This is a genomic window from Paraburkholderia silvatlantica, from assembly GCF_003096715.1.
GTDB classification, from domain to species: domain Bacteria; phylum Pseudomonadota; class Gammaproteobacteria; order Burkholderiales; family Burkholderiaceae; genus Paraburkholderia; species Paraburkholderia silvatlantica.
Map to the genome: position 1 here is coordinate 284423 of NZ_QEOL01000002.1, position 56284 is coordinate 340706.

Below are 56284 nucleotides of genomic sequence, written 5' to 3' on the forward strand. Positions count from 1 at the left end.
GCGCTGCTGTTGCTGCGCCTGCTCGACAAATACGACGCCGAAGGCAGCCCGCTCGACCCTGACCGTCTGCATCGCGAGATCGAGGCGGCCAAACTCGCTTACGCGGTACGCGACGCCGTGCTAGGCGACCCGCGGCATGGCAGCGTCGATGTCGATCGCCTGCTTTCGGACGCCTATGTGGACAAGCTGCGCAGCCGCATCGACCTCGAAGGCGTGCTGGACCCGGCCGCCGCGCTCACCGAGGTCGAGCACCGCGACACGGTCTACATCACCGTGGTCGATCGCGACCGCAACTGCGTAAGTTTTATCAATTCGTTGTTCTATCCATCCGGCAGCGGGCTGATGGGCGAGGAATCCGGCATGATGCTGCACAACCGCGGCATGAGCTTCTCGGTGGAGCCCGGCCGTCCCAACGCCATCGCGCCGCACAAGCGTCCGCTGCACACCATCATTCCCGGGATGGTCGCGCGCGACGGCCGCGTGCAGATGAGTTTCGGCGTGATGGGCGGCCACTATCAGGCCATGGGCCACGCGCAATTCCTCTCGAAGGTGCTGCATTACGGCCTCGACATGCAGGCAGCGATGGATCTGCCGCGCGTCTTTCCGCGTCCCGGCACGGGAACCGTGGAAGTCGAATCGACGCTGCCCGCCAACGCGCGCGCAGCGCTCGCGGATCGCGGCTTCAAGCTCGTGCCTGCCGCCGGGCCGATCGGCGGCTCGCAGGCTATTCGCATCGACTGGGAGCGGGGCGTGTTGACGGGCGCGTCCGATCATCGCAAGGACGGCTGCGCGCTCGGGTATTGAAGCAGCACGCGGTCGAAGAGAAGGGGCGCGAGCGCCCCTTTTTTCTTTACTGATTGATTTCGGCCTCGACCAGTTTCGCGAGCAATGCCAGCGACTCCTGCCAGCCCAGATAACATGCCTCGACCGGAATGATCTCCGGTATGCCTTCCTGCACGACGGTCATTTCCGCGCCGAAGAACACCGCGCGCAGCTCCACCGTCGTCTGCATGGTGCCGGCCAGGTGCCCGTCCTCGAATACACCGGTGTAGCGCAAACGCTCGTTCGGCACGAGTTCGAGATATTCGCCGCCGAACGAATGACCGTGGCCAGCCGTGAAATTCCTGAACGACATCCGGTAACGGCCGCCGACCTTCGCGTCGAGTTCGTGAACCGTGCAGGTGAAGCCGTTGGGCGGCAGCCATTTCACGACGGCGCTGGCGTCCAGAAAGGCGCGGTAGATGCGCTCGGGCGGCGCGCGCAGCACACGATGCAGGCGGACGGTGTTCGATGCCATGTCTGAGCTCCCGGAGTGGTGGATCGCCCTGCAATAGTAGGCCACCCGCCTGGGACCCATCGCCTAAACTTCCCAATACCGAACGTCCGGCCGCATACCCATCGGCTGGATAGCCCGCCAGCCGCTGACCCGCGGCACCCGGAGGTCACGATGAGCGCTCAACCGCTTGCGATGCATCAGGTCGACTACGAAGGCTTCGAAATTCACGTCAGCGCCACGCCAGCCGAAGAAGGCGCGAGCCGCTACACCTACACGGCCTACGTCTGCCATCCCGGCGCGAATCCCGCGAAGCCGGGCCACACGGTCGCTTACCACGCGGACGGCGGCGAAACCTGGCGCAGCGAGCAGGACGCCATCGATGAGGCGGTCCACGTCGGCCGCAGCATCATCGACGGCACGCACCCCGATCTTTCCGTGCTCTCGCTCGTCACCCACGGCTTCTAGACCCTGCGAGCGCGCCGCGTTCGCGCGCGGCCCCGCGCTAAAAAGCGGGCCGCATGCGTCGCCAGAGGAAAAGAGGAAAAAGGCCCGGACCGCAGTCCGGGCAAAGCCACCGGACTTCCGGCGGCGGAGGTATTGCGTGGGCGTGCCATCCTTTGCGCCGCGCGTTGCGTACGCGGCGCAGAAATGGACGGCGGGCCCGCTCTCTCTCAATCGGGAGAGCGGGCCCGCCTGGCGCGGCTCGCGTCGTGCACAGGCACTACGCGCGACCCGCGATTACTGGCCGAAGTAGGTCGGCTTGATGTTCGGTGCGCGGGTGCCGGACTGGACGCTGCCATTCGTCGAAGTGCCATAAGCCGAGGCTTGCGCTGCGCCGTTCTGCTGAGCGACGCGCGCCTCGGCAGCCTGCAGGTCGTCCGGATAGTACGGACTCGCGAGATTCGGGCGGTAGCCGGCCTTTTCCAGCTGGACCAGTTCGGCGCGAACTTGAGCGCGCGTCACAGGCTGCTGTTCGGCCTGTGCGAACGAGAGAGCCGGCGCGGCGAGGACGGTAGCAGCGAGTGCAGCAGCAATCAGATTCTTCATGGTAACAACCTCCGAAAATTATGTTGTCGATCCGTAACAATCATGTTGTTCGAACCGTTGATGAGACTTTATTGCAGTGCACTTCAAAGAAAAATACCGTAATCCCGCAAACATCTTTACTGAGATCGCAATAATTCCGTCGATCTCCGACGCTTCGACCAGGCCGGGCGCGGCCCGATGAGGCAAAATAGGGCGCTTGGGGCAGCGCGTTGCGCCGGCTGCGTAGCCCAATCGCTTCCTGCGAAACCCATTTCAAAGTTCAAGGAGAAACGCCATGAAGAACTCTCTCGGCCGCCAGGCGCTGATTGCTGCTGCACTCGCGGGTCTTGCGACGGCCGGCGCGGGCGTGGCCCAGGCGGCCGACACCGTGAATTGCTACGGCGTAGCCAAGGCCGGCCAGAACGATTGTTCGAGCAAGACCGGCGTGCACGACTGCGCGGGCCAGGCCAAGGTCGACCACGACAAAGGCGACTTCAAGACCATGCCGAAGGGCACGTGCGAGAAGCTTGGCGGCACGCCGGAAAAATGAGCCTCGCGGCTGAGGCGCCGCGCAAGATTGGCGCGTCGGGCGGACTCAGTGGCGTGGGCATCGGGCTGCGTCACGCGCACTACGATGCCTTCATGGCGGGGCCGCCCGCGGTCGACTGGATCGAAGTCCACAGCGAGAACTACTTTGGCGCTGGCGGTTACGACCTGCACGTGCTCGAAACCGTGCGCCGCGATTTGCCGGTGAGCCTGCACGGCGTGGGGCTCGGGCCAGGCTCGGCTGCGCCGCTCGATACGGCGCATCTCGCGAGGCTCGCGCGGCTGGTGGAGCGCATCGATCCCGCAGCCGTCTCCGAGCATCTGTGCTGGGGCGCGAGCGCGCAAGGCGCGTTGCACGATCTGCTGCCGATGCCGCTCACGCAAGCCTCGCTCGATCATCTGAGCGCGCGCATCTCGCAGATGCAGGACGCGCTGCGCCGTACCGTGCTGATCGAAAATGTTTCGACCTACGTACGATTTCGCGGCGATACCTACAGCGAAGCCGAATTCCTCGCGGCGCTCGCGCAGCGCACGGGCTGCGGCGTGCTTCTCGACGTGAACAATCTGTACGTGAATCAATGCAACCACGGCGAGGATGCACTCGCGGCCATGGCCGCGCTGCCGCCGCAGATCGTCGGCGAGATCCATCTGGCGGGGCATCGCGCAACGCCCGCCGCCGTGATCGACGATCACGGTTCGCGCGTCGCGCCGGCGGTCTGGTCGCTCTATGAGGCCGCGCTCGATCGTTTTGGCGCGACACCCACGCTCATCGAGTGGGACACGGCGGTGCCGGCGCTCGAGGTGCTGCTCGACGAGGCGCGTCTTGCGCGCGAACGCCTGGCGAAGTCCGCACGCGATGTAACGGAGCTGCGCTCATGATTGTGCGCAACACGCTGGAAGCGGCGCAAGAAGCCTTCGCCGCCGCACTGGACGATCCCGCCGCCGATGCGGCGCTCACCGGCGAGCTGCTTCCCGCCGATGCCGCGCTGCTGCACGAGCGCATGGGCCTGTATCGCGGCAATGCTCGCGCGGCGCGGCGGCTTGCGCTCGCGAACGCGTATCCGGTGCTCGCGACCTTGGGCGGCGAGACCTGGTTCGATGCACTCGCGCTTGCCTACGCGCGCGCGCATCCTTCGCGCGATGCGGATCTGAACCGCTTCGGCGCGCAATTGCCCGAATTCGTCGAGCGTTACGAGACCGATGCACGTTATGCGTACTTCGGCGATGTCGCGCGAGTCGAATGGGCGCTGCACGCGGCCGGTTACGCAGCGAACGCCGCGCCGCTCGACGCGCAGCAATGGCAAGCGCTCGGCGCGGCGCGTCTTGCGCAATCGCGTCTCGCCGTGCATCCCGCCTGCGCCGCGCTCGCTTTGCGCTTCGATGCCGTGGCGGTCTGGCGGGCTCACCAGCCGGACGGCGTCTGGCCTGAGCGTGTGGATGCGCCGTCGTGGGCGCTCGTGGTCCGGCCGCAATGGCGGCCCACGCTGCTCGTGCACACGCACGCCGCCCACGCGGCCTTTTTCGCGCTGCGTGACGGCGCCACCCTTGACGATGCGCTTGCACAAGCCTTCGACATCGACCCGGCTTTCGACTTCGGCGGCCAGTGGCGAGCGTGGATCGAGGCACGCGCCATCGTTGGCGTGCGCGACGGCTGATCTTGAAGGCCGCTCCGGCCGCTCATGATGCTATTTTACCCGGATGATATTGCGCGCCATAATTTACCCGGGTAATATTCGCCCATCACTGGATATCGAGAAGGAGAAAACCATGGTGGTGGCGAACGGCTGTACGGCATTTGCGGGCACACGCCTGATCGCGCGCGGCGCGCCGCTTCAGGTGGCGCTGGCGGTCAAGGCGGAACTCGAGCGCGAAGGGAACGAAAACGGCGCGGCGGTGCTGGTCTTCGACGACCACGACGCGCGTCCGGTCGAGTTCGATCTGCGCGGCACGGAAAAGGACATTGAGGCGCGCATCGTCGCGCAGGCAAGTCGCGCGGCAAGCGCAGCCGCGCCGAACGTCATCGACGATCAAGCCCCGGACGATGCACCGCGCGGCCGCGGCCGTCCGAAGCTTGGCGTGGTGGCGCGCGAGGTGACGCTGTTGCCGCGCCACTGGGACTGGCTTGGCGCGCAGCCGGGCGGGGCCTCGGTGGTGTTGCGCCGCCTCGTGGATGCCGCGCGCCACGCGAGCGAGGCGCGCGAACGCGTGCGCGCGGCGCAGGAAGCCGCGCACCGCTTCATGACTGCCCTGGCCGGCAATCTGCCGGATTACGAGGAGGCGCTGCGCGCGCTTTACGCGGGCGAGCGCAGCCGCTTCGAGGCGGCGAATGCGCCCTGGCCGGTAGACGTGCGCGATTACGCGCGGGAACTGGCGGAATCCGCATTCGCCTGAAAGCGTGAAGGCGCAAATAGCGTGGGCAAAAAAAAACCGCTCCAGCGGGGAGCCGGAGCGGGAAAGTCGGAGAGCGACAACTTACAAGCTCTGCATGAACTCTTGCGAGCGTCACGCAGCAAGGGCAGTCTAGATCCGGCATCCCGTCCTCAATATAGGAGCAGTCTTAAACTCCATTCGGCACTGACTTGATCACGCCTATCGAAGGCCGTCGCGGTTGTTTCGGACGCCCGACATCCGGCTTGCCACGCCGATTGCGGCTCCGTACACTCCCGCCTGACCTGCATCAAGGGCGGCCGTTGCATCGATGCGTGCGCGCCAACAATCAAAACCACAACCCAATCGCCAATCACGCCGACAAGAGGAACCCATGTCCGACTCCTATTTCCCCCGCTGGCGCGCGCAGACGGGTAACGCCCGCGGCGTCGTGGCCCCCGACGAACGCCTGCCCTGGCCGCAGATGTTCGCCATGGGCGTGCAGCACGTCGTCGCCATGTTCGGCTCGACCGTGCTCGCGCCGTTGCTCATGGGCTTCGACCCGAACCTGTGCATTTTCATGTCGGGTATCGGCACGCTGCTGTTCTTCGTGGTGGTGGGCGGGCGCGTGCCGAGCTATCTCGGTTCGAGCTTCGCGTTCATCGGCCTTGTAATCGCCGTGACGGGCTACGGCGGGCAGGGACCCAATCCCAACATTCCCGTTGCGCTCGGCGGCATCGTCGCGTGCGGCGTGGCTTATACGTTGATTGGCCTGCTCGTCTCGGCCGTCGGCACGAAGTGGATCGAAACGCTCATGCCGCCCGTGGTGACCGGCGCGATCGTCTGCGTGATCGGGCTGAATCTCGCGCCCATCGCGGTGAAGGGCGTGAGCGGCTCGATCTTCGACTCGTGGATGGCGATCGTCACCGTGCTCTGCGTGGGCGGCGTGGCCGTGTTCACGCGCGGCATGCTGCAGCGTTTGCTGATTCTCGTCGGCCTGTTGATCGCCTATGTGATCTACGCGATCGTCACGAACGGCATGGGCCTTGGCAAGCCGATGGACTTTTCCATCGTCGCGAACGCCGCCTGGTTCGGCATGCCGAAGTTCACCGCGCCGGTGTTCGACCCGCACGCCATGACGCTGCTCGTGCCGATCGCCGTGATTCTGGTGGCGGAGAACCTCGGCCACATCAAGGCGGTTTCCGCGATGACGGGCTACAACCTCGACCGCTACGTGGGCCGGGCGTTCATCGGCGACGGCCTCGCCACGATCGTCTCGGGCTTCGCGGGCGGCACGGGCGTGACGACCTACGCGGAAAACATCGGCGTGATGGCCGTGACGAAGATCTACTCGACACTCGTGTTCGTGATCGCCGCGCTCATCGCGCTCGTGCTCGGTTTCTCGCCGAAGTTCGGCGCCGTCATTCAGACGATTCCGGGCCCGGTGCTGGGCGGCGTCTCGATCGTCGTGTTCGGCCTGATCGCCGTGACGGGCGCGCGTATCTGGGTCGTCAACAAGGTGGACTTCTCGGACAACCGCAATCTGATCGTCGCTGCGGTCACGCTCGTGCTCGGCGCAGGCGACTTCTCGCTCAAGCTCGGCGGCTTCGGGCTGGGCGGCATCGGCACCGCCACGTTCGGCGCGATCATCCTCTACGCGCTGCTGCGCCGCAAACCGGCGCAGGAAGCGGCGGTTTAAGCCTCGCCGCCTGACCGACTTACCGCCTTGTCGCGACATGCGGCGCCGGTCTTCGGCGCCGCGTTTTCCCTCTGCCGCTTTTCCGCTCTGCACGAAGCGCGCGCTCAGTCGCGATTGCGTCCGCGCGACGTCATCGCCGTTTCCGAGAGATCGACTTCGCGCATCAGCTTCGCCAGCGTTTCGTCGTTGATCTGCATCTGGTTGCGCAGCTTGAGCAGCGTCGCGCGTTCGGCGCGCATGCCGGCGAGGCGCATCTCCATTTCCAGCGCGTCCGAGCGGCGCGCATTCGCGCTGCGGTCGCGGTCGGCGTCGAGCGAGGCGAGGCGGCGGCGGTAGGCGTCCATTACGCGCGCGGTCGTATCGGCGGCGTAGGCCGCCTGCGATTCGTCGAGATCCTCGCTGATCTTTTCATGCACCGCATCCACGGCGCGGATGGCCGCTTGCGCCGCCTGGATGCGCGCCTGGCGTTCCTCGGCCGCGTGGGGTCCCTGGGCGCCGCGCCGCACGCCGCGCAGCAGGAGCGGCAGGCCCACGATCGCCACCAGCAGCGAGGCGAGGATCACGCCCGTCGCGATGAAAATGGCGCTGTCGCGGCCCGGCAGCGGGCTGCCGTCGGCGAGCGCCACGGGCAGCGAGAGCACGCCCGCGAGCGTCACCGCGCCGCGCACGCCCGCCACCGTGGTGATCGCCACGGTGCGCAGGCCCGGCACCGCATTCGCCACGCCATGGCGCGCCGCGCCGCGGCTCGCCACCCAGCGCAGCAGCCACACCCAGCCGAAGCGCATGGCGTAGAGCGCCACGAGCACGGCCGCGATATAGCCGATGAGGCGCAGCATCTGCACGTTGCTCGTGTGGTGCGCGTCGAGCAGCGCCTTGCCGAGAATGCCGGGGAACTGCAGGCCGAGCAGCGTGAACACCATGCCGTTGAAGACGAACTCGATCATCGACCAGGTGCTCGATGCGCGCACGCGTGTCGACACGGGGCCCTTGTGCGCGACGCTCGTGTAGTTCATCGTCATGCCGGCGGATACGGCCGCGAGCACGCCGGACACCTCGAGGTGCTCGGCGAACAGATACGCGGCGAACGGAATCAGCAAGGTGAGCACGACGCCGGGCGCGGGGTCGCCCTCTTCGGTCATGTTGAGAAAGCGCTCCGAAACGAAGCTGAAGAGCCAGCCGATCGCGGCCCCCAGCGCGAGACCGCCCGCCGCGATCACGACAAAGCTCAGCGCCGCCGCGCGCAGCGAAAAATAGCCGGTAAGCGCGGCCGCCACGGCGAACTTGAGCGCGACGAGGCCCGAAGCGTCGTTCATCAGCGCTTCGCCTTCGAGGATGTGCATGAGCTGCGAGGGAATCCGGTCCTTGCCGGCGATGCCCGAGAGCGCGACCGCGTCGGTGGGCGAGAGCACGGCGGCGAGCGCAAAGGCGACGGGCAGCGAGATCTGCGGCACGAGCCAGTGCACGAAGTAGCCCACGGCGACGACCGTCAGCAGCACGAGGCCGAGCGCGAGCATGAGGATCGCGCGGCGCTGCATGAAGAACTCGCGCTTGGGCATGCGCCAGCCGTCGGCGAACAGCAGCGGCGGAATGAACAGCGCCATGAAGATGTCGGGATCGAACGTGACGTGCGGGTTCACGAGCGGAAACGTGAGCAGCGCGCCAATGCCGATCTGCACGAGCGGCAATGGCAGCCTGAGGGGCACGGTGCGCGCGACGACGCCGGACACGGCGACAGCAAGCAGCAGAATGAGAACGGTGAAGAGGATGTCCATCGAAAAACGTAGCGGGGCGAAACGGAACCAGCGGGGGATGCGTTGAAGAGGGGACAGACGCCCTTTTTCACGCGCGGTGCGGCACGGCGTTCTGGCGCGCATGAATGAGGGCGCGCCGGTCGCGGGACAGTTTAGCCTGACGCATCTGTAAGCTGCCGCGAAGCGCGCAGCGCGAATGCGCGTGAGGCCGATATTTGCCGAAAATGCGGCAATTTGTCCGCGATGTATCCGCCATGTGTCCGCTACGTGTGCGCTACATGGGCGCTACATGGGCGTCACGACCGAAGCAAAGGCGCGTGGAAAGGCGCACGATATCGGTGCGCCGGGCGATGTCTCGCGCGGTGCATGGCGTGCCCCTTCGCGGCGCACGCGATGGGCGCGAACGCATTTCCTGATGCGTGCCAGATCGCAGTGCGAGCGAGCACGGACCTTGCTTGACCCCTACTCTGACGCAACGAAAATCAGGCTATGGAGGAAAGCGCGGGCCGTGCAGAGGCTGTGCGGACTGCAGCGTTCTTCCTACGCGCTAGAGGATGGCATGATCACAGAGCAACAGGACAAAACAGCCGTGGCTCCTCACGGCTTCGATCTCAGCGTCACCTCGGGGCTGCAGCGCTACAGCGCACACCACGGCGACCTCACGCTCACGAGCGTGTTCCAGCCGGTGTTCAGCCTCTCGCACATGCGTGCGGTGGGCTACGAAGGGCTGCTGCGCGCGCACGATCCGCTCGACCGCCCGGTCTCGCCGCTCGACGTGTTTGGCGACGCCGCGCGCGTGGGCGAAGCGCTGCTGATGGACCGGCTCGCCCAGGGACTGCATCTGGAGAACTTCGCGCTGCTCGGCGCGGAGCGCGAGTGGCTCTTTCTCAACGTGCATCCGGGCACGCTGATCGAGGCGTATCACTCGGCGGCGCTGCTCGCGAACCTGCGGCGGCTGAACATCGCGCCGCGGCGCGTCGTGCTGGAGGTGCTGGAGGACGAGGCGACCGATCTCGACGCCCTCGCACAGGCCGTGGCGACGTTTCGCGAGCGCGGCTTTCTCGTCGCGCTCGACGACTTCGGCGCGGGCAACGTCGATATCGGCCGCGTGTGGCAACTCAATCCCGACATCGTGAAGCTCGACCGCATCATGCTCATGCACGCGCAGCATCGCGCCGACATGGCCGCGACCCTGCCCGCGCTCGTGGCGCTGCTGCACGACGCGGGCAAGCTCGTGCTGATCGAGGGTGTGGAGACGGAGCACGAGGCGCAGCTCGCGCTCGCGTGCAACGCGGACTTCGTGCAGGGCTTCTTCTTCGCGCGGCCCGCGCCCGGCCTCACCGACGCGGCACAGGTCCAGGGCGTGATTGCCGAGGCGACGGAGCGTTTTCGCCAGCAAACCGAAACGCGCGAGCGCGGCGAGACGAATCGCCTTGCGCCCTATCTGCGCGCGTTCGAGCGCGCGGCCGAACGCCTTTCGGCTGGAGAATCGATGGAGGAGGTCTGCTGGAACTTCCTCGCGCTCGATCACGCGGCGCGCTGCTATCTGCTCGATTCGAACGGCAGGCAGGCGGGCCGCAACGTGGTGCTGCGCGTCGATCGCGCGGAACGCGATGCGCGCTTTTTGCCGCTGGAAGACGCGCAAGGCGCGAGCTGGCTGCGCAGGCCGTATTTCCGCACGGCGCTCGTCACGCCGGGGCGCGTGCATGTGACGGGACCGTATCTGTCGATCAACGAGGCGCTGCCGTGCCTGACGCTTTCGATGGCGGTGCAGGTGGGCGAGCGCCTGTGCGTGCTGTGCGGCGACATCGACTGGTTCGAGTAGGCGGGCATCTGCGATCATGTCGCGTTCCTCACGACATGGCGCGCCGACATGCAACATGAACGGGTCCTGCTGGAAGTCATCGCAACCACGCTCGCCGATGCGCAAGCCGCCGCGCGCGGCGGCGCGGACCGTCTCGAACTCGTCACCGCAATGGGCGAGGGCGGCCTCACGCCGAGCATCGGCATGATCGAAGCCGTGGTCGCGGCGGTGGCGATTCCCGTGAACGTGATCGTGCGGCCGCACAGCCGCTCGTTCATTTACGATTCGAACGATTACGCGGTGATGTTGCGCGACGTGCGCGCCGCGAAGCTGGCGGGCGCGCATGCGGCCGTGATCGGCATGCTCACGCCTGCGCATGAAGTGGATCGCGACGGACTGCAGCGCGCAATCGACGCCGCCGACGGCATGCCGCTCACGTTTCATCGCGCGTTCGACGAAGCGCGCGATCTGCAGGAAGCGTTCGACGTGCTGCTCGGTTTCGACGCCGTGACGAACGTCCTCACCTCGGGCGGCGAGCCTTCGGTGCTGGACGCGCAGGCGCAGATCGCAACGCTCGTGCAGCGCGCGGCGCACACGCATTGCACGGTACTCGCGGGCGCTGGGCTGACGGTCGATCGCGTTGCGGATTTCGTGAGCGCGACGCGTGTGCACGCGGTTCACTTCGGCTCCGGCGTGCGCGTTGGCGGTAAGGGACTCGCTCCCGTCGACGAAAACGAGGTGCGGCGCGTGCGCAACCTGCTCGACGCCTGACCCATAAAAAAACGCGCGCCATTCGAATAAACGGCGCGCGCTTCCCGACCTCACTTCACCTTACTTCGCCACCACCACCGGAATGCCGCGCAACGCGCCCGCGCCCTTGAACGACGCGAGCGCTTCCTGCACCGCCGCACTCGTCTTCACGCCGATGGCAAGGCGCGCCGCCAGTTCGCGCTCGCTGCGTTTCACTGCCGCGAGATTCGCAAGCTTCACGTGCCCGTAGCCGCGCACACGTTGATGCAGACTGGCGAGCCGCGCGATGTCGTCGGCGTTTTCGGCGGTGAGGCTCGCGAATGCGCCGCGCAGCGTCGCTTCATAATCGCCGGCGAGTGCGCGCTCCATGCGGCGCTCCAGCGTCTTGCCGAACGGATCGAGCCACGTGCCGCGCACGCTGCGGCCCTTCTTCAGCAGGCCAAACGCACGCCACATCCACTGGCCGAACTGCATCTTTTGTGGAGGCTGGCCGTTCTTCTCACGCGCGATGAGCGGCGGCGCGAGATTGAACTTCACGGTGAAGTCGCTGCCCGCCGTGCCTTCGAACTGCGCTTCGAGCGCCGCGCGGAACGCCGGGTCGGCGTGCAGGCGCGCGACTTCGTATTCGTCCTTCACGGCAAGCAGCCGATAGAACGTGGTCGCGACGGCGCGCGCGAGCGCTTTGTCTGCGCTCCTGTCGGCGCTGCGCGCGGCGTCGACCAGTGCGCGATAACGCTTCACGTAGCTCGCGCCGCCATAAGCAGAGAGACGCGCTTCGCGCTCGGCGATCAGTTCGTCGAGCGTTTGCGTGAGCTTGCGCGCCGTGGCCTTCGCGGCCGCATTCGCCTCGCTCACGCGTTGCGTGTCGAGTGCGTTGAGCGCAGCGGGATCGGCGGCGGCCATGCGGCCGATGGAGAACGCGAACAGGTTCGCCTGCACGGCCACGTTGTTCAGCTCGATGGCGCGCGTGAGCGCCGCGAGCGAAACGGGCACGAGGCCAAGCTGCCACGCAAAACCGAGCATCACGATGTTCGCGCCGATCGTATCGCCGAGATAGCGTTGCGCGAGCGCTTGCGCATCGCATGCTGCGAGCGGATCCTGCGCTGGCGTCGCGCCGCTTCTCGCCCCATTCGCCCCATTGGTCGCCGCGTGCCGCATCTTTGCGAGCAGCGCATCGGCGTGCAGGTTCGCTTCGGGGTTCTGCACGAACGACGCGTTCGGAATCTCATGCGTGTTCACGACGATGCGCGTGCGGTCGTGACGCACCGTTTGCAGTGCGTCCGCGCTCGCGCCCACCACCATGTCGCAGGCGAGCAGCAGGTCGGCCTGCTGCGTGTCGATGCGCACCTGGTTGAGCAGCGCATCGGTTGCCGCGAAGCGCACGAACGAGAGCACCGCGCCGCCTTTCTGCGCGAAGCCCATGAAGTCGAGCACGGAGGCGCTCTTGCCTTCCAGATGTGCGGCCATGCTGATGAGCGCGCCCACGGTCACGACACCGGTGCCGCCCACGCCCGTCACGAGGATGTCGTAGGGCGCGTTGTCGAGATGCGTGGCCGGAATGGGCAGCGCATTCACGCGCGCGGCGAGCGCCTGCGGATCGAACGCGGCCCCCGCAGCCTTCTTGAGCTTGCCGCCTTCGATGGTCACGAAGCTCGGGCAGAAGCCGTTCACGCACGAATAGTCCTTGTTGCACGACGACTGGTCGATGCGGCGCTTGCGGCCCAGCTCCGTTTCCACGGGTTCGACCGAAAGACAGTTCGACTGCACGCCGCAGTCGCCGCAGCCTTCGCACACTTCCTCGTTGATGAAGAGGCGCTTGTCCGGGTCGGGGAATTCGCCTTTCTTGCGGCGGCGGCGCTTTTCGGCGGCGCACGTTTGATCGTAGATCAGCACGGTCACGCCCGGCGTTTCGCGCAGTTCGCGCTGCACCGTGTCGAGTTCGCTGCGGTGATGGAACGTCGTGCCCTTCGGGAACAGGCCGTGATGGCCGTCGTACTTCTCGGGCTCGTCGCTCACCACGACGAAGCGCGAGACGCCCTCGGCCTCCACCTGGCGCGCGATCTGCGGCACGGAGATGCTGCCGTCCACGGGCTGGCCGCCCGTCATCGCCACGGCGTCGTTGTAGAGGATCTTGTAGGTGATGTTGGTCTTCGCCGCCACGGCCTGGCGAATCGCGAGGATGCCTGAATGAAAGTAGGTGCCGTCGCCGAGATTCTGGAACACGTGCGGCATCTTCGTGAACATCGAGTGCGCGGCCCAGTCCACGCCTTCGCCGCCCATCTGGATGAGGCCCGTGGTGTCGCGCTCCATCCACGAGGCCATGAAATGGCAGCCAATGCCGGCCTGCGCGATCGAGCCTTCGGGCACCCTGGTCGACGTGTTGTGCGGGCAGCCCGAGCAGAAGTAGGGCGTGCGGCGCACGGCGTCGGCGGCGTTCGAGAGGATTTGCGGCGCGACGAGATCGACCACGCGTTCGCGGCGGTCCAGCGCGGGCCGGTGCTTCGCGAGCCACGCGGCGAACACGGGCAGGATGCGCGAGGGGCGCAGCTCGCCAAGCTCGGAGAGCAGCAGCGTGCCGTCTTCGGCGTGTTTGCCGATCACGGTCGGGCGCGCGCCTTCCTTGCGGTTGTAGAGATGGTCCTTGATCTGCTGCTCGATCACGGGGCCTTTTTCCTCGATCACGAGCACATCGGTGAGGCCCGAGACGAACGCGTCGATGCGCGACATCTCCAGCGGAAACGACAGGCCCACCTTGTAGATGCGCACGCCGGCTTTATCCAGATCCTCGATGGTGAGGTCGAGTCGGCGCAGCGTTTCCATCAGGTCCAGGTGCGCCTTGCCGCAGGTGACGATGCCCACGTTCGCGTGCGGGCTCGGCGCGATCCACTTGTCGATGCTGTTCATGCGCGCGAAGTGGCGCACGGCGTCGAGCTTGGCCGCCAGGCGCTGCTCGATGGCGAGACTCGGCAGATCGGGCCAGCGGTTGTGCAGGCCGCCCGGCGGCGAGGTGAAGCCCTCCGGCGCTTGCCAGCCGGTTTTGATGGCATCGAGATCGACGGTCGAGCCCGACTCTACCGTCTCCGAAATCGCCTTGTAGCCCACCCATGCGCCCGAGTAGCGCGAGAGCGCCCAGCCATACAGGCCGAATTCGAGCATGTCCGCGATGTTCGACGGATTCACGACCGGCATGTGCCACGCCATCATCGCGAAGTCGCTCTGATGCGGCATGGACGACGACACGCAGCCGTGGTCGTCGCCGGCCACCACGAGCACGCCGCCGTGCGGCGACGAGCCGTAGGCGTTGCCGTGCTTGAGCGCGTCGCCGGCGCGATCGACGCCCGGGCCCTTGCCGTACCACATCGCGAACACGCCTTCGACGGTGCGCTCGGGGTCCGCTTCCACGCGCTGTGTGCCGAGCACGGCCGTGCCGCCCAGTTCCTCGTTGATGGCGGGCAAAAAGCGCACGTCGGCGGCTTCGAGCAGTTTCTTCGCCTTCCACGCCTGCTGATCGACCATGCCGAGCGGCGAGCCGCGATAGCCGCTGATGAAGCCTGCCGTGTTCAGGCCATGCGCGCGGTCGAGCGCGCGCTGCATGAGCGCGAGGCGGATCAGCGCCTGGGTGCCGGTCAGGAAGATGCGGCCGCGCGTGGCGGTGAGGTTGTCGGTGAGCCTGTAATCGGCGAGGGGCGGCGTATCAAGCGGCGAGGACGTGTCGCCGAACGCGGGGCGCGCGGTCATGGGGGGAGTCTCCGTTTTTTTGCATTCGCATGGCGGTTGAGGGCGGCGAAAGAGACTCTATTTTTTCTCGCCAATGACGGAAATTTTTTGCTAACTCTCCGGCGCCGCCGCTTATTCGCGCGAGAGCCTGCCCGCGCCAGGCGAATTTGGAGAGAGATTTTCTCTGTCCCTGCGCGATCCCGTCTGGATCGGCCTTCGGGGTAATCCGTCAGATCATCCGGGGTGCGTAAGGCGTCGCCCGGTCGAACGGCACGACATCGTGAAAGTGCGTGTAGTCCATCGTGCTCACGCCGTCGGCGTCGCTAATCAGGTCGACGTACCGGTGGTCCCAGCGGATCTGCTGGTCCGACCAGCTAAAGCGCGCCTGCATGGTCTGCGCGGTCGATTCGTCAGAGCCCTCGATCACGACATGCAGCGTGGCGTGCTGCTCGGCCAGCATTTCGGGCGTGACACCGTAGAGCGGGCTCGACTCGTCGATCACGTGCATGAGATTCCAGCCGAGCGTGAAGAGCGGATGCTGGTCGCGCACGAGCTTGAGGTCGTGGATGCGCCGCGCGCGAAAGCCGTCCGACGACGTCTCGATGCGGATGAGCCGCAGCTTCGCGCCCGCTTCGGCGATCACGTTCTGGCGGGCGTTGGCGGCGCGCGCCATCAGCGTCATGCGGCCTTCGATGGGGTGCACCACCACCTGGCTCGCGAACATGATCATCGCGCGCGGGCGCGAGAAGCGCGCAAATACGAGGCCAGTCGCCAACGCGATACCCGACATACCGACGAAGATTTCCAGTGTGGCGACGATGTGCGCGTAGAGCGTTTGCGGATGCATGTCGCCGTAGCCGACGGTGGCGAGCGTTTCCACGCTGAAGAAGAACGCGCCGAGAAAGCCATTCGGGTACTGGTTGGCAATGGGCGCGGCGCCGAGCTGGTAGAGGCATGCGAACACGCCGTTCATGAGCAGGAAGAGGGCCGCGAGCGACGCGAAGAACGTGGGCCAGCGCATGGTGAGCGCGGTGTGATAGAAGTCGCCCCAGGACTGCGGCATGCCGTAGACGAGCACCTCGCGCGAGGCCACCATCATTTTGCGCGGCTTGCCGCGCCTCGTGCCGTGCTTCGCGCCGCTGGGCGTTTCGGCCTTGCAGGCGGCCATGTCCACCCCCGGCGAATCGTGCGGTGCCGATTCGGCTTGGTGGGCCGCTTCCTGGTTCGCGACGCGCTCCGGCGTTTCGGGCGTCATGGTGTTCCTGCGGTTCTGAAGAGGGGAAGGGAGCGTAGCCATGCCGAAGCCATGCGGCAAGGCGACATGGCAAGCGTACCGCAAGACGGTATGGGGACGCGATGCGCAGACGGCGCGCTAACGCCTCTCCCGCAGCGCGGGCGGGAGCGAGAAGAAGCGGGTAGGCGGCGAGTGCAGGGCTTACGGAAACCCGTGCGGCTTCGGAATGCCTGCGCCGTGTTCGATGTCGGCGATGGCCTGGCGGCGCGCGGCGTCCACGGCTTGCGTGGGCGCGTCGAAGCCCGCGTTGCCGCCCACCGTGACCCACGGCTGTACGGCCTTGTCGCGATGCGTGATCTGATACTCGGCGTCCCAGCGAGCGCCCTGCATTTCGAGGGGATGGACGTGGATAGCGTAGACGCCGTAAAGAAAGAGCTGTTCGGACATGGCTAACCTCCTGTCGACCAGAGTTGGCGCTTTAGCGCCTTACTCTGGTCCCATGCACAGCGGTCGACCCGAGTTGGCGCTTCAGCGCCTTACTCTGGTCCCATGCAGAGCGTCGACCGCACATCGTGCGGCCCCATGCACAGCACCTCGTCTCATGCAGCGCTGCCGGCAGTCCCTGAGCGGGCACTGGGCTCACCGCAGCGACTTAGAGTTCGAGTTCGCCGAGAATGCGATGCGCCAGCGCCTTGGCTTCTTCGAGAGCCTCTTCCGGCGTGCCCGATGCGGCTTCGACTTCATAGACCGCGTTTTCGAGTTCCTCGCCGTCGTCGCGCGCCAGGGAGACCAGGCCCTGGTACTGGCCGGCGTTCATGGGCCGCACTGAGGCGACGGCCGTGTAGATCCCCTTGGTGTAGCTGACGTCTTCCATAACGTGCTCCTCGTGGAAGGAAATTTCCCTCGACGGGCCACGTGGATCAAGGCGCGCAAGCGTCGCGCCCGGCCCGCAACAAGAGGGAGATTCCATGCTAGCACGTTGCCCGCGCGGCTGCGGGACACGCATGTGACGGCGGCGCGGCGCTTTCGTGTCAGCCCCGCGCCGGGTCCTCGCAACGCGCCGCGTGCGCCCTCAGTCGGCGAGCAGCGCGACGACTTCGTCGAGCGTCGGCGAATGCGCGCCGGGCCGGCGGCACGCGGCCGCGCCCGCGGCGAGCGCGAAAGCGAGATGCTGGCGCCAGTCGCGCTGCGGCGCGCTCATGAGGCTGAACAGCAGCCCGCCGATGGACGCGTCGCCCGCTCCCACCGTATCGGCCACTTCGACGCGCGGCGGCGCCGCCTCGATCACCTCGTCGCCCACGTAGAGCGTGGCCGGCTGCGCGCCGCGCGTGACGAGCAGGGTGGCGGCCGGATTGAGCGCGCGCACGGCTTCGATGGCCTCGGCCTCGCTCTTGCCGGCGAACAGCATGCGCAGGTCTTCGTCGGACACCTTGATGAGATCGGCGAGCGCGGCCATGCGGCGCAGGATCGGCTCGTAGCCGTGCGCCATGAGGTTGCGGTAGTTCGGATCGAAGCTGATCTTCACGCCAGCCGCGCGCAGCTCGGCGGCGAGCGTGGCGAGCGTTTCGCCGAGCGGCTGGCGCACGAGGCTGATGCAGCCGAAGTGCGCCCACTTCGCGTGCGCGCGCCAGCCTTCGGGCAGTTTCGCGGGATCGAAGGCGAGGTCGGCGCTGTGCTCGCCAATGAAGTAGTACGCGGGCGGATGCGTCTGATGCACGATCGCGAGCAGCGGTGCGCGCTCCACGCGCTGCATGAAGCGCATGTCGAGACCGGCGGCCACGCTCGCGTTCCAGAGTTCGTCCGAGAAGTTGTCGACGCCGAGCGCACCCACGCTCGCCGTGGGCAGCCCGAGGCGCGCGACCGCGCGCGCGACGTTCCAGCCCGCGCCGCCAGGATGCGCGCGCCAGTGCGAGTCCGTGCCCGGTGTGCCGGGTTGCGAAGCGTGCGGCGTGCCCTCGGGCGCGGGGGTGCGCACGAGATCGGTGAGGATGTCGCCGGCCGAGATGAAGGCCGGGAAGCCGGATGAAAAGTCCGGGCCGGTGCTGCAGGTGCTCATCGTCGTGCTCCTCTCTTTAGTTCCGGCCGCTCGTGTCTGCCGTGCCGCCGGCGGTCGCTTCCTCGCGGCCCGCCACCGGCGCCATGCCGCGTCCGGGCAGTGCGTTCAGCGCTTCGTAGCACGCGCCCATCGTGTGATAGTCGGTCTTGCCGGCGGGGCTCTTCTCGTCACTGTACTTGCGGTTGTCGCAGGTGAGGATGCGATACCACGCACCGTAACGATGATCGACGAAATTCGCCCAGCTGTAGCGCCAGACCTCGTCGTACCAGTCCCAGAAGCGCTCGTTGCCGGTGCGCTTGCCGAGCAGCGCCGCCGTGGCAAAGGTTTCCGCCTGCACCCAGAAGTACTTGTCGTGATCGCACACGGTGCCGTCCGGGCCGAAGCCGTAGTAGAGGCCGCCGTGATCGTTGTCCCAGGCGTGCGCCATGGCGGCGTCGAACAGCTCGATCGCGCGCGGCAGCAGCCAGGGCAGCGGCCGGTGCCGTTCGAGCAGCAAGAGCAGCTTCGCCCACTCCGTTTGATGGCCCGGCTGGAAGCCCCACGGGCGGAAGATGTTCGAGCTGTCTTCCTCGTTGTAATGCCAGTCCACCGACCAGTCCGCGTGAAAGTGCTCCCACACGAGCCCTTGCGAGAGCTTCGCCTGGCGCAGCGTGATGTTCGAGGCGACGCGCTCGGCGCGGTCGAGATACACGAGATGGCCTGTCGCCTCGTAGGCCGCGAGCAGCGCCTCGGTCGTATGCATGTTGGCGTTCTGGCCGCGGTAGCCCGTCACGATCCAGTCGGCGCTCGCCTCGTCGGCGTAGAGACCCGCCGCGCCGTCCCAGAAGCGGTGTTCCATCAGATCGAAGGTCGCGCCGATCATCGGCCGCGCCTCCTCGATGCCGGCCATCGCCGCATGCGCGTAAGCGAGCAGCACGAACGCGAGGCCGTAGCAGTGGCGCGTGGCGTCGAGCACGCGCTTCTTGCCGTCGCGCCAGTCGATCTCCCAGTCGTAGCCCTGCAGCTGCGGGTCCCAATGGCCCTCGCGCAGGAACTGCAGGCCGTGGCGCGCGTATTCCAGGTGCTGCGCATCGCCGAACTCGCGATACGCCATCGCATAGTTGAAGACGTACCGGCAGCTGCTCACGAGGTGCCGCGAGTGCGCGTTGTAGATCGAGCCGTCGTCGCGGAAGTAGTGGAAGAAGCCGCCCGAGGGGTCGAGCACGTTCGGCGCGTAGAAGCGCAGCGTGTCCTGCACGTGGCCGAGCAGGAAACCGCGGTCGCGAAAGCTCGCGACGCCCGGTACGGCGACGGGGTGGGCGGTGGCGGAGGTGGCGGTGTCGGCAGTCGTCGTCATGGCTTTCTCTTCTGGCTTGGACGTGGCTTCAGCGGAGTTTCGATGGGTGTTCGGCGTGTATCGACGGCGCGCGTCAGGCGCTCTGCGGCGTGCCTGCAGCGTGAGGGACGGCGTGCGTGGCCATGAGATTCGATGACGCCGCACCCAGGGTGCTCGCACGCGCGACGAGCTGGACCGGCAAGCGGATTTCGCTCGCGGCAGGCGTTTCTTCGAGCAGCAGCTCGACGCCGCGCCGCCCGAGCGCTTCCTTGTCGACGGCGATCGTCGAGAGCGGCGGCGTGGCGTGCGTGGCGCCCGCGATATCGTCGAAACCGATGATGGCGATGTCGTCGGGCACGCGCAGGCCATTGGCGAGGCACACGCGCATGGCCGCGAGCGCGGCGGCGTCGTTGTAGGCGAAGACGGCGTCAGGCGGCGGGCGCGGGGTTGGGTATCCGGCGCGCGCCGCATCGATCAGGCGCTGCATGGCGAGCGACGCGCCCGTGTCGGGATCGAGCCCGCCGTCGATGGTCGTTTCGAGCGACGGGTCGAACAACAGGCCCGCCTCGAAGAACGCGCGCCGGTAGCCGAGCGCGCGCTGCGCGATGCTGTAGTGCGCGAGCGAGCCGCCGATGAACGCAATGCGCCGCCGTCCCAGTTCGAACAGATGCTGCATGGCGAGCGCAGCGCCCGCCGCGTTGTCGATGTTCACCGAGCGCAGGCCCGGCGCCCACAGGTCGATCAGCACGAGCGGGCGTTGCAGCGCGACGAGCGCGGCGAGCATTTCCGGCTCGACGAAGCCCGCCACGGCGATGGCGTCGGGCGCATGCAGGCGCAACTGCTGGACAGTGTCGTCGGCGGGACCGGCGGTCAGCAGCGCGGGCACGATGCCGTGTTCGCGGCAGGCGTCTTCCACGCCGTGCAGCACGTGCGAGAAGAACGGGCTAGCCGCGAAGTTGTTGTGCTGGCGGTGCAGCAGGAAGGTGAGCCGGCGAATGCGCGGACGCAGTTGCGCGCAGTCATAGCCGAGCGTGCGCGCGACTTCGACGATGCGCTCGCGCGTGGTCTCGGAGAGGCCCGGCTGGTTTTTCAACGCGCGCGAGACCGTGCCGATCGACACGTTGGCGGCCTGCGCGACGTCACGAATGGTTGTCCCCATGATTCCTGGCTGGCGGTGGCGCGGTGAGCGCTCCGGGTTGGGTCAGGTTTGCGGCGATTGTATAGTAAAAATCTCTTGAAAGAACCCGAATCTACGCTTCAAATTCCTGGTAAATACCAGTAAACAATGCAATAAACGCAAACATTGGTGTTTAGTAAAATTCGCTAAACACGTGCGGGCACGACGGTTGCGGAAAGCCGGACACTCACATTCGACTTACGGAGGCATCATGCTCGGCACCCTGCTTCTGGTCATTCTGATCCTGCTGCTCGTTGGCGCATTCCCGGCGTGGCCGTATAGCCGCTCGTGGGGCTACGCGCCTTCGGGCACGCTCGGCATCATCGTTGTCGTGGTGGTCGTGCTGGTCCTGATGGGGACGATCTAGCGACAAGCGACGGCGCAGCAGTCAGGCAGCGCAGGCAAAACGAGCCGGCGCGCGGCATGAGCCGTGCGGCCGGCCCATTCGTATTCCGGGCTGCCGCTCTCGAGGTTCGGGCCGCTAGAATGCGCCGGCTTCGCGCGGTGTCGGGCCGGGCGTGGGGAGGAGGCCGGCGCTCGCGCTGCCGTCGATCACGACGAGCCCGCTCGCTTCCTGTTTCGCGCGGCGCTTGGCGAGGGCCGCGAGCGAGGCGATGGCGTCGCTGCTGTGCTGCGCGCCTTCGCCCGGCGCGATGTGCACGCAGCCGATCGCCATCGTCACGAAGGTGAAGAAGGTGGCGTTGCCGTGGCGATCCTCGCCGTGAATGCCGCCCGCGAGGCGGTCGCCCGGTGCGTAGAAGCGCTGCGCGCCTTCGTTGAACGTTTCGATCGCGAGGCGCGCGCGTTCGCGCCACGTCTCGCTCTGAAACAGGATCAGGAAGTCGTCGCCGCCCACGTGGCCGAGGAAGTCGCGCGTGGGGTCGCAGGCGTCGGCGAGCACGGTCGCCGCGAACTTCAGCACCTCGTCGCCTTGCCAGTAGCCGTACTGGTCGTTGAAGGGCTTGAACTGGTTCAGGTCGACGTAGCACGCGTGAAAGCCCGCGTCGTTCGAAAGCAGACGCTCGATATGCGAGCTGATGGGAATATTGCCAGGCAGGAAGGTGAGCGGATTGGCGTAGCGCGCAGCCTGGATGCGCACCTCCGTCACGGCGCGCACGAGGCTCTCGCCGGTGCCGAGGCCGGCGTAGCGGCCGTTATCGGTAATGACGAAGCCATCGGCGAGATAGCGCTGGTCGTCGCTTGCGAGCAGCGTCGCCATCTGCTCGACCGTCATCGACTGCTCGATCACCACCGGCTGCGCATTGGCGAATTGCAGGCAGGCCTTCTTGCCGAACAGCTCGCGGTGATACGGCAGCGCATAGCGGTCCATGAACGCGCGCCGGTTGATGAGCGCGACGGGCGCTTCGTCTTCCACCACGGCCACCGCGTGCAGGTCGGGCCGGCCGTTGAACAGTTCGAGCACGTCGTTGTTGGTCGCCTGGCGCGGCAGCGCGGGCGCGCGCACGAGCATCTTGCTGGCCGGCGCGCCGCCGCCCGCGGGCTGCGTGGCGGTGCTGCGCGTGGGCTCGGGGAACACGGCGATATGGTCCGCGCGAATCGCCTCGCGCGCTTCGCGGGCGAGCACGCGCAGCGGCTGTGCGTTGGGGCGGCCGAAGAAAAACCCCTGGCCGCAGTCGATGCCCATGTCGCGCAGCACGATGAGGTCGGCCGCGTTCTCGATGCCTTCCGCCACGAGCCGTGTGCCGCTCGCCTGCGCGAAATGCTGCATGGCGCGCACGGCTTCGAACTTGAGCGGGTCGTTGGCGATGTCGTGGATGAAGAAGCGGTCGATCTTCACGACATCGGGCTGCAACTGCACCCAGAGGTTGAGACTGGCGTTGGCCGTGCCGTAGTCGTCGAGCGCGACCTGGGCGCCGGCCGCGCGCAGCGTCTCGACGACGGGTGAAAAGTTGCGCAAGTCGTGGATGGCGCTCTGCTCGGTGAGCTCGATTACGACGCGCGTGGGGTCGATCGGGCCGTCGAAGAGGGACAGCGCGGCGTCGCCGGCGGCGGTGAGCTGGCGCAGCGCGTCGGCGCTGAAATTGAGGAATAGCTTGCCGGGGCAGTCGAGTCTGGCGAACGTTTCGATGCAGGTGCGGGCGGCCGCGCGTTCGAGCGCGGCGGTGCACTGCTCGTCGCCGGCGCGTGCAAACAGGGCGGCGGGGGTTTCGAGCGGCGAGCCGGCCGGCCCGCGAATGAGGCCTTCGTAGCCGAGGATCGCGCCGCTCTCGAAATCGACGATGGGCTGGAAGACGGCGCGCAGCTGGCGCTGGGCGATCAGCGCCCCGACGCCGGGCGCCGCGTGCGGGAGTGGCGCGGGAGCAGACATGGACAGGCCGGAACGGGCGAAGACGATGAACTTAACGGCATATGATCGGATGAATTAAATGAAATTTTGGTGACAATGCCGCGATGCCCAATCTTTGGGCGTGCGGTGGAGGCGCGCGCGACGCGGGGAAAAGAGGCGGGCGGGGGAGGTTTGGACGCCGGGCGCTAGCCGCGGCGTTTGCTGCTGCGTTTGCTGCGCAAGGGCGGCGGCATCTCGCCGCCCCGCATGACGGACCGGACGACGTTCAGCGCCGTGCGGCGGCAGTGCGCTCGCTCGCGCCGGCGCGCGATTCGTCGCCCGCGCTTGCGGCGCGTTCGGCGCTCATGTCGCGCGCGCCCCAGCGCTGGGCGAGCGCGGCGCACACCATGAGCTGGATCTGGTGGAACAGCATGAGCGGCAGCACGACCGCGCCCACGGCGTTCGAGGCGAAGATGACCTTCGCCATCGGCACGCCGGCCGCGAGGCTCTTCTTCGAGCCGCAGAAGATGATGGTGATCTGGTCGGCGCGCGAGAAGCCGAGCTTCTTGCTCGTGAACATCGTGATGCCGAGCGCGAGCGCGAGCAGCACGCCATTCACCACGAGCAGGCCGCCGAGCGCGGTGAGCGGAATGTGATGCCAGAGCCCTTCGTTCACCGCCTCGGAAAACGCGCCGAACACCACGAGCAGGATCGAGCCCTGATCGACGAACTTGAGCACGCCCTTGTTGCGCTCGATCCAGCGGCCGATCACCGGGCGCAGCAGCTGGCCCGCCACGAACGGCACGAGCAGCTGCAGCACGATGTTCCACACGGTGTGCCAGGCCGAGCCGCCGCTCGCGCTCTGGTTCGTGACGATCAGGCTCACGAGCGCGGGCGTGACGAAGATGCCGATCAGGCTCGACGCCGAGGCGCTGCAAACGGCGGCGGGCACGTTGCCGCGCGCGATCGAGGTGAACGCGATGGACGACTGCACCGTGGAGGGCAGCGTGCAGAGGAACAGCACGCCCGCATAAAGCGCCGGCGTGACGAGCGGCGAAAGCACGGGCTTGAGCGCGAGGCCCAAAGCCGGGAACAGCACGAAGGTGCTGAGCAGCACGACGATGTGCAGCCGCCAGTGCGTAGCGCCTGCGACGATCGCCTCGCGCGAGAGCTTGGCGCCGTGCAGGAAGAACAGCAGGCCGACGGCCACGTTGGTGAGCCAGTTGAAACCGGTGGCGGCCTGGCCGTGCACCGGGAACAGGCTCGCAAGGATCACCGTGCCGACGAGGCAGAGGGTGAAGTTATCGGGCAGGAATTTCGGACGTGCCATCGGACAATCTCAAGTGCGCGCCGGGGCGCCTCGCTGCGCGCAGATCGATGTGCGCGCAACGGGTGAATCGGGACGTCTATTGTCGGCGCAAGCCGATTGAAAAAGCAAATTCATTTGAAGCATTGATTAATGAGGGATGCGCATGTATCGCCGGCGTCGATGCCTCTTTATGCCGGATTCCTCATCGACGCGCGAGGGAGATTCCCGCGCCGCAAAAGTCGTCAGGAGTCCGCGCATTCTTCAGATGTTCAGGCGCGACCCGCGCATCAAACGAACGGTTCTCACATCCGCCCGCAGAGCCTTGCCAGGCGGCCTTCCGAGGGCGCGTGCGAAGCCGGAAAACCCAGCAGTAACATGGTGTTACAACCCTTCGGGCGGCATAACATCTTTTGGCTCGACACCCTTTCGGTACGCCCATAAATTACCGTCAAAGGGACGCCTGGACCGTTGTGGCGGCAATCGTTACGCGCTCGCGCGGCGAGCGTCCCGGGACTGGCCCGCCATGGCCCGAGTGGCGGGTGCCAGGCGCAAACGTCGGGCAGGTGAAACGTCACAATGCAGGCAGGGTGGTCAAAACTGGGACCGTGGGTATTGGGGGCTGGATTAATGGCCTTCGTTGCGCTCGCCCATGCTCAGCCCGGTTTTCCAGGGCACGGCGGGGGCGGCGGCTTCGCGCGCGCGCCTTCCATGCACGCGATACCCGCGCCGCGCGGCGGCATGCCGTGGGGTGGCGCCTACCACGGCGCCCCTGAGCGCGGCCGTGGTCCCGCCGCTTACGCCGGGGCCGCTTCGCCCATGCGCGTGGCCGACCAGGGCGGCCGGCACGAGCGCGGCGGCAACCGCGCGCCGAACCAGTGGCAAGGTCAGGTCCAGCAGCAGGCTCCGCGTCGCGACTACAGCTATGGCACGCCGTTCGGCGGCTACGGCGGCTATCGCGGCAATCCCATCACGCCCGTGAGCGCGGAATCGCGCCAGGTGCCGCATCCGCCGGCCGACTCGCCGGTGCGAGCGGGCTCGATCCGCGAAGACGTCGCCCGCTACAACGAGGAGCGCGGCGGCACCTTCCGGCCCTTCCCGCGCAATGGCGGCGAGGTGCCGCGTCCGCCCATGCCTTCGCCTTACCGTAATTGAGCGCTGCCGCCCGCTCAGCTTTCGCTTTCCCCCTCCGCGCACTTTCTTCATTTGATTCTCCTCTGGATGCGCTTCAGGCACTGACCTGTTAGCGGCGTTGAAACACGTCCAAAACGAGACGCGTTCGTCCATGCCGTGAAAACTGACGCGTGGATACCACACTTTTTTGGAAACCTCTCGTCATACAGAACCCTTTCGTCTCAAATCTCGCTTCCGTTTGGGCGGCGCGTCGTCCGCGGCCCCGTGCGTGCGGGAGCGCCCCGCTGGGCGCGGCCCGGCAGGCTGCGATTCGCCGTGACGCGGGGCAGCGCAACGCGGCGTCGGCAGCGGCAAACCAGGTTTTATCGGCGGCAAACTAATCCGCCCGATATACCGGCAATAACAGCGCTTATTTTTGGCCATAAAAATGGTCCGCAAAGATGGATCCGCCCAGAACGGCCACGCCTGCGAACGACGAAAAACAAAGCTTTGCCACGAGCGGTTCAGCCGCTCGACACCCTTTTTTGACAAAGACTGGAGAACCCATGAATAAAACGGTCAGCCGCGCGCTGCGCACCACCCTGAAGGCGAGCGCGCTCGCCGCTGTTCTTGCCGCCGCGTCGTCGGCGGCGTTTGCGCAGTCGAGCGTCCAGCTCTACGGCCAGGTCGACGAGTGGGTCGGGGCGACGAAATTTCCGGGCGGCCAGACCGCCTGGAACGTGAGCGGCGGGGGCATGTCCACGTCCTACTGGGGCATGAAGGGATCTGAAGATCTGGGCGGCGGCTACAAGGCGATCTTCACGCTGGAAAGCTTCTTCCGCGCGCAGAACGGCCAGTACGGCCGCTTCGCGGGCGATACGTTCTTCGCGCGCAATGCGTACGTCGGCCTCGAATCGCCGTACGGCACCGTCACGGCGGGGCGCCTGACGACGCAATTGTTCGTCTCGACGATTCTCTTCAACCCGTTCATCGATTCGTACACCTTCTCGCCGATGGTGTATCACGTGTATCTCGGCCTCTCGACGTTTCCGACCTACACGACCGACCAGGGCGTGGTGGGCGACTCGGGCTGGAACAATGCCGTGCAGTACTCGTCGCCTAACTTCAACGGCCTCTCGGGTTCGGCCATGTATGCGTTCGGCAACCAGGCCGGCCAGAACGGCTCGAAGAAGTGGAGCGTGCAGGGCCTGTATTTCCACGGCCCGTTCGCGGCCACGGCTGTCTACCAGTACGTGAACTTCAACAACACGCCGGGCGACATCGGCAGCATCGTGAGCGGCGACACGACCATCATCGGCCTGAAGAGCCAGGGCGTGGCGCAGGTCGGCCTCTCGTACGACCTCAAGTACGTGAAGTTCTTCGGCCAGTACATGTACACGGCGAACTGGCAGCAGGTGGGCAGCTGGCACGTGAACACCGCCCAGGGCGGCGTGACGGTCCCGGCCGGCCCGGGCACGGTCATGGCGTCGTACGCGTATTCGCGCGACGGCGGCGGCCTGAACCAGACGCGCCAGACGGCCGCCATCGGCTACGACTACCCGCTCTCCAAGCGCACGGACGTCTACGCGGCGTACATGTACGACCACTTCGACAACATGTCGAGCGGCCAGACCTACGGCGTGGGCATGCGCGCGAAGTTCTAGGCCGCGCAGCCCGCAAGGTCGAGGTTCGACGCGAAAACCCCGCGCTGCGTGCAGTGCGGGTTTTTTGCTTTCTGGACCGTCCGACGCAAAGCGCGGTGAAGCGTGCCTGTGCGTTTGAACACCCGCACTTGATAAAACGAGGAAAATATCGTCGATTGATTCCCGTTTATTTATGTTCGAATTGAAGGCCGCGCAATGGATACCCTCGTCAGCATGAAAGTGTTCCGCCAGGTGGTGGAGGCGGGCAGCTTCGTCGCGGCGGCCGAGCGCATGAACATGTCGGCCGCGATGGCGAGCAAGCATGTGATGCATCTGGAGCAGCAGCTCGGCGCGCGGCTGTTGAACCGCACCACGCGCCGCGTCGCGCCCACCGAGGCGGGGCGCGAGTACTACGAGCGAGTGGCCCTGGCGCTCACCGAACTCGACGAGGCCGGCCAGGCGGTGGGCGCGGCGAGCGTGGTGCCGCAGGGGCGGTTGCGCGTGTCGTCGCTCACGGCGTTCGGGCTGCGTCATGTGATGGGGGCGGTGGCCGACTACGCCGCCGGGCATCCGCAGGTGACCGTCGACATCACGCTGTCCGACCGCGTGGTCGAGCTGATCGACGAGGGCTTCGACGTGGCGATCCGCGCCGCGCCGTCGGGGCTCAAGTCGTCTTCGCTGATCGCGCGGCCGCTCGCCACCGCGCATATCGTGCTGTGCGCCTCGCCCGCGTACCTGCGCCGCCACGGCGCGCCGAAAACCGTGGCCGATCTCGCGCGGCACAACTTCGTTCAGTACGCGGGGGCTTCGGCCCAGGAACTCGCACCGTTCGCAGAGGGCGCGGGCGGGGTGAAGCCGAAGCCGGGCGGCAACCTCATCGTCAATCACCTGGAAGCGCTGCGCGTGGTGGTGCTGCAAGGCGGCGGGCTGTCGATGCTCGGCACCGAGGTGGTGGGCGACGATATCGCCGAGGGGCGCCTCGTGCCGCTGCTCGTCGACGCGCTGCCGCCGCGCGAGCTGCCGATCTACGCCGTGTATGCGAGCCGCCGCCATCTCTCGGCGAAGGTGCGCTCGTTCGTCGATTTCCTGGCCGCGCGCTTTTCGGAGCGCGAGCTCTGGCCGGGCGTCGAGGCGATCCGCGCGGCGGCGCTCGATGCCGACGCCGCACGCATTGCGTCCGCCCGGCGCTGAAAGCGGGCCCGCCTGGGCTCAGCGGCCCATGCCCAGGCGCGCCTTCGTCGCCTCGTACTCGCGCTTCAGACGCGCCACGAGATCCGCCACGCAGGGCACATCGTCCATCAAGCCCACGGCCTGGCCCGCACCCCACACGTCTTTCCACGCCTTTGCCTTCGAGGTGCCCGCGCCGAAATCCATCTTCGACTTGTCGGACTCGGGCAGCGCATCCGGATCGAGCCCGGCGTTCACGATGCTCTCGCGGATGTAGTTGCCGTGCACGCCCGTGAAGAGGTTCGTGTAGACGATGTCCGCGGCCTTCGCTTCGAGAATGGCGTGCTTGTAGTCGTCCACGGCGTGCGCCTCTTTCGTCGCGATGAACCGCGTGCCCATGTAGGCAAGGTCCGCGCCCATGGCCTGGGCGGCGAGGATCGAGCCGCCGTTGGCGATCGCGCCGGAAAGCACGATCGGGCCGTCGAAGATGCGCCGCACTTCGCCCACCAGCGCGAACGGCGAGATCGTACCCGCATGGCCGCCCGCGCCCGCGGCCACGAGGATCAGGCCGTCCACGCCCGCTTCGAGCGCCTTGGCGGCGTGGCGCAGGTTGATGACGTCGTGCAGCACGATGCCGCCATAGCTGTGCACCGCGTCGAGCAGTTCGCGCGGCGGTGCGCGCAGGCTCGTGATGAAGATCGGCACGTGGTGCTCGACGCACACGCGCACGTCGTGCTCGAGCCGCGCATTCGACTGATGCACGATCTGGTTGACCGCAATCGGCCCGATGACGGCCTCGGGGTTCTCGCTCTTGTGCGCGGTGAGTGCCTCCCTGATCTGCGTGAGCCAGATGCCCAGTTCCTCGGCGGGGCGTGCGTTGAGCGCCGGAAACGCGCCGACGATGCCCGCCTTGCACTGCGCGAGCACCAGTTCCGGATAGCTGACGATGAACATCGGCGAGCCCACCACGGGCAGCGCGAGGTTTTGCAGGACGGCGGGGAGTGCCATGGGGAGGTCTCCTTGCGGCGCTTCGATAGATGGCGGGGCGCGCGAACGCGGCGCCGCCATTGACCAGGTGCGATATAGAAGGGCCTGTTATTGGCGTAAACAGGCCCTAACTTGATAAGGCTCAATCGCGCCAGGAATTGCGCGGGATAGCGATCGCGAAAACTGCCGTTCGATTATAGGCTTGGGGTCGATCGGGCATCGCGCGCGTGGTATTCGAGGGAGTGCTCGGTTTCTACCACTGCGAGCCCAAAAGCACATTTTCGAGCTGCGCTCGCCTCATACAATGACCGCAGACCAACAAACACAAGAGACTAGCCCCATGCCCTTCGACGGATTCCAGCCTTTCACCGTTCGCACTGCGGGCGGCGTAGACATCTGCGGCGTGAAGGGCGGCGAAGGACCGCCGCTATTGCTGCTGCACGGCCATCCGCAGACGCATATGATCTGGCACCGCTGCGCTTCCTCGCTCGCGCAGCACTTCACCGTCGTCGCGACGGATCTGCGCGGCTACGGCGCCTCCTCGAAACCGGCCAGCGACGCCACGCACGCCGCCTATTCGAAGCGCGCGATGGCGGCCGATCAGGTCGAAGTCATGCGCCACTTCGGCCACGAGCGTTTTCTCGTGTGCGCCCACGACCGCGGCGCGCGCGTGGCGCACCGCATGGCGCTCGATCACGCCGGCGCCGTCGAGCGGCTCATGCTGCTCGACATCGCGCCCACGCTCGCCATGTACGAGCAGACCGACCGCGAGTTCGCCACGCTCTACTTCCACTGGTTCTTCCTGATCCAGCCCGAGCCGCTGCCGGAAACGCTCATCGAAGCGAACCCCGACGTCTACATCGAGCGCGTCATGGGCAGCCGCCACGCGGGTCTCGCACCCTTCGCGCCGAAGGCGCTGGGCGCCTACCGCGCGGCGCTGCGCCAGCCGGGCGCCGTACACGCGATGTGCGAGGACTACCGCGCCTCGGCGACCATCGACCTCGAGCACGACCGCGCCGACCTCGAGCGCGGCAACAAGGTGGCGTGCCCGCTGCGCGTGCTGTGGGGCGAGCACGGCGTGATCGAGCGCTGCTTCGACCCGCTCGCCGAATGGCGCAAGGTGGCGCGCGACGTGAGCGGGCGCGCGCTGCCGTGCGGCCATTACATTCCCGAGGAGGCGAGCGAGGCGCTGGTCGCGGAGATGCTGGCCTTCTTCGAGACCACGGAGCCGTGACGGGCCACCGTGTCGGGCTGCGGCGCTTCGGCTTCAGTTCAGCGGCGGCAGGCGGCGCGGCACCGGCGTGGACTTGACGATGGCTGTGCTGGTTTCGGCGCGCTCGGTAACTTTCGCGAGAATCTCGTCGAGCTGTTCGATCGAATGCAGATACAGCCGGGCAATGAAGCAGTCGTCGCCCGTGACCTTGTCGCACTCGACGAACTCGGGAATGCGCCGCAGCACCTCTTCCACCAGATGCAACTGTCCGGGCAGCGGCTTCACGCGCACGATGGCCTGCAAGGTGTAGCCGAGCGCGCGCGGATCGATCTGCACCGTATAGCCGCCGATCACGCCTTGCGCTTCGAGCCGGTGCAGCCGCTCGGACGTGCTCGGCGCCGAAAGCCCCACGTGCCTCGCCAGTTCGGCGACGCTCGCGCGGGCGTTCTCGGCGAGCGCCGCGAGCAGCATGCGGTCGATGTCGTCGAGCGGGGCCGCGGGGGGCGTTGGGTTCGTGCGTCGGTTCATGATTGCGCGGGTGCTCCGCCAGATGGGCCGTTCAATCGAAGGCAAGGGCTGCCTCCCGCCTAAGTTTAGCCATGTATTCCTCGCCCTGCAGCCGATAAACTGGTTGGCAGATGCGAAGGGCCGCGTGCCATTCGTCCGTTAGAACGAGGATGCAAGCTCATGTCTTCCACCACTCCTGAAATTCGCCGCGGCGCCGCCGAGATGGTCGTCGCGATGCTGATGTCCGGCACCATCGGCTGGCTCGTGGTCGCCTCGCGGCAGGCCCCGATCAACATCGCCTTTTTGCGGTGCGTGCTGGGCGGCGCCACGCTCATGCTCGTTTGCGCCGCACTTGGCCTGCTGCGCCGCAAGTATCTGCCGCCGCGCACGTTCGCGCTCGCCGTGCTGGGGGGCGCGGCCATCGTCGCGAACTGGGTGTTGCTGTTCGCCGCCTATTCGCGTGCTTCGATCTCCATGGCCACGGCCGTCTACAACACGCAGCCGTTCATGCTGGTGGGCCTGGGCGTGGTCATTTTGCGCGAGCGCGTGAGCGCTTCGACGGTTGCGTGGCTGGCGGTGGCCTTCCTCGGCCTCGTGTGCGTGGTCGAGGTGCAGCCGGCCGTGCTCGCGGTGCCCGGAGAGTATCTGCAGGGCGTGGCCTACGCGGCGGGCGCGGCGTTTCTGTACGCGATCTCGTCGATCATCACGCGGCATCTGAAGGGCACGCCGCCTCACCTCATCGCGCTCGTGCAGCTCGCGTTCGGCGCGCTCGCGCTCGCACCGTTCATCCACTACGGCACGCTGCCGGCCACGCCGCTGCGCTGGGCGCAGCTCGTCACGCTCGGCATCGTGCATACGGGCATCATGTACGTACTGCTCTACGGTGCGATCCAGAAGCTGCCCACGGCGATGACGGGCGCGCTCTCGTTCATCTATCCCGTGGTCGCGATCCTCGTGGACTGGTTCGCGTTCGGCCAGCGTCTCGCGTGGATCCAGGTCGTGGGTGCCGCGCTCATCCTGGTCGCGGCGGCAGGCGTGAACCTCGGCTGGCGGATCGTGCCGCAGCGGCGCAGCGCGCGTTCGGCCTGAGGCGTAGCGAACGCGGCAGCGCCGGCGCTGCGCTGCGGCATGCGGCAGTTGGCGCGTGGGCAGCATAATGTCGCGATTCGAATCCGCGACTCCCTGCCCCTCATGACGCATCCGCACGTCCCACGGGACGAAGCCGAACTCACGCGCGCCAAGCGCCAGGCGCTGGCGTTCCTGCTGGTGGCGGCGCTCGTCTTCGCCGGCACGGCACTCTTTTTCCCGCCAGGCGTCATGACGGACGGCGTCAAGTCCGTGAGCGAAGCCGCCATGGTCGGCGGGCTCGCCGACTGGTTCGCGGTGGTCGCGCTGTTCCGGCGCGTCCCGATTCCGTTCGTTTCGGCGCATACGGGCGTGATTCCGCGCAACAAGGAGCGCATCGCCGACGAGCTTGCCGCCTTCGTGCGCGACAAGTTTCTCGATGTGGGTTCGCTGGTCGGGCTGATCCGGCGCCACGATCCGGTGGCGCGGCTTTCCGGCTGGCTCACCGCGCCGCAGAATGCGCGGCGCCTGGGCGACTACGCGGTGCGCATGATGTCGGGCGTGCTCGGCCTCACCGACGACGCGCGCATCCAGAGCTTCATCCGCGACAGCCTGCACGCGGCGCTCGCGCGCGTCGATTTCTCAAAGTCGGCGGGTGCGATTCTCGACACGCTCACCCGTGACGGCCGCCACCAGGAGCTGCTCGACCAGATGCTCGAGCAGCTCGCCGTGCTGTTGCGCGACGACGGTACGCGCGCGTTCGTCGCGTCGGCCATCGTCGACTGGCTCAAGAGCGATTACCCGACAACCGAGAGGTTTTTGCCCAGCGAGTGGATCGGCGAGAGCGGCGCGCGCGTGGTGGAAAGCGCCGTGAACCGGCTGCTGCTGCAGGTGAGCGAGGATCGCCAACACCATCTGCGCCAGAAGTTCGACGAGGTCGTGGAAAAGCTGATCGCGAAGCTCAAGAGCGATCCGGCGTTCCTGCGCAAGGGCGAGGAGCTCAAGGCGAGCCTGCGCGAGGGCGGCGCGCTCAACGACTACACGCGCGCACTGTGGGACAGCCTGCGCGCGTGGCTGCGCGACGATCTGGAGCGCGAAGACTCGGCGCTGCACGCGAAGGTCGCCGCAACGGGCCAGTGGCTCGGCGAGACGCTCGCCGCCGACGCCGACCTGCGCGCCTCGCTCAGCGGCCATCTCGAAGACGCCGCGCGCGCCATGGCGCCCGACTTTGCGCGGTACCTCACGCATCACATTCGCGACACCGTGAAAAACTGGGATACGCGCGAGACGGCGCGGCTCATCGAGTTGAAGATCGGCAAGGATCTGCAGAAAATCCGCGTGAACGGCACGGTGATCGGCGGCGCGATCGGGCTCGGACTCTACCTGTGCTCGCATCTGTTCGAGCTTGTGCGGCTCAAGCTCGGGTAGTGAGATCGATTCGGATTCCAGATGAATGAATCGTGCGACAGTGCGCCAAGCCTGCGTTCGTAGGTCATCTGTAGGGAAATCACTGATGCTTCGGGAATTTTGGCGCGAGTATCATGCCCTCGACAGTTTGATCACGTCAGAGCTAATTCGAACGCTCGTCCGGAAACGGACGAGCGTTTTTTTTGCACCTTTCCCGCTTTTCCCTGCAGCCCGGCTAGACCGCAGCCGCCGGGGCTTCGAGGCGTTCGCCGTGCACGACCAGCGCGCCGCTCGTCGCCAGTTCGCCAGCCAGTTCGCGCAGTAGTGCCGGCCACGCGCCGCGCGGGGCGAGCTGCTGCGCCGCGGCGCGCAGGGAGGCGGCGTTTTCGAGCATCGCCAGCAGCGAGCCGAAGGTCATCGCACGCACTTCCAGCAGCTTGAAGACGATCAGCACCTTGAGCGCGTTCTTCGCATTGCGGGCCGGGTCGGCGCGCAGCCAGGCGAGGCGCGAGAACGCGCGCTCCAGCGCCGCCTCGACGTTTGTGAACGGCCTGCCGTGGCCCGGAATCACCACGCGCACGTCGAGCTTCGCGATGGCTTCCAGTACCGCGTGCTGCTCGGCGAACCCGCTTGCGCCTTCGAGCTCGGGAAAAATCACGCCGAAGCCGTGCTCCCAAAGCGCATCGGCGCTGATGAGCAGGCGCGGTCCGGCTGCGTAGAGCATCACCGAGTCGGGATCGTGCCCCGGCGCACCGATCACCTCCCACTCGAAGCCCCCTAGCGCGAGCCGTTCGCCCGGCGCAAGCGTGCCTGTGAACGCGAATCGCTCGCAGGTCTGCCCGGTGGCGCGAAAGCTCAACTGCGCCTCGTCCCAGTCGCGCACGATCGTCGCGCTCGCCGCGGGGATCAGCGTCGCGCAGGGCCATTGCGCCTGCAGCCGTGCGTTGCCGCCGCAATGATCGGAGTGCAGGTGCGTGTTGACGACGAGGTCGAGCGCGCGCGGGCCCAGTGCATGGCGCACGAGCGCGAGCGTCTGCCCGGCGTGCGTCGCGTAGCCGGTATCGACGAGTGCGGCGCGCGCCTCGTCGACGAGCAGCACGTTGTTCGACGAAAGCCAGCCGCGCTCGAACACGCGGATCGATTCAGGGAGTGCGGGCGCGGCGCTCATGCCGGGGCGCGCGCCGATGCGTGTTCGGGCCGGGGCATGACGAGGATCGTCGCGCGCCCTGCCACGAGCGTTTCGCCTTTCTGGTTCACGGCCTCGCCCACGAGTTTCACGAGATCGCCGTTCAGGCTCGGCTTCCACCACGCCTCATCGACGCGCCACTCGAACGTGATCGTATCGTTCGCGTACGCGGCGCGCTTGAGTTTCATGTCGAATTCGAGCCCGAGCGGTTGTGCGTACCGCGAGTAGTGCGTGGCGAGCAGCGCCATGAAATGCGCGGTCGGTTGCGTGCCCGACGCAATCAGTCCGCCAAAGCGGCTTTGCGCCGCGTAGGCTTCGTCGTGGTGCAGCGGGTTCAGATCGTTCACGAGCAGTCCGAACGATTTCACCGATTCAGGCGTGAGCTGAAGTGTCGAGCGGAACGTCTCGCCGACCGTGACGACGCGGGCGGGCGCGTTCATGGTTTTTCTCCTTGCGGCTCGAAGCGCTGCGCAACCCACTCGGCATGCCGCGTCTCGATCGCATCCCAGACGGCGCGTCTTGCGTCGTCGTCGAGCGTGGACCAGCCGGCAATTTCGTCGATGCTGCGCAGGCAGCCCTCGCACAAGCCGCTGCGCTCATCCATGCGGCAGATGTTGATGCAAGGCGAGGGCGGCGGCGTGACGGTGTCGTGAATCGCGGCCATGCTCACGAATCGCGCAGCGCGACGTCCACCACGGGCGCGCCGGTCAGCGCCTCGAGTTCCTGTGGCGAGAGGTTGAACACCGCGTGCGGATGGCCGGCGGCGGCCCACAGGCTTTCGAGCTGGAACAGATCGGCGTCGATCAGCGTGACGGGCGTCGTGGCGTGGCCGATCGGGCACACGCCGCCAATGGCGTAGCCGGTTTTCTCGCGCACGAACTTCGCGTCGGCGCGGCCGATCTCGCCCACGTGCGCGGCCACTTTCCTTTCGTCGACGCGGTTCGCCCCGCTCGCGATCACGAGCACGGGTGCGTCGTCTTCGCGTCGGCGGAACAGGATCGACTTGGCGATCTGCGCGACTTCGCAGCCAAGGCCCGCAGCGGCTTCGGCGGAAGTCTTGCCGGTCTCGGGCAGCATCACGACCGGCCTGGCGTGGCCGCGCTCGCGCAGCATCAGGGCGACACGGCGCGCGGAGTCGGGCAGGGCGTCGAGGTTGTCGAGGGTTTCCGTCATGAGTCGATTTCCTTCGTACTGCGGTTCGATGGGTTGCGCGTCACGCGCAGGCCGCTTCGCTGCGGGCCTTCGCAAGCAGGGCCTTGCCCGCGCGCGAGACGTTGGCCCGGCCGATGGCGGTCGAAATGAAGTCGCCCGCCGCGACGACCTGGTTCAGATCGATACCGGTATGGATGCCGAGTCCGTTCATGAGGTACAGCACGTCTTCGGTCGCGACGTTGCCCGTGGCGCCCTTCGCATACGGACAGCCGCCGAGGCCCGCCACCGAGGCGTGGAAAATGGCGATGCCTTCTTCGAGCGCCGCATAGATGTTGGCGAGCGCCTGGCCGTAGGTGTCGTGGAAGTGGCCCGAAAGGCGCTCGCGCGCAAACACCTTCGTCACGGCTTCGAACACTTCGTGCACGCGCTTCGCCGTGCCCACGCCGATGGTGTCGGCAATGTCGATCTCGTCGCAGCCGAGCGCGGCGAAGCGCTCCACGACGTCGACGACCGAAGCGACCGGCACTTCGCCCTGATACGGACAGCCGAGTGCGCATGACACGCTGCCGCGCATGCGCACGCCGTGCTCCTTCGCGGCAAGCGCCACGGGCGCGAAGCGCTCGATGCTTTCCGCGATCGAGCAGTTGATGTTCTTCTGCGAGAACGCCTCGCTCGCCGCGCCGAAGATCACAATCTCGTCTGCGCGCGCGGCGAGCGCGCCTTCGAAGCCGCGCATATTCGGCGTGAGGACCGAGTAGATCGCGCCGCTGCGGCGCTCGATGCCGGCCATGACTTCGGCGCCGTCGGCCATCTGCGGAACCCATTTGGGCGAGACGAACGAGGCGGCCTCGATGTTCGGAAAGCCGGCGGCCGAGAGCCGGTCGATGAGTTCGATCTTGGTTGCGGTGGGAACGAATTCCTTCTCGTTCTGCAGGCCGTCGCGCGGGCCGACTTCGACGATCTTCACTGCGGTGGGTAATGCCATTGCCGTGTCTCCAACGATAATTTTGAAAAGGCTTCGCGATGTGCCCGCGTTCAGTAACCGCGCCCGACATGCACCACGCCGCTCACGGTCTCGCCGCGGGCCAGCGCGCCGATCTTGTCGGCGACCTGCGAGATCGCTTCGTCGCGCAGCGTGAGCGCCGAACTGTGCGGCGTGATCGTGATGCGCGGCTCGCGCCAGAACGGGTGATCGGGCGCCAGCGGCTCCTCGCGGAACACGTCGAGTGTCGCCGCCGCAAGCGTGCCGCTCGCCAGCGCGTCGAGCAGGTCCTGCTCGTCCAGATGCGTGCCGCGCGCTACGTTCACGAGATACGCGCCGCGCGAGAGCTTGCCGAAGGTGCGCGCATTGAGCACGCTTTCGGTGTCGGGCGTGGCGGGCAGCAGGTTCACGAGCAGCTTCACGCCGTCGAGGAAGGCGTCGAACTGCTCGCCGTGCAGCTCGCCCGAGTACGTTTCGATGCCCTCGATCGTCTTCATGCTGCGCGAAAAGCCGCGCACCGGCACGCCGAGCGCGGCGACCGCCTGCGCGACCTGCGCGCCCAGCACGCCCAGGCCGAGCACGCCCACCGTGAAGGTCTCGTGCGGATGCGGCGCGAGCACATGCCATTCGCGGCGCGCCTGCGCGAGCGCGTACTCGTCGAAGCGGCGCAGGTAGCGCAGCACCGCATGCTGAACGTACTCGCTCATTTGCCGGCCCATGCCCGAATCTTCGAGCCGCACGAGCATGGCGGTGCCGGGCAGCGTGCCAGGGCGCTCGTGTTCGTGGGCGAGGATCGCGTCGACGCCCGCGCCCAGATTGAAGATGGCGCGAAGCCCCGGCACGCCGAAGAGTTCGCGCGGCGGGTGCCAGACGACCGCGTAGTCGGCGGGGTCGGTGTCGCCGGGCTGCCATTCGCGCAACGCGGCATCGGGCAGGGCGCGCGCGAGGCCGTGGAGCCACGCGGAGGCGTCGGTCTGCGGGAACCAGAAAATGATCTTCATGATGGGTGAACCTGTCCCTGGTAACGGCTGTGCGGCTCGAACCTGTGCGCGCCGTGCGGCCCGCCAGGGCCGACAGGGCCGACAGGGCCGACAGAGCCGCGTGCACCGGCACCATTCTACTTTTTCAGGCCCGCGCCCGCCGGGCAAATCGCGGCGCGCCTTCCCGCAACGTGTCTCGCGCCGGACCACGCCGGGGTGCCGAAAAGCTAAGCAAAAAAAATTGGTTCGGCGCGCGCGGCTCGCGGGCCACAATCGATTCACGCCGTGTCCCAGCGAGGAAAAAATCATGCTTTCGTGCGCGCAAATGCGTTGGCCGCCCCGCCTCGTCACCGTGCCGGGCCTGCACGGCAGCGATGGCGCTCACTGGCAGAGCTGGCTCGAACGCCAGTTCGCGCGCTCGCTGCGTGCGGAGCAGGACGACTGGGACTCGCCCGACCTGGCAGTCTGGGGCGCGGGGCTCGCGCGGCGGCTTGTGGGCGAGCGCGGGCCGTTCCTGCTGGCCGCGCACAGCTTCGGCTGCCTCGTGGCGGCGCAGGCGCTGCACACCGGCGTGCTGGGGGAGAGCGGCGCCGACATTGCCGGTGTGCTGTTGGTCGCACCCGCGAGCCCCGAGAAGTTCCGCTTTGCTGGAGCGTTCGACGCGCGGCAGCTGCCCGTGCCGTCCATCCTCATCGGCAGCGAAACCGATCCGTGGATGCCGCTCGAAGGCGCCCGCGCGCTCGCGCAGCAACTAGGCAGCGCGTTCGTGAATCTTGGCGATGCGGGACACATCAACACGGCGGCAGGCTTTGGGCCGTGGCCGCGCGCGAAGTACTTCGTCGATACGCTGGTCCATGGCGCAGCGCCGGGGCGGTTGCGCGACGCGGCATTCGACCAGGGCGGTCCGGCGTACGCCTGAGGCGCGGCGAGCCGAAGCGCCGCGCTGCGGCGGCCGTTCGATGCGCGCTCAGTGCCTGAGCGCCTCCCGCAACAACCGCGCCGTATGGAGCGCGATCATCCCTTCCTCGTCGGTGCGGATCGCGAAAACGGGAATGCGGCTTTCGTGCGCGCTCACGCGCTCGTTGCCCTGACTGCTGCCGACCTCGTTGACTTGCGCGTCGAGCACGGTGCCGAACACCGGCGCGAGCCGCTCGCATACCTGCGCGCGAATGGGCGCGGCATGCTCGCCGATGCCCGCCGTGAACACGAGCGCGTCGAGCCCGCCCAGCACCACGGCGAGCTTGCCCACGTCCTGTGCGATGCGATACGTATAGAAGTCGATCGCGAGCCTCGCGCGGTCGCTGCCGCTCGCGAGCAGCTCGCGCATGTCGCTGCTCAGGCCCGAGAGGCCCTTCAGGCCCGACTCCTGGTACAGCACCTTCTCGATGGCGTGGTAGTCCATGCCCTTCGCCATCATCCAGAGCACGGCGCCTGCGTCGAGCGCGCCGCAGCGGGTGCCCATGGGCAGGCCGTCGAGCGCGGTGAGGCCCATGGTGGTCTCGACGCTCTTGCCGTCCTTCATCGCGCACAGGCTCGCGCCGTTGCCCAGGTGCGCGACGACGACGCGCCCGCGCGCAACGTCGGGCGCGACCTGATGCAGGTGCCTCGCGATGTACTCGTACGAGAGACCGTGAAAGCCGTAGCGCCGCACGCCCTCGCCGTAATAGCTGTACGGCAGCGCGAAGAGCTGCGCCATGATGTCGTTGCCCGCGTGGAACGCGGTGTCGAAGCACGCCACCTGCGGCAGCTCGGGCGCGGCCTGACGCACCGCCCGAATCGCGGCGAGATTGTGCGGCTGATGCAGGGGCGCGAGCGGCGTGAGCGCGTCGAGCTCCTGGATCACTTCGTCGTCGATGAGCACGGCATCGGCGTAGCGCGCGCCGCCGTGCACCACGCGGTGACCGATCGCGGCGGGCGGCGTGTCGCGCAGGCCCACGGCGAGCACGAGGCGCAGGAGGCGAAACGCGGCGTCGTGATCGGCGACCTGCGCGACCGGAAACTTCTCGTCGACGATCAGGCGCCCGTCGGCCATATGCGCGACCACGCGCGGCGCGACGCCGATGCCCTCGATCTGCCCGCCCGCGCCATGCAGCGCGCGTGCGCCGCCTTCCACGTGGTCGTCTTCGATCACGCGAAACACCGAACACTTGATGCTCGACGAACCCGCATTCACGACGAGCACGACATGGCCCTGGTCGGCCGGCCGGGTCTGGACGCTGCTCACAGGATCTCCGTGGCTTTGCGTGCGCGCCGCGCATGCGCGAGCAGCACGGCGATCGCGCAGCTGCCGATGCGAGAGCGCACGCTGTCGGCGCGGCTCGTGAGGATGATCGGCACGCGCGCGCCGAGGACGATGCCGGCCGCTTCCGCGCCGGCGAGGAAGGTGAGCTGCTTGGCGAGCATGTTGCCCGCTTCGAGGTCGGGCACGAGCAGGATGTCGGGGTCGCCTGCTACGGGCGAGGCGATGCCCTTGATGCGCGCGGCTTCGGCGCTGATCGCGTTGTCGAAGGCGAGCGGGCCGTCGAGCAGGCCGCCCGTGATCTGGCCGCGGTCGGCCATCTTGCAGAGCGCGGCCGCGTCGATGGTGGAGGGCATCTTTTCGGACACGGTTTCCACGGCGCCGAGAATGGCGACCTTGGGCGTGCCAACGCCGAGCGCCTGCACGAGGTCGATCGCGTTGCGCACGATGTCGGCCTTGTCGGCGAGCTTGGGGAAGATGTTGACGGCCGCATCGGTGATGAAAAGCGGCTTGTGGTACGTGGGCACGTCCATCGCGAACACGTGCGAGAGGCGTCGCTCGGTGCGCAGGCCATTGGCGCCGAGCGCGACTTCGTGGAGCAGTTCGTCGCTGTGCAGGCTGCCCTTCATGAGCAGTTCGGCCTGGCCCTCGCGCACGGCGCGCACGGCGAATTCGGCGGCGGCGTGGCTGTGCGGCGCGTCGATGAGGGTGATGCCGTCGAGGCGCAGGTCGGCTTCCTCGGCCACCGCGCGGATCTTCGCTTCGGGGCCGACGAGGATCGGCACGATCAAGCCGAGGTTCGCGGCGTCGAGCGCCCCGGTGAGCGAGGACGCGTCGCAGGGATGCGCGACGGCGGTGGGCACGGGCGCAAGGCCGCCACAGCGGGCGAGCAGAACCGAATACTTGTCGGGCGATGAAGTCACGGCGGTCTCCACTAGGAACATGCTGCGGCGCGCAAAGCGGTAACAGTGTAGACCAGCGCCGACGAGACAGTCGGCTGGATGCGCGCGGGGCCCGCGCGGCGTCGTTGCGCTTCGCGCTTAAGCCCGACAGTCGTGTCTGTCATGCTTCATTCACAAGGCGTTGCGATCATCGGGGAGGCACCGGGGCCGCCGCGCATCTTGACTTTCGCAGGGCCGCCGCCTAGTTTTTAAGATGCCGCAGTGCAACATGATCTGGCTCTTTTCACGTCGCGGTCGCGAGGCGAGCCGGCGTTCCCTTAAAGGAGATTCGTCTCGTGGCAGTTCCCGCCTCCTCGCCGCTCGTTTCCTCGCCGTTTTCGTTTCTGCCCACGTTCGCATCGGGCACGTCTTTCTGGCCCTTCGCGCCTTTCTGGCCGCTCGCGGGTGCATCCGACGAGGCGTCATCGCCCCGGACGCCGCTGACCGACGCGGCTTCGGCAGTGTCTTCGGCAGTGAACCGCGTAATCGAATCGGCGCAATCCGCGCCAACGGTGGCGCAGCCGCTCTACGACTACCTCCACGACGCCTGGCAGCGCAGCGTGCTGTTCCTCGACGTGCTGCGCGAGCGCGGCAACCAGACTTATGTGCACGAGCAGGCGGGCATGCCGCCGGTGCTCGCGTTCGACTACGAAGTGATCGTCGACGGCCGCGAACTCGACGATCCCTGCAATTACGCACTCCTGCGCATCAGGCCCGAAGCGGGCGCGCCGACCGATCCGCGCATGCGCCCCTTCGTCGTGATCGATCCACGGGCGGGCCACGGCCCCGGCATTGCCGGGTTCAAGATGGACAGCGAAGTCGGCATCGCGCTGCGCAAGGGCCATCCGTGCTATTTCGTGACGTTCTTCCCGCTGCCCTGCGAAACGCAGACAATCCAGTCGGTCGCGCAGGCTGAAGCGGTATTCATTCAACGTGTGCGCGAGCTGCATCCCGACGCGGACGGCTTGCCGTTCATCATCGGCAACTGCCAGGGCGGCTGGGCCGCGGCGCTGCTCGCGGCTTCCGCGCCCGCGCTGGTCGGCCCGCTCATGCTCGCGGGCTCGCCGCTGTCGTACTGGGCCGGCGTGCGCGGCAAGAATCCCATGCGCTATTCGGGCGGCATGCTGGGCGGCTCGTGGATGTCCTCGCTCGCGGCGGACCTGGGCGACGGCCGCTTCGACGGCGCGTATCTCGTGCAGAACTTCGAGTACCTCAATCCGGCCAACACGTACTGGGGCAAGCTCTACAACCTCTATTCGAAGGTCGATTCCGAGCGCGAGCGCTTCCTCGAATTCGAGCGCTGGTGGGGCGGCCATTTCCAGCTGAACCGCGCCGAGATCGACTGGATCGTGCAGAACCTCTTCGTGGGCAACCACCTCACGCGCAACGAGGTGTTCGCGAAGAACGCGCGCTCGCCGGTGGATCTGCGCAACATCCGCACGCCGATCATCGTGCTCGCCTCCTGGGGCGACAACATCACGCCGCCGCAGCAGGCGCTCAACTGGATTCCCGACCTCTACGCGAGCGTCGACGAGATCGTCGCCAACGAGCAGGTGATCGTGTACTGCCTGCACGACAGGGTGGGGCACCTCGGCATCTTCGTTTCGGCGAGCGTGGCCAATAAGGAGCATACCGAACTATTCTCGGCGCTCGACCTGATCGACGTGCTGCCGCCGGGCCTCTACGAAGCGAAGATCACCGACTCGACGCCGGAAGCCGCGCGCCTCGAAGCGCTCGAAGGGCGTTACGAGATCCGCTTCGAGCGCCGCACCATCGACGACATTCTCGCGCTCGACGACGGCCGCGACGACGAGCAGCCCTTCGAAGTGGTACGCCGCTTCGCGGAGAACAACCAGCGTCTCTACGACCTGTTCGTTTCGCCGTTCGTGCGTGCGTCGAGCAATGCGTTCAGCGCGCATGCGCTGCGCGAGTCGCACCCGTCGCGCGTGGAGCGCAGCGTGCTGAGCGACGCGAATCCGGCTCTGGGCGTGCTGCCCGCCATGGCGGAGGCGGTGCGCGGCAACCGCAAGCCCACCGCGCCCGACAATCCGTTCACGCTGCTCGAAAAGCAGGCGTCGGCGACCATCGAAGCTTCGTGGGACGCATACCGCGACGCGCGCGACGCCTGGATCGAAAGCACCTTCTACAACGTCTACACCGCGCCGTGGGTGCAGGCGTTGGTGGGCGTGACGCCGAACCAGCCGCTCGAGCCCATCGCGCCGCCGCTCATGGCGCTGCGCAAGGAACTCGCGCAATACCGCCTGCGCGCGGCGCGCGCGCATCTCGCGAAGGGCTCGCTCGTCGACGCGTTCATGCGCATTGCCGCATATATCGTCGACGAAATGCATACGGTGCAGTACCGGCCGTTCCAGCGCATGCGCGAACTCGCGCGCGAGTATCTCGGCGATCGCCAGCCGAGCATCGCCGAACTCAAGGAAGCCGCGCGCCGCCAGGGCGCGATCGTGCAGCTCGATCCGCAGGCCGCGATCGACGCGTTGCCCGAGATCGTGCCGGACATGAAGACGCGGCGCGCACTGCTCGCGGCCGTGTACCGCATCGCGACCGTGTCCGGGCCGCTCGAAGGCGAGCAGCGCGAGCGCTATCGTCACGTGCAGCGCGCGCTGGGCGTCGAGCCTGGCAGCGAGAAGACGGGGCTGCCGCCCGCCGACGGCGGCGGGTCGCCGTCGGCGGGCGGCGGTGTTTCGGGCGGCTCCTCGGGCGCTGACGGCGGCACGGCTGGCGACGGCAGCGCCGAACACGGCGTCAAGGCATCGTTCGCCGCAGAGGCTGCGCAACCCGAAGGCCCAGCGGCGCCCGCGAAGTCCTCTCGCGCGAAGTCTGCCGCTGCGAGCGAACATGCCGCGCCCGCGAAACCCATGCGTGCGGCGCGTGCCGGCGTAAAGGCGAAGGCCGCGGAGCCGGCAGAGGCGAAGAAGGCGCCGGCCGCCGCCAAGACGGCGGCGCGCCGCTCGCGCGCGGCATCGACGCCCACCGCCACGCGGGCCGCGGGCACGACGGCCACGCGCCGCCGCGCGACGCGTAGCGCGAGCGAGTAACGAAGCCCGTTCCCGTGTCACCCGGACGCGCCGCATCCCCGCCGATGCGGCGCGTCGCTTCGAGGTCGACACGTCGGCACGTCGGCAGCCGGATCGGCATTTGCATCTGCGGCCATCACCGGCCGTCTTCCACTGCGAGGTGAGCCATGCATACTCCTCCCGAACGGCCGCTTGCCGGCATGCGCGCGCTCGTCACCGGCGTGGCGAACGCCGATTCGATCGCGTACGGCTGCGCCCGCGCGTTCGCCGACCTCGGTGCGCAGCTCGCCATCACCTATCTCAACGACAAGGCGAGGCCCTACGTCGAGCCGCTCGCCAACGAACTGGGCGCGCAGTTGCTGCTGCCGTTGAACGTCGAGGAAGACGGCCAGCTCGACGCCGTGTTCGACGCCGTGCGCGCAAGGTGGGGGGCGCTCGACATCGTGCTGCACTCCATCGCCTATGCGCCGAAAGAGGATCTGCAGGGCGGCCTGCTCGATTCGTCGGCGCAGGGCTTCGCCTATGCGATGGACGTGTCGTGCCACTCGTTCATCCGCATGGCCAAGCGCGCCGCGCCGCTCATGCCGCACGGCGGCACGCTCTTCGCGATGAGCTATGACGGCGCGAACCGCGTCGTGCCCAACTACAACCTGATGGGCCCGGTGAAAGCGGCGCTCGAGGCGTCGTGCCGTTATCTCGCGTACGAACTCGGGCCGATCGGCATCCGCGTGCACGCGATCTCGCCTGGGCCGCTCAAGACGCGCGCGGCTTCGGGGCTGCCCGACTTCGACCGCATGCTCGCCGAAGCCGCGGAGCGCGCGCCGCTCGGCGAACTCGTCGACATCATGGACGTGGGCTACGCAACCGCGTATCTCGCCACGCGCTACGCCCGCCGCATGAGCGGCAACACCGTGTATATCGACGGCGGCGCGCACATCATGGCTTAGCACGCCTCGCGCACTTAGCACGAAAGCCGCAAAGCAAATCTCGCATCGGTATAAGCCGTGCGCCCCGGCTCGCTAGAATCGAGTGTTCGGCCTGCTTACGAAAAGCATGCAGGCAGGCTGAAACGCCTTTCAACGACAGACGGGGATCACCATGGCAGGTTTGGGACGCACGGCGCGCTGGCTCGGCGCGGGCATCATCGCATTGAGTGCGGCGGCAGCGCATGCCGAAACGTCGCTGCTGAACGTCTCGTACGACGTGACGCGCGAGCTGTACAAGGACATCAACGCGAGCTTCATCGCCGACTATCAGAAGAAGACCGGCGAGACCCTGTCGATCAGGCAGTCGCACGGCGCGTCGAGCGCGCAGGCGCTCTCGGTGCTGCAAGGCCTGCAAGCCGATGTCGTGACGATGAACCAGCCCAACGACATCGACCTGCTCGCGCAGCAGGGTCATCTCGTGCCCGCCAACTGGCGCACGCGTCTACCCGACGCGAGCGCGCCCTACACGACGACGATGGTGTTCCTCGTGCGCAAGGGCAATCCCAAACACATCAAGGATTGGGACGATCTCGCGAAGCCCGGCGTGCAGGTCGTGATCGCCAACCCGAAGACGTCGGGCAATGGACGCTACGCGTATCTGGCCGCATGGGGCTACCGCAAGCAGCAGGGCGCGAGCGACGCCCAGGCGCTCGACTTCGAACGCGCGCTCCTGAAGAACGTGCCGGTGCTGGACGCGGGCGGCCGGGGCGCGACGACGACCTTCACGCAGCGCGGCATCGGCGACGTGCTCGTGACCTTCGAAAACGAAGTGGCGCTCATCGACAGTGGCGTGGGTGCGAAGGACTTCGAAGCTGTCTATCCCTCGGTGAGCCTGCTGGCGGAGCCGCCGGTGACGATCGTCGACAAGGTCGTGGACAAGCGCGGCACGCGCAAGAGCGCGCAGGCGTATCTCGATTACCTGTATTCGCCCGCCGCGCAGGAGATCATCGCGCAGCACCATCTGCGTCCGCGCGATGCGGCGGTACTCGCGAAGCACGCCAGCGAATTCAAGCCGATCAAGACCTTCACGGTCGAGCAGGTGTTCGGCAGCTGGCAAAACGCGCAGGCCACGCATTTCGCCGATGGCGGCACGTTCGATCAGATCGTCGCGGACCGCAAGTAATTCGGGCGGCACGTAACGACATCGCGTAAAACAAAAGCGCCTCGCGTTTTGGCGAGGCGCTTTGCAATTCAGGCAACGGGTTTAGTACCAGCCGCGACGGCCATACCACTCGCGGCGGCCGTACCAGCGGTGGCCGTCCCAGTAGCGGTCGCCATGCCAGCCGATCACGATAGCCGGCGCGTAGGCCACGCGCACGGGCGGCGCGACGTAGACCGGACGCGGCGCGACATAAACGGGCTGCGGCGCGACATACACCGGTGCGGGTGCAACATAAACCGGAGCGGGCACGCCGACGTTCAGTCCGACCACCACGCCGGCCATCGCGGTTTGCGAGGCGGCCAGGACGAGCGCTCCAGCACCCAGCGCGGCAAAGAGTTTGGTTTTCATTTTGAGCCCCTTCGGTTGAAGATTCGATGGCTTCAATGTAGCCAGGCGAGCGCCGGCTTGAGTTACCAAACTGCAACAAACTGCGCGCGAATTTTACGGGCGGTAATGGCAGGAAAGGCGCCCGCCCGCCTGCGGCGGGCTTCCCGCATGTTTCGCGCAGGCGGGCGTGTTTCAATTCGTGATCGTCGGGGCGGGTCTGTAAACGGTGCGCCGGACGCGAGCGCCCGGCATGCTCCTGCCGTTACTGCACCACGACGCCCGCGAAGTTCTGGCGTCCGAACGGGCTCACCTGATAGCCGCTCACGTTGGTGCGCGTGATGGCGGAGGCGGTCGGGTAGCCAAGCGGAATCCACAGGGCCTGGTCGTGGATGATCTGCTGTGCCGCTTCATAGAGCTTCACGCGCCTCGCCTGATCGGCGGTGGCCTTGCCTTCGGCGATCAGCTTGTCGAGCTGGGGATCGCAAAAGCGCGCGAAGTTGATGCCCGACTGCACCGCGTTGCAGCTAAAGAGCGGCGAGAGATAGTTGTCGGGGTCGCCGTTGTCGCCGGCCCAGCCCATGAAGAGCGTGTCGTGCTGGCCTTGCTTCGCCTCTTTGATCAGCTCGCCCCACTCGATCACCTTGATGTCGGCCTTCACGCCGATCTTCGCGAAATCGGCCTGCAAAAGCTCCGCGCCCGCGCGCGGGTTCGGGTTCAGCACGCTGCCGTTCGGACGCACCCAGATCGTCGTCGCGAAGCCGTTGGCGAAGCCCGCGTCGGCGAGCAGCTGCTTCGCCTTCGCCGGGTCATACGGATACGGCTGGATCGACCGGTCGTATCCCCAGGTGATAGGCGGCCAGGGGTTCGTCGCGGGCGTGGCGGTATTATCGAAAATCGCCTTCAGGTACGTCGTGCGGTCGAACGCCATGTTCAGCGCCTGGCGCACCTTCTGGTTGTCGAGCGGCTTCTTCTGCGTGTTGAGCGCGACGAACGCCGTCATGAACGCGGGCGTCTCCACCACCTTGAGCGACTTGTCGTCCTTCGCCGCGGCCACGTCCTGGGGCTTGGGCGAGAGCGCGATCTGGCATTCGCCGGCCTTCACCTTCTGCGCGCGCACGGCGGCGTCGGGCGTGATCGCGTAGATCAGGCGGTCCACCTTCGGCTTCGGCCCCCAGTAGGCCGGGTTCACGTCGTAGCGGATCACTGCGTCCTTCGTGTAGCTCTTGAGCGTGAACGGGCCCGTGCCCACCGGCTTCGCGTTGAGATCGACCTGCTTGCCGGCCTTGAGCAACTGGTCGGCGTACTCGGAGGAGTAGATCGATGCGAAGCCCATCGTGAGGATCGAGAGGAACGTGGCGTTCGGCTCGTTGAGTTCGAACTTCACCGTGTTCGCGTCGACCTTCCTGACCGCCTTCACGAGTTTCACGAGACCCATCGACTGTGCGTGCGGGAAGCCGCTCGCGCCGGCCACCTTGTGCCACGGATTGTTCGCGTCGAGCATGCGATCGAACGTGAAGACGACGTCGTCGGCGTCGAGCGTGCGCGTGGGCTTGAACCATTCGGTCGTCTGGAACGCCACGTCGGGGCGCAGATGGAACGTGTAGGTCAGGCCGTCGGCGCTCACTTCCCACTTGTCCGCGAGCGCGGGCACGACCTTCTTTTGCGCTTCGTCATAGGCCACGAGCGAATTGAAGATGACGTCGGCGGACGCGTTGGTCGTGACGAGCGAGTTGAACTGCACGACGTCGAAGCCGTCGGGACTCGACTCGGTGCAGACCGTCAGCGGTTTGGCGAGCGCGGGCGCGGCCGCGAACGCGGCGCCAAGCGCGGTCGCAAGCACGAGGCCTGGTACGAATCCAGGCACGAGCGTGCGCGCGGTGGGCGAGGTGAAGCGCATGGGATCTCCGTGGTTCTTCGGTGGCGGGCGGCGCCCCGTTTTGTTCGATTCAGGAGAGGCGGGAAGGCTCGGAAGGGCGCCCGGACGAGCCAAGCTTATCGAAGGGAAATTGCCGAGACAACCATTTAATCGACATACCCATATGGCATGGGGGCGCCGTGCGGCCAGCGGAAGCGCCTTAGTGGCCCGCCGCGCGCGGCTTGCGCGGCGCCTTTTCGAACACGCGGTCGTAGACCCAGCGCGGCAGCGCGCGCAGCATCGCCGCGGCCACGCGCATCGGCCAGGGGAACACCGCGAACGACGTGCCGCGCGCGATCGCTTGCGCAGTCTTCGCGGCGAACTGGTCGGCGTCCATCAGGAAGGGCATGCGGTAGGGGTTCTTCGCCGTCATCGGCGTGCGGATATAGCCGGGCGCGATGGTGACCACGGGCACGCCGAACGGGCGCATTTCCACGCGCAGCGCTTCGAGATAGGCGAGCGCCGCGGCCTTCGACGCGCTGTAGGCGCCCGAGCCCGGCAGCCCGCGCACGCCGGCCACGCTCGCGATTCCGACGAGCGTGCCGCGCCTTGCCTGCTTCATCGCCGAGGCGAACGGCTCGAAGGTGGCGACCATGCCGAAGTAGTTGGTGTCCATCACGTCGCGGAACGTGGCGAGATCGCCTTCGCCCGTGAGCACGCCGCGGCTCACGCCCGCATTGGCGATCACGATATCGGGCATGCCGTACTGGGCGATGAAGTCGCGCGCGGCGGCGGCGAGCGCATCGGCGTCGCGCACGTCGGCGGGATAGATGGCGATGGGGTGATCGGGGTGGGACTGCCGGAAGCCGGCAAGGGCCTCGCCGCGGCGCGCGACGAGCCCGAGGACGGCGCCCTGCCGCGCGTAAACGGCTGCGAGCGCGGCGCCAATGCCGCTCGACGCGCCGGTGATGAAGACCTTCAGAGGCGCGTCCTGCATGGCGCTGTGTCTCACATCTTCTTCGCGCGGATCTGCGAGACGATGAAGTCCATCACCTGGGTCGTGCCCGGCAGCGCCTTGTCTTCGGGACCCTGGACCATGGCCGGGCCGGTCTCGTATTTGCCCTGGATGGCGATGGTCGGCACGCCGTCGATCTTGTAGGCATCGAGCAGGGCCTTGTCGCGCTGCAACGCGCTCTGCGTCGAGAACGAGTTGTAGGCTTCCATGTACTTCTTCGCATCCACGCCTTGCGTGGCGAGGAACTTCGCCTGATCTTCCGGCGTGAGCAGGTAGTTCTTGTTCACGTGGATTTCGTGGAACACGACCGGCGTGAGCTTCTGGGCGAGGCCGAGCGCGTCGAGTGCGTAGTACATCTTCGAGTGCGGGATGAAGTCGTCACGGAATGCCACCGGCACGCGCTTGAACACGACGTCCGGGCCCTGTTTCTTGATCCACGCTTCGAGATACGGGTCGAACGCGTTGCAGTGCGGGCAGCCGTACCAGAAGAACTCGATCACCGAGATCTTGCCCGCGGGCACGTCGAGCGCCTGCGGCGCCTTCAGGACCGTGTAGTCCTTGCCGGCCACGGGCGCCTCGGGCGTGGCGTGGGCCACGCCGGCGACCAGCGAAAGCGAGAGAAAAAGCGTACCGAGAAGTCGTTTCATGGCGTAGGAATCCACTGTTCTTGGACCGGCGGCGGCCGGTTGTCTGCCGCAGGACGCCGTTGGCGCGAAGCTGGCGCCTGCGGATGTGCTTGTTGACGGACGCCGCGCCGCGCGCCGCAGCCCGTCCTCACGCGAACGCCGCTGTGCTGCGGCTTCGGTGGGCGGGCGCGCGGTGCGCGGCGCGGGCGGCGATTACTGCTTCGTGAAGCGGATGACGGCCGTATCGATACCGGCGTCGGACAGGCGCTGACGCGTCGAGTTCATATCGTCGAACTTCGTGAACGGACCGATGCGCACGCGATAGTACGTCACGCCGCCGGCATCGCGCTGCGTCACTTTCGACTCGAACCCCTGGAACGCGAGGCGCGCGCGCTGCTGCTCGGCGTCGCCCGACGTCTTGTACGCGCCCACCTGCAGGAAGTAGCCGGTGTTGGCGTCGCCGGGGGCGGGCGCGACGCTGCCGGGCTTGGCGGCCGGGGGCGTCGGCACCGCGTTGGCGGGCTTCTGCGGCTGGTTGTTCGCGAGGATCTGCGCCGGGTTGGTCGTCGCGCTGTTCGTCGCGTTGTTCGTAGAATTGCTGGCCGACTGCGGCTTCCTCGCGATCGCCGTGCCCCCCGTGACGTTTTCACCCGTCGACGGTTGCGGCGCGACGGCCACGCCGTTGTTGGCGGCGTTGCTGTTCGAACCCGAAGGCGGCACTTCCACGATCTGCGGCTCTTCGAGCATGCCCGAGGACTGCGACTGGTTCGTGGTCTGGCCCGGCGCCGTGTTGGGCGGCGTGCTTTGCGCGGCCTGCGGCACCGGCTGGCCCGGCGACTTGCCCTGCAGCACGCGGTTCGGGTCGACCTGCTCGTTGTTCTGGCTGACGTCGGAAGCGGCCGGCGGCGCGACCTTCGAGACGAACGGCGTGGGCGCGCGCGTGATGTACAGCGCCACCACCACCGCGATCGCAAGGCCGACGATCAGGCCCAGCACGATGCCGAGAAAGGTTCCCCCGGACTGCTTCGACTGCTGTTTCGTAGTGCGGCGCGGTTTTGCCATCGTCTGAATCACCTGCAAACAAGAGAATCCTGGAATGGCCGTCCGCGCGAGGCGGCGGCCCCAAACAAGTTGCTGCGCGCGGGTCTCGCGCGTCTCGTTACATGCGCTCCGGCGCGGACACGCCGATCACGGCCAGGCCGTTCGCGAGCACCCGGCGCGTGGCCGCGAGGAGGGCGACGCGGGCGTCGCGTTCGGCGGCGTCATCGACGAGAACGCGTTCGGCATTGTAGAACGAGTGAAACTCAGCGGCGAGTTCGCGCAGGTAGAACGCCACCGCGTGCGGCGCGAGTTCGCCGGCGGCATGCGTGAGCATGTCGGGGAATTCGCCGAGTTTCGCGATGAGCGCGAGCGCGCGCTCGCTCGACAGCGGCGCGAGATCGACCTTGGGCAGCGCGGCTGGATCGCCACCGAACTTGCCCTGCCAGTCGCCGAGAATCGACGAGATGCGCGCATGCGCGTACTGCACGTAGTACACCGGGTTTTCGTCGTTTTCCTTCAGCGCGAGGTCGATGTCGAACACGAATTCGGTGTCGGCCTTGCGCGAGATGAGGAAAAAGCGCACGGCGTCGCGGCCGCGGCGGATTGTCGCCTCGTCGAGCAGGTCGGGCGAGACTTCGCTGCCCGGGTTCGCGCCGCCAGACCATTCGATCAGGTCGCGCACGGTCACGTAGCTGCCCGCGCGCTTGGAGATCTTCACTTCCTGGCCGTCGCGCATCACCGTGACCATCTTGTGCAGCACGTAGTCGGGATAGCCCTTCGGAATGCCGATGCCGAGCGCCTGCAGGCCCGCGCGCACGCGCGCGATGGTGCCGTGGTGATCGGAGCCCTGGATGTTGATGACCTTCGTGAAGCCGCGCTCCCACTTGGTGACGTGGTAGGCCACGTCGGGCAGGAAGTAGGTATAGGTGCCGTCGGACTTGCGCATCACGCGGTCCTTGTCATCGCCGTAGTCGGTGGTCTTGAGCCACAGCGCGCCTTCCTGCTCGTAAGTCTGCCCCGAAGCGACCAGTGCCTCGACGGTCTTCTCGACGCGGCCTTCCGTGTACAGCGACGATTCGAGGTAGTAGCGGTCGAACTTCACGCCGAACGCCTGCAGGTCGAGATCCTGTTCGTGGCGCAGGTAGGCCACGGCGAAGCGGCGGATCGCTTCGAGGTTCTCAGGGTCCTTTTCGCCCGTGACGGGCTCGCCGTCCTTGGCCGCGACGGTTTCGCCCGCAAGGTAGTCGCGCGCGATGTCGGCGATGTATTCGCCGTTGTAGGCCGCCTCGGGCCATTCGGCGTCGCCGGGCTTGAAGCCGCGTGCGCGCGCCTGGGTGGAGAGGGCGAGGTTGCCGATCTGCACGCCCGCGTCGTTGTAGTAGAACTCGCGGTGCACGTCATAGCCCTGCGAGGCGAGCACGTTCGAGATGGCGTCGCCAAGCGCGGCCTGGCGGCCGTGGCCCACGTGCAGCGGGCCGGTAGGGTTGGCCGAGACGAACTCGACGAGCACGCGCTTGCCCGCTTCGCGCTGCGAGCGGCCGAATGCCTCGCCCTGCTCGAACACGGCGCCGATCACGGCGCGCCTGGCGTTCGCAGTGAGACGCAGGTTGATGAAGCCGGGGCCGGCCACTTCGGCCGTCTCGACGAGGCCTGCGGCCTCGGGCTGGGCGAGCACGGCGTCGACGATCTGCTGGGCGAGCTGGCGCGGGTTCGCGCGCATGGGCTTGGCGAGCTGCATCGCGACGTTGCAGGCGACGTCGCCGTGTGCGGCGACCTTGGGGCGCTCGAGCGTGATTGCGGGCACGACGAATGCGGCTTCGCTCGCGCCTTCGGTGGCCTTTGCCACCTGGGCTACGATTTGCGCGAGCAGGGTCTCCAGGGTGTGTTTCTGTGCGGGCAGCATGCTGGTTGCAAGTCCTGTGCGGGTAATGGGATGCGGGGCCGGCGCCTGGGGGCGTAGCCAGGAGCATGGCCCCTGGCTCGCCGGCGCCGACCGCCGAATACGGGTGAGGGCGCCAGCCTCGCGGTGGGCCACCTGCCATGCGCCGATGCACGGGGGGCCTCGTTGCGGCAGGCGGCGTGGCGGCGTACCAGACGCCAGAACGTCCGGGCGCCGCGCCCTGCGGGTAATTCCGTCCTGACGGATTTTAGCAGGTGCTAATATGTGAAATGAGGTAGCGCGACATGGACCGCCTTGGCCTGTCTGGCTTCGCAGGCCGGAGCGTCACGCGCAGATCCAGAAAATCATAAAGGGAACAGACATGCTGGTTACTTTCAAATGTCACGCGGCGCCTGACGTCACGATGCTGGAGAACCTCGCACAATACCTTCTCGGCATTATCGGCAAGCGGCTCGGCCCGCGCGGCGTGATCACCCACGACGAACTCGATACCGCCATCATCAAGCTCGAAGCGGCCATCGCCACGGACAAGAAAGAGCGCCACGAGCAGGAAGGCCACTTTCACGAAGGCGAAGATGACCACGCGCATCACGAACTGCCGGTCGGTCTCGCGCAACGCGCCTTTCCGTTCCTCGATATGCTGCGCGCCGCGAAGAAGGAAGACAACGACGTTTTGTGGGGCATTTGAGTTCCTGCCTGACGTCCTTGTGTGACATGACTGGACGCAGGGTTGCCCTGTCGCCACGGTGCGTAGCGGCCAGCCAGTGAGGACCGCCCTGGCTGCCCAGCCTGATTCGACGCTTCAAAAAGCAGAGGGCCCGCAATGTTGCGGGCCCTCTGCTTTTGTTCACCCGCGGCGCGCCTTACTCGCTGGCAGCGGCCGGTTCGGCAGCGGAAGCCTCTGACTTCTTCATCTTCTTTTTCTTCGGCTTCTTCACGTGCTTTTCGGTGGGCGCCGAATACGACGTCACGGGGCTCGCCTGCTCCGGCGCGGCCGGCTGGGCGAACGACGGCTGCGCAAGCGCCGCGACGCCGAAGGCGGTCAACATCAACATCAGCTTCTTCATACGATTTCTCCGTCGAGGTTGCTTCGATTTTGCGTTTTAAGGATTGGCTGATGATCAAGCCAGCGCGGCCTTGCCGCATGTGGCCGGGTGTCATGCAGGTGATACCGGGTCTTGCCGGGCCATCTTACAAAGCCGAAAAATCGTGCGCGCGTAATCTTCATCTTGCCGGATGACGTATGTCGGGCGGCGACAACAGGGGGGAGCGCGACGCGAGAAAGCGCGCCGCCCGCGGCGGCGCACCGTGCGGCTTAGAGCTGCGGCGCGAGCGCGCGGCGGGCGTCCTCGTCGGAGAGCGACATCCGCCTTGCATAGTCGGCGAGCTGGTCCTGGCCGATCTTGCCCACCGAGAAATAGGTGCTGTCCGGGTGCGCGAGATAGAAGCCCGAAACGCTGGCGGCCGGCAGCATGGCGAGCGACTCCGTTACGCTCATGCCGATCTCGCCCGCTTGCAGGAAGTCGAACATGTCGCGCTTCACGAGGTGATCCGGGCAGGCCGGGTAGCCGGGAGCCGGGCGAATGCCCGCGTACTTTTCGGCGATCAGCGCGTCGTTGTCGAGCGTTTCGCTGGCCGCGTAGCCCCACAGGTCGCGGCGCACGCGTGCGTGCATCGCTTCGGCGAACGCCTCCGCGAAGCGGTCCGCGAGCGCCTTGAGCATGATCGCGCTGTAGTCGTCGTGGTCCTTCTCAAACTGCGCTTCCTTCACGTCCACGCCAATGCCCGCCGTCACCGCGAACATGCCGATGTAGTCCGCCACGCCAGAGTCCTTCGGCGCGATGAAGTCGGCGAGCGAGCGGTTCGGACGCATCACGCCGTCCACCACCGGGCGCACCGACTGCTGGCGCAGGTTGCGCCACGTGAGCGCGACTTCGCTGCGCGATTCGTCGGTGTAGATCTCGATGTCGTCGTCGTTCACGGTGTTCGCGGGCAACAGTGCGACCACGCCGTTGGCCGTGAGCCAGCGGCCCTGAATCAGGCGCGCAAGCATCGACTTCGCGTCGGAAAACACCCGGCGCGCAGACTCGCCCACGATCTCGTCGTTGAGGATCTGCGGATAGGGACCCGCGAGGTCCCACGTCTGGAAGAACGGCCCCCAGTCGATGTAATTCGCGAGCTCGTTCAAGTCGAAATTCCTGAACACGCGGCGGCCGATGAACTTCGGCTTCACGGGCTGGAAATTCGCCCAGTCGATCTTCGTCTTGTTGGCGCGCGCTTCTTCGAGCGTCACGAGCGGCGTGGCCTTCTTGTTGGCGTGCTGGTCGCGAATGCGCTCGTAGTCGGCCTTGAGTTCGTCGAGGTACTTCGCGGCGCCTTCGTCCGAAAGCAGGCTCGACGCCACCGAAACCGAGCGCGAAGCATCCGGGACGTACACGACCGGACCTTCGTAGTGCGGCGCGATCTTCACGGCAGTATGCACGCGCGAGGTGGTCGCGCCGCCGATCAGCAGCGGAATCTTCTTGATGCGGAAGTAGTCGTCGCGCTGCATTTCGCTCGCGACGTAAGCCATTTCCTCGAGCGACGGCGTGATGAGACCCGAGAGGCCGACGATATCCGCGCCTTCGACCTTGGCCTTCGCGAGGATCTCGTTGCACGGGACCATCACGCCCATGTTGACCACTTCGAAGTTATTGCACTGGAGCACCACCGACACGATGTTCTTGCCGATGTCGTGCACGTCGCCCTTCACCGTTGCGATGACGATCTTGCCCTTCGCGCGCACGTCGGCGCCCGATTCGGCGAGCAGCCGCTTTTCTTCCTCGATGAACGGAATCAGGTGCGCCACGGCCTGCTTCATCACGCGCGCCGATTTCACGACCTGCGGCAGGAACATCTTGCCCTGGCCGAACAGGTCGCCGACGACGTTCATGCCGTCCATGAGCGGGCCTTCGATCACGTTGATCGGCCGGCCGCCGGCGCCCATGATCTTCACGCGCGCTTCTTCGGTGTCCTCGACAATGAAGTTCGTGATGCCGTGCACGAGCGCATGCGCAAGACGCTTTTCGACGTCCTGGTTGCGCCACTCGAGGTTCTCTTCCTTCTTCGCGGCGCCGGTCTTGAACTTGTCGGCGATCTCGAGCAGGCGGTCGGTGGCGTCGGCGCGGCGGTTGAGCACCACGTCTTCCACGCGCTCGCGCAACTCGGCGTCGAGGTCGGCGTACACGCCGAGCTGGCCCGCGTTCACGATGCCCATGTCCATGCCCGCCTGAATGGCGTGGTAGAGGAACACGGTGTGGATCGCCTCGCGCACCGGGTCGTTGCCGCGGAACGAGAACGACACGTTCGACACGCCGCCGCTGATCTTCGCGTAGGGCAGGTTCTGCTTGATCCAGCGCGTGGCTTCGATGAAGTCCACGGCGTAGTTGTTGTGCTCCTCGATGC

51 protein-coding genes (2 of these 51 cut by a window edge) are annotated in these 56284 nt (G+C 67.0%); 21 read left to right on the forward strand and 30 right to left on the reverse strand.

Annotation, left to right across the window (positions count from 1 at the left end; genetic code table 11):
- Nucleotides 1-804, forward strand: the 3' portion of a protein-coding gene (locus tag C7411_RS37800) for a gamma-glutamyltransferase family protein (RefSeq protein WP_373682559.1). 234 nt of this gene lie to the left of the window's left edge; only the last 804 of its 1038 coding nucleotides appear in the window; its start codon lies off the left edge, out of view; its stop codon occupies nucleotides 802-804.
- A 46-nt stretch (nucleotides 805-850) separates the two neighbouring features.
- On the opposite strand, the gene C7411_RS03620 is transcribed toward C7411_RS37800, so the two are convergent.
- Nucleotides 851-1297, reverse strand: coding sequence for an SRPBCC family protein (locus tag C7411_RS03620; RefSeq protein WP_110383097.1), 447 nt, complete (start codon nucleotides 1295-1297; stop codon nucleotides 851-853).
- 150 nt (nucleotides 1298-1447) lie between these two features.
- Between C7411_RS03620 and C7411_RS03625 the strand changes: the two genes are divergently transcribed.
- Nucleotides 1448-1741 carry a hypothetical protein gene (locus C7411_RS03625; RefSeq protein WP_110383096.1) on the forward strand — a complete coding sequence of 98 codons (294 nt, stop codon included), beginning with the start codon at nucleotides 1448-1450 and terminating at the stop codon, nucleotides 1739-1741.
- A gap of 273 nt (nucleotides 1742-2014) precedes the next feature.
- Here the strand turns inward: C7411_RS03625 and C7411_RS03630 are convergent, their stop codons facing one another.
- A complete protein-coding gene (locus C7411_RS03630; protein WP_110383095.1) occupies nucleotides 2015-2323 on the reverse strand; it encodes a DUF4148 domain-containing protein in 309 nt (102 codons plus the stop codon).
- A 274-nt stretch (nucleotides 2324-2597) separates the two neighbouring features.
- Between C7411_RS03630 and C7411_RS03635 the strand changes: the two genes are divergently transcribed.
- From C7411_RS03635 to C7411_RS03655, 5 genes are all read left to right on the forward strand, one after another.
- On the forward strand, nucleotides 2598-2852 hold the full coding sequence (locus C7411_RS03635; protein WP_110383094.1) for a BufA1 family periplasmic bufferin-type metallophore: 255 nt from the start codon (nucleotides 2598-2600) through the stop codon (nucleotides 2850-2852).
- On the forward strand, nucleotides 2849-3727 hold the full coding sequence (gene bufB / locus C7411_RS03640; RefSeq protein ID WP_110383093.1) for an MNIO family bufferin maturase: 879 nt from the start codon (nucleotides 2849-2851) through the stop codon (nucleotides 3725-3727). Before C7411_RS03635 ends, bufB begins: the two co-directional genes overlap by 4 nt.
- Nucleotides 3724-4503, forward strand: coding sequence for an HvfC/BufC family peptide modification chaperone (locus C7411_RS03645; RefSeq protein ID WP_221206551.1), 780 nt, complete (start codon nucleotides 3724-3726; stop codon nucleotides 4501-4503). Before bufB ends, C7411_RS03645 begins: the two co-directional genes overlap by 4 nt.
- Nucleotides 4504-4615: 112 nt before the next feature.
- On the forward strand, nucleotides 4616-5239 hold the full coding sequence (locus C7411_RS03650; protein WP_110383092.1) for a DUF2239 family protein: 624 nt from the start codon (nucleotides 4616-4618) through the stop codon (nucleotides 5237-5239).
- Between the two features lie 370 nt (nucleotides 5240-5609).
- The gene (locus C7411_RS03655; protein WP_110383091.1) at nucleotides 5610-6914 is read left to right on the forward strand and encodes a solute carrier family 23 protein; all 1305 of its coding nucleotides are present in this window, start codon (nucleotides 5610-5612) and stop codon (nucleotides 6912-6914) included.
- A gap of 104 nt (nucleotides 6915-7018) precedes the next feature.
- Here C7411_RS03655 and C7411_RS03660 read toward each other — a convergent pair whose 3' ends face one another.
- Nucleotides 7019-8686 (reverse strand): Na+/H+ antiporter, encoded by a 1668-nt coding sequence (locus C7411_RS03660; protein WP_110383090.1) that lies wholly within the window; start codon nucleotides 8684-8686, stop codon nucleotides 7019-7021.
- Nucleotides 8687-9224: 538 nt separating this feature from the next.
- Between C7411_RS03660 and C7411_RS03665 the strand changes: the two genes are divergently transcribed.
- Nucleotides 9225-10490: an EAL domain-containing protein gene (locus tag C7411_RS03665; protein WP_110383089.1), complete on the forward strand. Its 1266-nt coding sequence runs from the start codon at nucleotides 9225-9227 to the stop codon at nucleotides 10488-10490.
- Nucleotides 10491-10538: 48 nt separating this feature from the next.
- Nucleotides 10539-11240, forward strand: coding sequence for a copper homeostasis protein CutC (locus C7411_RS03670; RefSeq protein ID WP_110383088.1), 702 nt, complete (start codon nucleotides 10539-10541; stop codon nucleotides 11238-11240).
- A gap of 60 nt (nucleotides 11241-11300) precedes the next feature.
- Here C7411_RS03670 and C7411_RS03675 read toward each other — a convergent pair whose 3' ends face one another.
- From C7411_RS03675 to C7411_RS03705, 7 genes are all read right to left on the reverse strand, one after another.
- The gene (locus C7411_RS03675) at nucleotides 11301-14957 is read right to left on the reverse strand and encodes an indolepyruvate ferredoxin oxidoreductase family protein (protein WP_110383087.1); all 3657 of its coding nucleotides are present in this window, start codon (nucleotides 14955-14957) and stop codon (nucleotides 11301-11303) included.
- A 208-nt stretch (nucleotides 14958-15165) separates the two neighbouring features.
- The gene (locus C7411_RS03680; protein WP_110383305.1) at nucleotides 15166-16104 is read right to left on the reverse strand and encodes an ion channel; all 939 of its coding nucleotides are present in this window, start codon (nucleotides 16102-16104) and stop codon (nucleotides 15166-15168) included.
- Between the two features lie 267 nt (nucleotides 16105-16371).
- Nucleotides 16372-16617 carry a hypothetical protein gene (locus C7411_RS03685; RefSeq protein ID WP_110383086.1) on the reverse strand — a complete coding sequence of 82 codons (246 nt, stop codon included), beginning with the start codon at nucleotides 16615-16617 and terminating at the stop codon, nucleotides 16372-16374.
- 205 nt (nucleotides 16618-16822) lie between these two features.
- Nucleotides 16823-17044, reverse strand: coding sequence for a hypothetical protein (locus C7411_RS03690; protein WP_028201740.1), 222 nt, complete (start codon nucleotides 17042-17044; stop codon nucleotides 16823-16825).
- Nucleotides 17045-17242: 198 nt separating this feature from the next.
- Entirely contained in the window at nucleotides 17243-18226 is a 984-nt protein-coding gene (locus tag C7411_RS03695; RefSeq protein WP_110383085.1) for a carbohydrate kinase family protein, read from the reverse strand.
- A gap of 16 nt (nucleotides 18227-18242) precedes the next feature.
- Entirely contained in the window at nucleotides 18243-19562 is a 1320-nt protein-coding gene (locus C7411_RS03700; protein ID WP_243413029.1) for an AGE family epimerase/isomerase, read from the reverse strand.
- Between the two features lie 73 nt (nucleotides 19563-19635).
- Nucleotides 19636-20700, reverse strand: a complete 1065-nt coding sequence (locus tag C7411_RS03705) for a LacI family DNA-binding transcriptional regulator (RefSeq protein WP_110383084.1) — start codon at nucleotides 20698-20700, stop codon at nucleotides 19636-19638.
- Nucleotides 20701-20929: 229 nt separating this feature from the next.
- Between C7411_RS03705 and C7411_RS03710 the strand changes: the two genes are divergently transcribed.
- The gene (locus tag C7411_RS03710) at nucleotides 20930-21085 is read left to right on the forward strand and encodes a DUF3309 family protein (protein ID WP_110383083.1); all 156 of its coding nucleotides are present in this window, start codon (nucleotides 20930-20932) and stop codon (nucleotides 21083-21085) included.
- Nucleotides 21086-21199: 114 nt separating this feature from the next.
- On the opposite strand, the gene C7411_RS03715 is transcribed toward C7411_RS03710, so the two are convergent.
- A complete protein-coding gene (locus tag C7411_RS03715) occupies nucleotides 21200-23047 on the reverse strand; it encodes an EAL domain-containing protein (RefSeq protein WP_110383082.1) in 1848 nt (615 codons plus the stop codon).
- A 244-nt stretch (nucleotides 23048-23291) separates the two neighbouring features.
- Nucleotides 23292-24335: a bile acid:sodium symporter family protein gene (locus C7411_RS03720; RefSeq protein ID WP_110383081.1), complete on the reverse strand. Its 1044-nt coding sequence runs from the start codon at nucleotides 24333-24335 to the stop codon at nucleotides 23292-23294.
- 687 nt (nucleotides 24336-25022) lie between these two features.
- Between C7411_RS03720 and C7411_RS03725 the strand changes: the two genes are divergently transcribed.
- The 3 genes from C7411_RS03725 to C7411_RS03735 all read left to right on the forward strand — a co-directional run bounded on the left by C7411_RS03725 (nucleotide 25023) and on the right by C7411_RS03735 (nucleotide 28258).
- A complete protein-coding gene (locus tag C7411_RS03725; RefSeq protein WP_243413030.1) occupies nucleotides 25023-25466 on the forward strand; it encodes a hypothetical protein in 444 nt (147 codons plus the stop codon).
- A gap of 524 nt (nucleotides 25467-25990) precedes the next feature.
- Nucleotides 25991-27088, forward strand: a complete 1098-nt coding sequence (locus tag C7411_RS03730; RefSeq protein ID WP_110383079.1) for a porin — start codon at nucleotides 25991-25993, stop codon at nucleotides 27086-27088.
- A gap of 195 nt (nucleotides 27089-27283) precedes the next feature.
- Entirely contained in the window at nucleotides 27284-28258 is a 975-nt protein-coding gene (locus C7411_RS03735; protein WP_110383078.1) for a LysR family transcriptional regulator, read from the forward strand.
- Between the two features lie 18 nt (nucleotides 28259-28276).
- Here the strand turns inward: C7411_RS03735 and C7411_RS03740 are convergent, their stop codons facing one another.
- Nucleotides 28277-29242, reverse strand: a complete 966-nt coding sequence (locus C7411_RS03740) for an NAD(P)H-dependent flavin oxidoreductase (protein WP_110383077.1) — start codon at nucleotides 29240-29242, stop codon at nucleotides 28277-28279.
- A 319-nt stretch (nucleotides 29243-29561) separates the two neighbouring features.
- Here C7411_RS03740 and C7411_RS03745 point away from each other — a divergent pair, with 319 nt between their 5' ends.
- Complete coding sequence (locus tag C7411_RS03745; protein ID WP_110383076.1) at nucleotides 29562-30455, forward strand: alpha/beta fold hydrolase; 894 nt, start codon at nucleotides 29562-29564, stop codon at nucleotides 30453-30455.
- A 33-nt stretch (nucleotides 30456-30488) separates the two neighbouring features.
- Here C7411_RS03745 and C7411_RS03750 read toward each other — a convergent pair whose 3' ends face one another.
- The gene (locus tag C7411_RS03750; RefSeq protein WP_110383075.1) at nucleotides 30489-30962 is read right to left on the reverse strand and encodes an Lrp/AsnC family transcriptional regulator; all 474 of its coding nucleotides are present in this window, start codon (nucleotides 30960-30962) and stop codon (nucleotides 30489-30491) included.
- Between the two features lie 159 nt (nucleotides 30963-31121).
- On the opposite strand from C7411_RS03750, the gene C7411_RS03755 reads away from it, so the two are divergent.
- A complete protein-coding gene (locus C7411_RS03755; protein ID WP_110383074.1) occupies nucleotides 31122-32030 on the forward strand; it encodes a DMT family transporter in 909 nt (302 codons plus the stop codon).
- 102 nt (nucleotides 32031-32132) lie between these two features.
- Nucleotides 32133-33434 (forward strand): DUF445 domain-containing protein, encoded by a 1302-nt coding sequence (locus tag C7411_RS03760; protein WP_110383073.1) that lies wholly within the window; start codon nucleotides 32133-32135, stop codon nucleotides 33432-33434.
- Nucleotides 33435-33648: 214 nt separating this feature from the next.
- Here C7411_RS03760 and C7411_RS03765 read toward each other — a convergent pair whose 3' ends face one another.
- The 6 genes from C7411_RS03765 to C7411_RS03790 are packed head-to-tail and all read right to left on the reverse strand — an operon-like array spanning nucleotide 33649 to nucleotide 37734.
- Nucleotides 33649-34581: an MBL fold metallo-hydrolase gene (locus C7411_RS03765; RefSeq protein ID WP_110383072.1), complete on the reverse strand. Its 933-nt coding sequence runs from the start codon at nucleotides 34579-34581 to the stop codon at nucleotides 33649-33651.
- Nucleotides 34578-35039, reverse strand: coding sequence for a MaoC family dehydratase (locus C7411_RS03770; protein ID WP_110383071.1), 462 nt, complete (start codon nucleotides 35037-35039; stop codon nucleotides 34578-34580). Before C7411_RS03770 ends, C7411_RS03765 begins: the two co-directional genes overlap by 4 nt.
- Nucleotides 35036-35263, reverse strand: coding sequence for a DUF1289 domain-containing protein (locus tag C7411_RS03775; protein ID WP_110383070.1), 228 nt, complete (start codon nucleotides 35261-35263; stop codon nucleotides 35036-35038). Before C7411_RS03775 ends, C7411_RS03770 begins: the two co-directional genes overlap by 4 nt.
- 2 nt (nucleotides 35264-35265) lie before the next feature.
- On the reverse strand, nucleotides 35266-35772 hold the full coding sequence (locus tag C7411_RS03780; protein ID WP_110383069.1) for a YbaK/EbsC family protein: 507 nt from the start codon (nucleotides 35770-35772) through the stop codon (nucleotides 35266-35268).
- A gap of 40 nt (nucleotides 35773-35812) precedes the next feature.
- On the reverse strand, nucleotides 35813-36736 hold the full coding sequence (locus tag C7411_RS03785; RefSeq protein ID WP_110383068.1) for a hydroxymethylglutaryl-CoA lyase: 924 nt from the start codon (nucleotides 36734-36736) through the stop codon (nucleotides 35813-35815).
- A gap of 50 nt (nucleotides 36737-36786) precedes the next feature.
- A complete protein-coding gene (locus C7411_RS03790) occupies nucleotides 36787-37734 on the reverse strand; it encodes a 2-hydroxyacid dehydrogenase (protein ID WP_110383067.1) in 948 nt (315 codons plus the stop codon).
- A gap of 286 nt (nucleotides 37735-38020) precedes the next feature.
- On the opposite strand from C7411_RS03790, the gene C7411_RS03795 reads away from it, so the two are divergent.
- The gene (locus C7411_RS03795) at nucleotides 38021-38632 is read left to right on the forward strand and encodes an RBBP9/YdeN family alpha/beta hydrolase (protein ID WP_110383066.1); all 612 of its coding nucleotides are present in this window, start codon (nucleotides 38021-38023) and stop codon (nucleotides 38630-38632) included.
- Between the two features lie 48 nt (nucleotides 38633-38680).
- Here the strand turns inward: C7411_RS03795 and C7411_RS03800 are convergent, their stop codons facing one another.
- Nucleotides 38681-39937: an acetate/propionate family kinase gene (locus tag C7411_RS03800; RefSeq protein WP_110383065.1), complete on the reverse strand. Its 1257-nt coding sequence runs from the start codon at nucleotides 39935-39937 to the stop codon at nucleotides 38681-38683.
- On the reverse strand, nucleotides 39934-40875 hold the full coding sequence (locus tag C7411_RS03805) for a bifunctional enoyl-CoA hydratase/phosphate acetyltransferase (RefSeq protein ID WP_243413031.1): 942 nt from the start codon (nucleotides 40873-40875) through the stop codon (nucleotides 39934-39936). The genes C7411_RS03800 and C7411_RS03805 overlap by 4 nt, the downstream gene beginning before the upstream one ends.
- Before the next feature lie 314 nt (nucleotides 40876-41189).
- On the opposite strand from C7411_RS03805, the gene C7411_RS03810 reads away from it, so the two are divergent.
- From C7411_RS03810 to C7411_RS03820, 3 genes are all read left to right on the forward strand, one after another.
- Nucleotides 41190-43949 (forward strand): DUF3141 domain-containing protein, encoded by a 2760-nt coding sequence (locus C7411_RS03810; protein WP_309147569.1) that lies wholly within the window; start codon nucleotides 41190-41192, stop codon nucleotides 43947-43949.
- Nucleotides 43950-44095: 146 nt separating this feature from the next.
- Entirely contained in the window at nucleotides 44096-44875 is a 780-nt protein-coding gene (gene fabI / locus C7411_RS03815) for an enoyl-ACP reductase FabI (RefSeq protein ID WP_110383063.1), read from the forward strand.
- Nucleotides 44876-45026: 151 nt separating this feature from the next.
- Entirely contained in the window at nucleotides 45027-46037 is a 1011-nt protein-coding gene (locus C7411_RS03820) for a sulfate ABC transporter substrate-binding protein (protein WP_110383062.1), read from the forward strand.
- 81 nt (nucleotides 46038-46118) lie between these two features.
- Here the strand turns inward: C7411_RS03820 and C7411_RS03825 are convergent, their stop codons facing one another.
- From C7411_RS03825 to argS, 6 genes are all read right to left on the reverse strand, one after another.
- Nucleotides 46119-46424 (reverse strand): hypothetical protein, encoded by a 306-nt coding sequence (locus tag C7411_RS03825; RefSeq protein ID WP_110383061.1) that lies wholly within the window; start codon nucleotides 46422-46424, stop codon nucleotides 46119-46121.
- A gap of 241 nt (nucleotides 46425-46665) precedes the next feature.
- The gene (locus tag C7411_RS03830) at nucleotides 46666-48300 is read right to left on the reverse strand and encodes an ABC transporter substrate-binding protein (RefSeq protein WP_110383060.1); all 1635 of its coding nucleotides are present in this window, start codon (nucleotides 48298-48300) and stop codon (nucleotides 46666-46668) included.
- 178 nt (nucleotides 48301-48478) lie between these two features.
- The gene (locus tag C7411_RS03835; protein WP_110383059.1) at nucleotides 48479-49255 is read right to left on the reverse strand and encodes an SDR family oxidoreductase; all 777 of its coding nucleotides are present in this window, start codon (nucleotides 49253-49255) and stop codon (nucleotides 48479-48481) included.
- 11 nt (nucleotides 49256-49266) lie between these two features.
- Nucleotides 49267-49920, reverse strand: a complete 654-nt coding sequence (locus C7411_RS03840) for a thiol:disulfide interchange protein DsbA/DsbL (RefSeq protein ID WP_110383058.1) — start codon at nucleotides 49918-49920, stop codon at nucleotides 49267-49269.
- Nucleotides 49921-50112: 192 nt separating this feature from the next.
- Complete coding sequence (locus C7411_RS03845; protein ID WP_110383304.1) at nucleotides 50113-50961, reverse strand: SPOR domain-containing protein; 849 nt, start codon at nucleotides 50959-50961, stop codon at nucleotides 50113-50115.
- A gap of 97 nt (nucleotides 50962-51058) precedes the next feature.
- The gene (argS, locus tag C7411_RS03850) at nucleotides 51059-52843 is read right to left on the reverse strand and encodes an arginine--tRNA ligase (RefSeq protein ID WP_110383057.1); all 1785 of its coding nucleotides are present in this window, start codon (nucleotides 52841-52843) and stop codon (nucleotides 51059-51061) included.
- 358 nt (nucleotides 52844-53201) lie between these two features.
- Here argS and C7411_RS03855 point away from each other — a divergent pair, with 358 nt between their 5' ends.
- A complete protein-coding gene (locus C7411_RS03855) occupies nucleotides 53202-53528 on the forward strand; it encodes a DUF1840 domain-containing protein (RefSeq protein WP_110383056.1) in 327 nt (108 codons plus the stop codon).
- A gap of 175 nt (nucleotides 53529-53703) precedes the next feature.
- Here the strand turns inward: C7411_RS03855 and C7411_RS03860 are convergent, their stop codons facing one another.
- Entirely contained in the window at nucleotides 53704-53907 is a 204-nt protein-coding gene (locus C7411_RS03860; protein WP_110383055.1) for an acid-shock protein, read from the reverse strand.
- 248 nt (nucleotides 53908-54155) lie between these two features.
- Nucleotides 54156-56284, reverse strand: the 3' portion of a protein-coding gene (gene metH / locus C7411_RS03865; RefSeq protein WP_258365410.1) for a methionine synthase. Its footprint extends 604 nt past the window's final position; 2129 of the gene's 2733 nt are visible here — the last part of the coding sequence; the start codon falls outside the window, past its right edge; it ends in the stop codon at nucleotides 54156-54158.

Bases quoted from the DNA above. Each gene is read 5' to 3' on its own strand.
- C7411_RS03620 (WP_110383097.1), bottom strand. From the start codon at position 1,297: ATGGCATCGAACACCGTCCGCCTGCATCGTGTGCTGCGCGCGCCGCCC.
- C7411_RS03625 (WP_110383096.1), top strand. From the start codon at position 1,448: ATGAGCGCTCAACCGCTTGCGATGCATCAGGTCGACTACGAAGGCTTC.
- C7411_RS03630 (WP_110383095.1), bottom strand. From the start codon at position 2,323: ATGAAGAATCTGATTGCTGCTGCACTCGCTGCTACCGTCCTCGCCGCG.
- C7411_RS03635 (WP_110383094.1), top strand. From the start codon at position 2,598: ATGAAGAACTCTCTCGGCCGCCAGGCGCTGATTGCTGCTGCACTCGCG.
- bufB (WP_110383093.1), top strand. From the start codon at position 2,849: ATGAGCCTCGCGGCTGAGGCGCCGCGCAAGATTGGCGCGTCGGGCGGA.
- C7411_RS03645 (WP_221206551.1), top strand. From the start codon at position 3,724: ATGATTGTGCGCAACACGCTGGAAGCGGCGCAAGAAGCCTTCGCCGCC.
- C7411_RS03650 (WP_110383092.1), top strand. From the start codon at position 4,616: ATGGTGGTGGCGAACGGCTGTACGGCATTTGCGGGCACACGCCTGATC.
- C7411_RS03655 (WP_110383091.1), top strand. From the start codon at position 5,610: ATGTCCGACTCCTATTTCCCCCGCTGGCGCGCGCAGACGGGTAACGCC.
- C7411_RS03660 (WP_110383090.1), bottom strand. From the start codon at position 8,686: ATGGACATCCTCTTCACCGTTCTCATTCTGCTGCTTGCTGTCGCCGTG.
- C7411_RS03665 (WP_110383089.1), top strand. From the start codon at position 9,225: ATGATCACAGAGCAACAGGACAAAACAGCCGTGGCTCCTCACGGCTTC.
- C7411_RS03670 (WP_110383088.1), top strand. From the start codon at position 10,539: ATGCAACATGAACGGGTCCTGCTGGAAGTCATCGCAACCACGCTCGCC.
- C7411_RS03675 (WP_110383087.1), bottom strand. From the start codon at position 14,957: ATGACCGCGCGCCCCGCGTTCGGCGACACGTCCTCGCCGCTTGATACG.
- C7411_RS03680 (WP_110383305.1), bottom strand. From the start codon at position 16,104: ATGGCCGCCTGCAAGGCCGAAACGCCCAGCGGCGCGAAGCACGGCACG.
- C7411_RS03685 (WP_110383086.1), bottom strand. From the start codon at position 16,617: ATGTCCGAACAGCTCTTTCTTTACGGCGTCTACGCTATCCACGTCCAT.
- C7411_RS03690 (WP_028201740.1), bottom strand. From the start codon at position 17,044: ATGGAAGACGTCAGCTACACCAAGGGGATCTACACGGCCGTCGCCTCA.
- C7411_RS03695 (WP_110383085.1), bottom strand. From the start codon at position 18,226: ATGAGCACCTGCAGCACCGGCCCGGACTTTTCATCCGGCTTCCCGGCC.
- C7411_RS03700 (WP_243413029.1), bottom strand. From the start codon at position 19,562: ATGACGACGACTGCCGACACCGCCACCTCCGCCACCGCCCACCCCGTC.
- C7411_RS03705 (WP_110383084.1), bottom strand. From the start codon at position 20,700: ATGGGGACAACCATTCGTGACGTCGCGCAGGCCGCCAACGTGTCGATC.
- C7411_RS03710 (WP_110383083.1), top strand. From the start codon at position 20,930: ATGCTCGGCACCCTGCTTCTGGTCATTCTGATCCTGCTGCTCGTTGGC.
- C7411_RS03715 (WP_110383082.1), bottom strand. From the start codon at position 23,047: ATGTCTGCTCCCGCGCCACTCCCGCACGCGGCGCCCGGCGTCGGGGCG.
- C7411_RS03720 (WP_110383081.1), bottom strand. From the start codon at position 24,335: ATGGCACGTCCGAAATTCCTGCCCGATAACTTCACCCTCTGCCTCGTC.
- C7411_RS03725 (WP_243413030.1), top strand. From the start codon at position 25,023: ATGCACGCGATACCCGCGCCGCGCGGCGGCATGCCGTGGGGTGGCGCC.
- C7411_RS03730 (WP_110383079.1), top strand. From the start codon at position 25,991: ATGAATAAAACGGTCAGCCGCGCGCTGCGCACCACCCTGAAGGCGAGC.
- C7411_RS03735 (WP_110383078.1), top strand. From the start codon at position 27,284: ATGGATACCCTCGTCAGCATGAAAGTGTTCCGCCAGGTGGTGGAGGCG.
- C7411_RS03740 (WP_110383077.1), bottom strand. From the start codon at position 29,242: ATGGCACTCCCCGCCGTCCTGCAAAACCTCGCGCTGCCCGTGGTGGGC.
- C7411_RS03745 (WP_110383076.1), top strand. From the start codon at position 29,562: ATGCCCTTCGACGGATTCCAGCCTTTCACCGTTCGCACTGCGGGCGGC.
- C7411_RS03750 (WP_110383075.1), bottom strand. From the start codon at position 30,962: ATGAACCGACGCACGAACCCAACGCCCCCCGCGGCCCCGCTCGACGAC.
- C7411_RS03755 (WP_110383074.1), top strand. From the start codon at position 31,122: ATGTCTTCCACCACTCCTGAAATTCGCCGCGGCGCCGCCGAGATGGTC.
- C7411_RS03760 (WP_110383073.1), top strand. From the start codon at position 32,133: ATGACGCATCCGCACGTCCCACGGGACGAAGCCGAACTCACGCGCGCC.
- C7411_RS03765 (WP_110383072.1), bottom strand. From the start codon at position 34,581: ATGAGCGCCGCGCCCGCACTCCCTGAATCGATCCGCGTGTTCGAGCGC.
- C7411_RS03770 (WP_110383071.1), bottom strand. From the start codon at position 35,039: ATGAACGCGCCCGCCCGCGTCGTCACGGTCGGCGAGACGTTCCGCTCG.
- C7411_RS03775 (WP_110383070.1), bottom strand. From the start codon at position 35,263: ATGGCCGCGATTCACGACACCGTCACGCCGCCGCCCTCGCCTTGCATC.
- C7411_RS03780 (WP_110383069.1), bottom strand. From the start codon at position 35,772: ATGACGGAAACCCTCGACAACCTCGACGCCCTGCCCGACTCCGCGCGC.
- C7411_RS03785 (WP_110383068.1), bottom strand. From the start codon at position 36,736: ATGGCATTACCCACCGCAGTGAAGATCGTCGAAGTCGGCCCGCGCGAC.
- C7411_RS03790 (WP_110383067.1), bottom strand. From the start codon at position 37,734: ATGAAGATCATTTTCTGGTTCCCGCAGACCGACGCCTCCGCGTGGCTC.
- C7411_RS03795 (WP_110383066.1), top strand. From the start codon at position 38,021: ATGCTTTCGTGCGCGCAAATGCGTTGGCCGCCCCGCCTCGTCACCGTG.
- fabI (WP_110383063.1), top strand. From the start codon at position 44,096: ATGCATACTCCTCCCGAACGGCCGCTTGCCGGCATGCGCGCGCTCGTC.
- C7411_RS03820 (WP_110383062.1), top strand. From the start codon at position 45,027: ATGGCAGGTTTGGGACGCACGGCGCGCTGGCTCGGCGCGGGCATCATC.
- C7411_RS03825 (WP_110383061.1), bottom strand. From the start codon at position 46,424: ATGAAAACCAAACTCTTTGCCGCGCTGGGTGCTGGAGCGCTCGTCCTG.
- C7411_RS03830 (WP_110383060.1), bottom strand. From the start codon at position 48,300: ATGCGCTTCACCTCGCCCACCGCGCGCACGCTCGTGCCTGGATTCGTA.
- C7411_RS03835 (WP_110383059.1), bottom strand. From the start codon at position 49,255: ATGCAGGACGCGCCTCTGAAGGTCTTCATCACCGGCGCGTCGAGCGGC.
- C7411_RS03840 (WP_110383058.1), bottom strand. From the start codon at position 49,920: ATGAAACGACTTCTCGGTACGCTTTTTCTCTCGCTTTCGCTGGTCGCC.
- C7411_RS03845 (WP_110383304.1), bottom strand. From the start codon at position 50,961: ATGGCAAAACCGCGCCGCACTACGAAACAGCAGTCGAAGCAGTCCGGG.
- argS (WP_110383057.1), bottom strand. From the start codon at position 52,843: ATGCTGCCCGCACAGAAACACACCCTGGAGACCCTGCTCGCGCAAATC.
- C7411_RS03855 (WP_110383056.1), top strand. From the start codon at position 53,202: ATGCTGGTTACTTTCAAATGTCACGCGGCGCCTGACGTCACGATGCTG.
- C7411_RS03860 (WP_110383055.1), bottom strand. From the start codon at position 53,907: ATGAAGAAGCTGATGTTGATGTTGACCGCCTTCGGCGTCGCGGCGCTT.